General features: G+C 59.9%; 46 protein-coding genes and 1 riboswitch. Of the genes, 17 read left to right on the top strand and 29 right to left on the bottom strand.

From position 1 onward, the window contains the following. Window positions 1-314 (top strand): transposase (locus ATY79_RS17460; protein WP_141105737.1); only part of this gene is annotated, 314 nt, incomplete at its 5' end. A gap of 330 nt (window positions 315-644) precedes the next feature. Here ATY79_RS17460 and ATY79_RS17455 read toward each other — a convergent pair. Next, entirely contained in the window at window positions 645-1,151 is a 507-nt protein-coding gene (locus tag ATY79_RS17455; RefSeq protein WP_189637147.1) for a hypothetical protein, read from the bottom strand. 646 nt (window positions 1,152-1,797) lie between these two features. Here ATY79_RS17455 and ATY79_RS17450 point away from each other — a divergent pair. Next, window positions 1,798-2,094 (top strand): hypothetical protein, encoded by a 297-nt coding sequence (locus ATY79_RS17450; RefSeq protein WP_245312397.1) that lies wholly within the window; start codon window positions 1,798-1,800, stop codon window positions 2,092-2,094. Window positions 2,095-2,198: 104 nt separating this feature from the next. On the opposite strand, the gene ATY79_RS17445 is transcribed toward ATY79_RS17450, so the two are convergent. Both ATY79_RS17445 and ATY79_RS17440 read right to left on the bottom strand, forming a co-directional pair. After that, window positions 2,199-2,477, bottom strand: coding sequence for a hypothetical protein (locus tag ATY79_RS17445; RefSeq protein WP_088692904.1), 279 nt, complete (start codon window positions 2,475-2,477; stop codon window positions 2,199-2,201). A gap of 348 nt (window positions 2,478-2,825) precedes the next feature. Continuing rightward, the gene (locus ATY79_RS17440) at window positions 2,826-3,140 is read right to left on the bottom strand and encodes a DUF982 domain-containing protein (RefSeq protein ID WP_245306840.1); all 315 of its coding nucleotides are present in this window, start codon (window positions 3,138-3,140) and stop codon (window positions 2,826-2,828) included. 684 nt (window positions 3,141-3,824) lie between these two features. Between ATY79_RS17440 and ATY79_RS30925 the strand changes: the two genes are divergently transcribed. From ATY79_RS30925 to ATY79_RS17415, 3 genes are all read left to right on the top strand, one after another. Then, window positions 3,825-4,259, top strand: a complete 435-nt coding sequence (locus ATY79_RS30925; RefSeq protein ID WP_189637146.1) for a hypothetical protein — start codon at window positions 3,825-3,827, stop codon at window positions 4,257-4,259. Between the two features lie 65 nt (window positions 4,260-4,324). After that, window positions 4,325-5,029, top strand: a complete 705-nt coding sequence (locus tag ATY79_RS17425) for a hypothetical protein (protein WP_088692860.1) — start codon at window positions 4,325-4,327, stop codon at window positions 5,027-5,029. Between the two features lie 1,085 nt (window positions 5,030-6,114). Continuing rightward, window positions 6,115-6,852, top strand: a complete 738-nt coding sequence (locus ATY79_RS17415; protein WP_088692858.1) for a membrane-anchored protein — start codon at window positions 6,115-6,117, stop codon at window positions 6,850-6,852. 5 nt (window positions 6,853-6,857) lie between these two features. Here ATY79_RS17415 and ATY79_RS17410 read toward each other — a convergent pair whose 3' ends face one another. After that, a complete protein-coding gene (locus ATY79_RS17410; protein ID WP_088704511.1) occupies window positions 6,858-7,304 on the bottom strand; it encodes an acyltransferase in 447 nt (148 codons plus the stop codon). A 681-nt stretch (window positions 7,305-7,985) separates the two neighbouring features. Between ATY79_RS17410 and ATY79_RS17405 the strand changes: the two genes are divergently transcribed. After that, entirely contained in the window at window positions 7,986-8,246 is a 261-nt protein-coding gene (locus ATY79_RS17405) for a hypothetical protein (protein WP_007802691.1), read from the top strand. A gap of 64 nt (window positions 8,247-8,310) precedes the next feature. Here the strand turns inward: ATY79_RS17405 and ATY79_RS17400 are convergent, their stop codons facing one another. Then, window positions 8,311-8,898, bottom strand: a complete 588-nt coding sequence (locus ATY79_RS17400; protein ID WP_088692902.1) for a transglutaminase-like cysteine peptidase — start codon at window positions 8,896-8,898, stop codon at window positions 8,311-8,313. 201 nt (window positions 8,899-9,099) lie between these two features. Here ATY79_RS17400 and ATY79_RS30920 point away from each other — a divergent pair, with 201 nt between their 5' ends. Further along, window positions 9,100-10,278 carry a hypothetical protein gene (locus ATY79_RS30920; RefSeq protein WP_189638040.1) on the top strand — a complete coding sequence of 393 codons (1,179 nt, stop codon included), beginning with the start codon at window positions 9,100-9,102 and terminating at the stop codon, window positions 10,276-10,278. 96 nt (window positions 10,279-10,374) lie between these two features. Here the strand turns inward: ATY79_RS30920 and ATY79_RS17385 are convergent, their stop codons facing one another. From ATY79_RS17385 to ATY79_RS17375, 3 genes are all read right to left on the bottom strand, one after another. Beyond that, complete coding sequence (locus ATY79_RS17385; protein WP_088704509.1) at window positions 10,375-10,998, bottom strand: outer membrane protein; 624 nt, start codon at window positions 10,996-10,998, stop codon at window positions 10,375-10,377. A gap of 212 nt (window positions 10,999-11,210) precedes the next feature. Then, complete coding sequence (locus tag ATY79_RS17380) at window positions 11,211-12,776, bottom strand: EAL domain-containing protein (protein WP_088704508.1); 1,566 nt, start codon at window positions 12,774-12,776, stop codon at window positions 11,211-11,213. A gap of 364 nt (window positions 12,777-13,140) precedes the next feature. Then, window positions 13,141-13,704: a histidine phosphatase family protein gene (locus ATY79_RS17375; RefSeq protein ID WP_088692855.1), complete on the bottom strand. Its 564-nt coding sequence runs from the start codon at window positions 13,702-13,704 to the stop codon at window positions 13,141-13,143. A 43-nt stretch (window positions 13,705-13,747) separates the two neighbouring features. Continuing rightward, window positions 13,748-13,899: riboswitch (cobalamin riboswitch) on the top strand. A gap of 28 nt (window positions 13,900-13,927) precedes the next feature. Between ATY79_RS17375 and ATY79_RS17370 the strand changes: the two genes are divergently transcribed. From ATY79_RS17370 to ATY79_RS17360, 3 genes are read left to right on the top strand one after another with little or no spacing between them, the layout of a single operon-like run. Further along, window positions 13,928-14,137 (top strand): CbtB domain-containing protein, encoded by a 210-nt coding sequence (locus tag ATY79_RS17370; RefSeq protein WP_088692854.1) that lies wholly within the window; start codon window positions 13,928-13,930, stop codon window positions 14,135-14,137. A gap of 14 nt (window positions 14,138-14,151) precedes the next feature. After that, complete coding sequence (locus ATY79_RS17365; RefSeq protein ID WP_088692853.1) at window positions 14,152-14,895, top strand: CbtA family protein; 744 nt, start codon at window positions 14,152-14,154, stop codon at window positions 14,893-14,895. A 43-nt stretch (window positions 14,896-14,938) separates the two neighbouring features. Continuing rightward, a complete protein-coding gene (locus tag ATY79_RS17360) occupies window positions 14,939-15,550 on the top strand; it encodes a hypothetical protein (protein WP_088692852.1) in 612 nt (203 codons plus the stop codon). Here ATY79_RS17360 and ATY79_RS17355 read toward each other — a convergent pair. The 3 genes from ATY79_RS17355 to ATY79_RS17345 form a co-directional block, all read right to left on the bottom strand. After that, entirely contained in the window at window positions 15,547-16,236 is a 690-nt protein-coding gene (locus ATY79_RS17355; protein ID WP_088692851.1) for a helix-turn-helix transcriptional regulator, read from the bottom strand. The two genes, ATY79_RS17360 and ATY79_RS17355, sit on opposite strands and share 4 nt — an antisense overlap. A gap of 276 nt (window positions 16,237-16,512) precedes the next feature. After that, entirely contained in the window at window positions 16,513-17,175 is a 663-nt protein-coding gene (locus ATY79_RS17350; RefSeq protein WP_088692850.1) for a sulfite oxidase-like oxidoreductase, read from the bottom strand. Window positions 17,176-17,286: 111 nt separating this feature from the next. Next, on the bottom strand, window positions 17,287-17,937 hold the full coding sequence (locus tag ATY79_RS17345) for a glutathione S-transferase family protein (protein ID WP_088692849.1): 651 nt from the start codon (window positions 17,935-17,937) through the stop codon (window positions 17,287-17,289). A gap of 175 nt (window positions 17,938-18,112) precedes the next feature. On the opposite strand from ATY79_RS17345, the gene ATY79_RS17340 reads away from it, so the two are divergent. After that, window positions 18,113-19,084: a DMT family transporter gene (locus ATY79_RS17340; RefSeq protein ID WP_088692848.1), complete on the top strand. Its 972-nt coding sequence runs from the start codon at window positions 18,113-18,115 to the stop codon at window positions 19,082-19,084. Window positions 19,085-19,144: 60 nt separating this feature from the next. Here the strand turns inward: ATY79_RS17340 and ATY79_RS17335 are convergent, their stop codons facing one another. Beyond that, window positions 19,145-19,960: a LuxR C-terminal-related transcriptional regulator gene (locus ATY79_RS17335; protein ID WP_088692847.1), complete on the bottom strand. Its 816-nt coding sequence runs from the start codon at window positions 19,958-19,960 to the stop codon at window positions 19,145-19,147. Window positions 19,961-20,153: 193 nt separating this feature from the next. Here ATY79_RS17335 and ATY79_RS17330 point away from each other — a divergent pair, with 193 nt between their 5' ends. The 6 genes from ATY79_RS17330 to ATY79_RS17305 all read left to right on the top strand — a co-directional run bounded on the left by ATY79_RS17330 (window position 20,154) and on the right by ATY79_RS17305 (window position 26,253). Next, complete coding sequence (locus ATY79_RS17330; protein ID WP_088692846.1) at window positions 20,154-21,254, top strand: ABC transporter ATP-binding protein; 1,101 nt, start codon at window positions 20,154-20,156, stop codon at window positions 21,252-21,254. Window positions 21,255-21,277: 23 nt separating this feature from the next. Then, on the top strand, window positions 21,278-22,441 hold the full coding sequence (locus tag ATY79_RS17325) for a spermidine/putrescine ABC transporter substrate-binding protein (RefSeq protein WP_088692845.1): 1,164 nt from the start codon (window positions 21,278-21,280) through the stop codon (window positions 22,439-22,441). Window positions 22,442-22,524: 83 nt separating this feature from the next. After that, the gene (locus tag ATY79_RS17320) at window positions 22,525-23,391 is read left to right on the top strand and encodes an ABC transporter permease (RefSeq protein ID WP_088692844.1); all 867 of its coding nucleotides are present in this window, start codon (window positions 22,525-22,527) and stop codon (window positions 23,389-23,391) included. Beyond that, window positions 23,391-24,200: an ABC transporter permease gene (locus ATY79_RS17315; RefSeq protein ID WP_088692843.1), complete on the top strand. Its 810-nt coding sequence runs from the start codon at window positions 23,391-23,393 to the stop codon at window positions 24,198-24,200. The genes ATY79_RS17320 and ATY79_RS17315 overlap by 1 nt, the downstream gene beginning before the upstream one ends. Before the next feature lie 12 nt (window positions 24,201-24,212). Beyond that, window positions 24,213-24,974: an SDR family oxidoreductase gene (locus ATY79_RS17310; RefSeq protein WP_088704507.1), complete on the top strand. Its 762-nt coding sequence runs from the start codon at window positions 24,213-24,215 to the stop codon at window positions 24,972-24,974. Between the two features lie 103 nt (window positions 24,975-25,077). Beyond that, window positions 25,078-26,253: a M20 aminoacylase family protein gene (locus ATY79_RS17305; protein WP_088692901.1), complete on the top strand. Its 1,176-nt coding sequence runs from the start codon at window positions 25,078-25,080 to the stop codon at window positions 26,251-26,253. Window positions 26,254-26,331: 78 nt separating this feature from the next. Here the strand turns inward: ATY79_RS17305 and ATY79_RS17300 are convergent, their stop codons facing one another. The 17 genes from ATY79_RS17300 to ATY79_RS17220 form a co-directional block, all read right to left on the bottom strand. Continuing rightward, complete coding sequence (locus ATY79_RS17300; RefSeq protein ID WP_088692841.1) at window positions 26,332-28,119, bottom strand: adenine deaminase C-terminal domain-containing protein; 1,788 nt, start codon at window positions 28,117-28,119, stop codon at window positions 26,332-26,334. After that, entirely contained in the window at window positions 28,116-29,036 is a 921-nt protein-coding gene (locus ATY79_RS17295) for a nucleoside hydrolase (RefSeq protein ID WP_088692840.1), read from the bottom strand. Before ATY79_RS17295 ends, ATY79_RS17300 begins: the two co-directional genes overlap by 4 nt. Before the next feature lie 4 nt (window positions 29,037-29,040). Beyond that, window positions 29,041-30,066 (bottom strand): ABC transporter ATP-binding protein, encoded by a 1,026-nt coding sequence (locus tag ATY79_RS17290; RefSeq protein ID WP_088692839.1) that lies wholly within the window; start codon window positions 30,064-30,066, stop codon window positions 29,041-29,043. Then, on the bottom strand, window positions 30,059-30,838 hold the full coding sequence (locus ATY79_RS17285) for an ABC transporter permease (RefSeq protein WP_088692838.1): 780 nt from the start codon (window positions 30,836-30,838) through the stop codon (window positions 30,059-30,061). Before ATY79_RS17285 ends, ATY79_RS17290 begins: the two co-directional genes overlap by 8 nt. Then, the gene (locus ATY79_RS17280) at window positions 30,835-31,662 is read right to left on the bottom strand and encodes an ABC transporter permease (protein ID WP_088692837.1); all 828 of its coding nucleotides are present in this window, start codon (window positions 31,660-31,662) and stop codon (window positions 30,835-30,837) included. Before ATY79_RS17280 ends, ATY79_RS17285 begins: the two co-directional genes overlap by 4 nt. A 60-nt stretch (window positions 31,663-31,722) precedes the next feature. Further along, window positions 31,723-32,745, bottom strand: coding sequence for an ABC transporter substrate-binding protein (locus ATY79_RS17275; RefSeq protein WP_088692836.1), 1,023 nt, complete (start codon window positions 32,743-32,745; stop codon window positions 31,723-31,725). Window positions 32,746-32,764: 19 nt separating this feature from the next. Then, complete coding sequence (locus ATY79_RS17270) at window positions 32,765-33,790, bottom strand: LacI family DNA-binding transcriptional regulator (RefSeq protein ID WP_088692835.1); 1,026 nt, start codon at window positions 33,788-33,790, stop codon at window positions 32,765-32,767. Window positions 33,791-33,947: 157 nt separating this feature from the next. Next, window positions 33,948-35,372, bottom strand: coding sequence for an efflux transporter outer membrane subunit (locus ATY79_RS17265; RefSeq protein WP_088692834.1), 1,425 nt, complete (start codon window positions 35,370-35,372; stop codon window positions 33,948-33,950). A gap of 164 nt (window positions 35,373-35,536) precedes the next feature. Beyond that, on the bottom strand, window positions 35,537-38,632 hold the full coding sequence (locus ATY79_RS17260; protein ID WP_088692833.1) for an efflux RND transporter permease subunit: 3,096 nt from the start codon (window positions 38,630-38,632) through the stop codon (window positions 35,537-35,539). A 43-nt stretch (window positions 38,633-38,675) separates the two neighbouring features. Then, window positions 38,676-39,893 carry an efflux RND transporter periplasmic adaptor subunit gene (locus ATY79_RS17255; protein WP_088692832.1) on the bottom strand — a complete coding sequence of 406 codons (1,218 nt, stop codon included), beginning with the start codon at window positions 39,891-39,893 and terminating at the stop codon, window positions 38,676-38,678. Between the two features lie 137 nt (window positions 39,894-40,030). Then, a complete protein-coding gene (locus ATY79_RS17250) occupies window positions 40,031-40,633 on the bottom strand; it encodes a TetR family transcriptional regulator (RefSeq protein WP_088692831.1) in 603 nt (200 codons plus the stop codon). Between the two features lie 102 nt (window positions 40,634-40,735). Beyond that, window positions 40,736-41,680: a phosphoribosylaminoimidazolesuccinocarboxamide synthase gene (locus tag ATY79_RS17245; protein ID WP_088692900.1), complete on the bottom strand. Its 945-nt coding sequence runs from the start codon at window positions 41,678-41,680 to the stop codon at window positions 40,736-40,738. An 81-nt stretch (window positions 41,681-41,761) separates the two neighbouring features. After that, window positions 41,762-43,513: an SLC13 family permease gene (locus ATY79_RS17240; RefSeq protein ID WP_088692830.1), complete on the bottom strand. Its 1,752-nt coding sequence runs from the start codon at window positions 43,511-43,513 to the stop codon at window positions 41,762-41,764. Between the two features lie 99 nt (window positions 43,514-43,612). Continuing rightward, window positions 43,613-44,308, bottom strand: a complete 696-nt coding sequence (locus tag ATY79_RS17235) for a phosphoribosyltransferase (protein ID WP_088692829.1) — start codon at window positions 44,306-44,308, stop codon at window positions 43,613-43,615. 4 nt (window positions 44,309-44,312) lie between these two features. Further along, on the bottom strand, window positions 44,313-45,119 hold the full coding sequence (locus ATY79_RS17230; RefSeq protein ID WP_088692828.1) for a pseudouridine synthase: 807 nt from the start codon (window positions 45,117-45,119) through the stop codon (window positions 44,313-44,315). Between the two features lie 180 nt (window positions 45,120-45,299). Further along, window positions 45,300-45,506 carry a hypothetical protein gene (locus ATY79_RS17225; protein ID WP_007787687.1) on the bottom strand — a complete coding sequence of 69 codons (207 nt, stop codon included), beginning with the start codon at window positions 45,504-45,506 and terminating at the stop codon, window positions 45,300-45,302. A gap of 137 nt (window positions 45,507-45,643) precedes the next feature. Continuing rightward, window positions 45,644-45,979, bottom strand: a complete 336-nt coding sequence (locus tag ATY79_RS17220) for a hypothetical protein (protein ID WP_088692827.1) — start codon at window positions 45,977-45,979, stop codon at window positions 45,644-45,646. Window positions 45,980-46,396 lie beyond the last annotated feature (417 nt).

Raw genomic sequence — 46,396 nt, 5'->3', positions numbered from 1 at the left:
AAAGCTCAACCGGCGAACGGGTTAAGCGTGGTAGGATCACCAAGGCGGGCAACCAAAGGGCGCGTCGGGTCCTCATCGAAGGGGCCTGGACATATCGCTTCCCGGCCCGTGTAAGCTCGAGGATCCAGGCGCGGTCGCAGGACCTACCAAAGACCGTTCGCCAGATCGCCTGGAAAGGTCAAGTGAGGCTTTGCACTCGCTATCGTAAGCTGATGGCAGCAGGCAAACCGAAGGTCGTCGCGGTCACCGCCATTGCTCGGGAAATGGCAGCCTTCTTATGGGCGATCGGGCAGGAGGTCGCTCCCACAGTATAGATCTAGAGACAATCGTCGGCGCAATGCCCGACAAGCCAGTCAAGAAGCAAACATTTGCTGTTGAACAAAGATGGGGACAGGACTCCGGTGAGGAACCCTCGTCGTACCTATGTGGCGGATTAATCTATGCCCGATCTTAGACCGAGGCAGCCTCAGACGAACAAACGGAAATGCGGTACCCAACCCGCGCATAAGAGTATGCCAGCCGTCGTCGAAATGCCCTGTCTCCTACCTTGTTCACCAGCTTTACGCATGTGATTCCGTTGTCAAAGCCGGAAAGGCAAATTCATGACTCAGGAGCTTGCAAACGAACATAAGAGGTACGATCTGTTACCTATGTCTCAGGTCGGGCACAGCCGACAATTCCGGTCCGGCGATTCCAGATAGCCATCCCTTGATTTCGTACTGATATTGTTCGCCAGCTTTGCGCGGGTAGACGACCACAGCGGAAACGACCTCCCTGAACGCCTTCGCCATTGCAAGGCTTGGCTCCGCGCCTCGCACCCTCAGGATTTCCGCAAGGCTCTCCAAATCTTCCCTGAACTTCTCGACCGCCTTTGGCTTGATCTCGATGATGTTCGTTGGCGGTTCCTCCGCCTCAAGATCTGCCTTCAACCGGCTGCGTTCGGATTTGAGCCCAGGCAGAATTGCCAGAACGTCGTCTTCGTCGATCGTTCCTTTTGCCACCTGTTCTAGCACGCGCGCAATCTGTCCCTGCACGTCCGCCAGCGCGGTTTCCTTCGCACCCCGGCTGTTGCGGCGTTCCATGGCAATTCGCTTGCTCTCGGCCTTGTATTCCTCGACATAGGCGTCGATGACGGCGGTATCGGCAAACATCCCGCGTAGGCGCTCGATTACGTCTCGCTCGATCTTCTCTACATAATATCGGCCATTATTATCACAGCTGCCGGATTCCTTATGCGTGCTGCAAACGACACGTGGTCCCGATCGATCGGCGCCGACGATTGATAAGCCATCTTACCTTGGCGTCCATCGGGGTTAGACACCCTTTTTGGACAAACTGGGCCAGACGGACATTCGGATTGTACTTAGGACAAGGTGAAACAACCTTGAACCCCATCGATTGAAGGCCCGCTCTATACCAGCCGCATCACTGCCGGCGGGAAACAGTGCCTGCAAGCGCCTTGTAAACTCGGGTGTAAAGGCCTGTTTCTTCCCTTCGGGAGGTCCGCATCCGTCACTGAACATGTCCCCTTCGTAGACAGCCCTCAAATCGCGCAGCAACGGAGGCAGGTGGCGATCGCATCCCCAGCATCCCGATAGCATGACGCAGATGCTGATCAGCGCGGCAAAGCGTGTCGTCATGGACCTTACCGCTCCCTGGGAACATGCTGTGCCTCCACTCTCCATTGGTGCAGCGTGACAGGGGGTGCACGCGAGAGTCAAGCTGTCTTGGGGTCGCCTAAACGGTGTAATAGACACAAACACCGGTCCCCTTCATGCTCCGATGCAGGGGGATGACATGGCGTACATCGATCTTGGAGCTCTGGTTAGTCGGGAATCCGTTCTTAGCCTTGTGGTGGGCGTACTGGTAGGGTTACTGGCGTACCATGTAATTTCGAAACTGATGGCCGCTCGCCAAGGATCCGATGCAGCCAAATCAGACATCGAGCGACGCTTCCGAAGCGTTTTCGCCATCATGGATGAAGGGCGCCGCCAGTCATTGATCCGCTACCATATGGAAAAATACGAGTGCGGTCGTGAGGACGCCATGCGCCGGGCAGTCGAGGAGCGTGAGCGCGATTCCAACAGGTGGTAGCTCAGGCTTCAGCGTCGTGCGTCCACCCTCCCGGCCGGGATACCGTCTTACGCGCCGTTCGCTCGCTATCTGGAAGGCAAGAAGTTTGCAGTTCTCCGAAATAGCTATCGGAGAGGTCGACCTTGAATGGAGGCGCGTGTGCGCTCGAAGCTTGGTGGAGAGATTGACGAAAGCACTGAGCCAAAATGCTTTTCCAGTTCCTTGGCGAGGTCGTCCGCCGAGGTCATCCCGCCTTGCAAACGTTCGACAAGCAGTTTCGCCGCGACATTGTATCGTTCAGGATGCTTAATGCTACTGGCTGAAGAATATCCAGCCGCATCCAACACGCCTTGCAACATGAGGAGGTCTTTAGACTTCAAGACCGCGTGTAATTCGGAAGACATCTCGGTCCTCCTTCGCATTTGGGGCAGGGCCTTCAGCCCTAAGGCAGCAGCGCCCGTATCATAGGCTGCTGGCCGGTGGACCATGCACGACCTGCCCTCCGCGCGCAATCGAATTCATGCAAGTTTTATTTTTATTCGAGATTGTTAACAAAACTAAAGATTGAGGTTGCGGTCAGGGCAAGAAGCGTCTATATCGGCCCCATCGGCATCGCTGATGAGCGCTGGAAAACGTCTGCCGCTCGCAAATGTCGAAATTGCTTTCCGCTTTTGACCACGGATGTACTGGCACTGGTGTGAATGGCGATGTGAGGAAGGTCGGTGCGGTTCGCCCCGGCCTTTTTTTACGCTTCAGCGCCGCTTCTTCGGCCTCTCTCGCCTTGGGGGAGGCTCGAACAGTTCCGGATTCCCGTTAACGGGGATGCCAGCATCTTTGGCCGCCATGATGAAGGCTGCCCGTGCCGCCTCTGCATTGGTCTGCGTTTCCAATGCTCTCAGGCAAGCCTCAAGGGCTCCCCGCCACGCGTCTCCCTGCTGCTCCTCCGGCCATCGCTGCGTCAGAATCTCGGCCATGCCCTCGACGGTGGTCACCACGCGATAGACACCGGGGCGAACGTCGATCGCTATCCCGAGCGCTCTGATCAGCATGTCTGTAGGTGCCGGCACGGCACGCTACTCCTCCACGCTCCCGAACATCATCTCTCCGCCCTTCGCACCGCACGTCTGACACTTTAGCCGAGGTTGGATTTCGTCGATATAGGCGTGCCGCAAGCTTGGTGGCAGACTGCCACGATCGAACCGGCGTTCCGCTCCGCAGGCATGGCACTTGGCCACGATGTCCACGTGGTGCGGGACGTAGTGAATGCAGCCGGGGTTCCAATTTGAATTGATGAATCGCATGAGCGTCTCCTCGTAAGGATCGACCGCCGCATGTCGATGGTTTGGAAATCTGCCCCCGCCCGGGCATCATGACAGATGGCGATGTTCGCAAGCCGCGTCAACCGGCGTGGCTTCCTTGCAGTTCGAAAATCACGACCCGCCTGGTCGCGACCAAGCGCTTCGATGGCCGCAGCGGTGGCCGGCTGAATCATACTGCCAGTCGTACTGGCAATTCCCTCTGTAGTAGGATGGTGGGGCGTAATAATTGCCGCCCCCGCAGTTGCCGTTTGCGCAGACGGCTACAGCCGTTCCGACGAGTGCAACGGCCACCAGCGCCGCAGCTGCTTGCTTCTGCTGCAGAACCATCTGCTGACATTCAGGAATACTGAGGCCTCGCCTATTTAGCTCGGTTACGAGCTGCTGCTGGAACAGTGGGTCTTGTGTTTCGAGCACCGTCTTGCAGAGTGCGCCTTGCTGACCGCGGATGGTTTCTTGTTGAATTCAGCTTGTGTCGTAGTGCAGCTCGCCAGCGCGAGCGAAATCGCTGCGGCGTTGATGCGCCGAGCCCAAACAGTCATTTTCACAGTAGACCCCTTAATTGCCCGGGGCGAGCATCGCAGAAATTTCTGCTACGTCAAATTGCATGTTGGTACATCGTTAACACAGCCTTCGGGTGTGATTGCACTCGAAGCTTATCCACTGCCTGCGCCAAAACAGTGCGGCTACCTGTGGACCTTAGCGATTGCGAAACGCTACCCCGCAAGTCGCATATCTTTCGGCCGTTACCTCTCCGAAGCTCCTCTCATCACGAGGGAGAACCATGCAGGACAATATCAGACCGATTGCGCCAATCAGTGTTGCCGGCTTAACGCCAAAATCACCGGAAACTGGGATGCCTATCTGTGAGGTGGTCGATCCAACGACACTCCATGTCGACCCGGCCTATCAACGAAACGTTGGTGAGAAGGGGGATGCGCCAAATCCGGAGAATAATCGAGGGGTTCGATTGGGCGAAGTTTAAGCCGCCGATCTGCGCGTACGCCGAGTGCGACGGAAAAACGATACTGAAGGTACTAGATGGCCAGCACACGGCGATAGCCGCTGCGTCAAATCCACACGTGCGCATGATCCCGGTGATGATCGTCGAGGCGGATGACACTGTTGCCCAAGCGAAGGCGTTCATAGGTCAGAACATCGACCGCGTTGGTGTAACCACTCTTCAGCTGCACCAGGCGGCGTTGGCCGCAGCCGACGAGGATGCGCAAACCTTGGAATTGGTTTGCTCTCGGGCGAACGTCAAAGTTCTGAAGACGACGAACGCATACACGGGTACCGGCACACGACAGACGATAGCCATCAAGCAGGTAGAAGCGCTCATCAACAGACGCGGCCCGATCGTTGCTCGCGAAATCCCTGAGGTGCTTGCCAACGCGGAACGCGGGCCGCTGACAGCACCTCAGATCAAGGCTGTCGAACTGCTGATGACCGATCCCGAGTATTGCGACAAAATCACTCCGGAAGACGTGACCGATTCCATAGTCGATCTGTTGTTTACAGCGGAGGACGAGGCCAAGCTATTCGCGGCTACCCATAAGGTTCAGTTCTGGAGGGCGTTGGCGATTACGTGGTTCAGGAAGTGCAAGAAGCCTCGGCAGCCCGTAGTGCGAGCCGCTTAGCGATTGCGTGACGGCGAGGCGCCCCGGTCGACGGGGCGTTGACTCCCGTTTCCGACGACGGCGTTCGCTGGCTCAGGAGCACATTTCCGCCTTGTCTTCAGATAATTAGCGATAGTTCGTTTCAACGCAATTTGCCATGTTCCTAAGCTGATCTCGGTCCGTTCACCCTGTCGGCTGTCGTGACCACAACGGACCTCCGCTACCACTCGTCTCTTTGTCCTCACCGAAGACATAAGTAACAGTTTGCCTCTAAGACATGGTGACAAGCTCGTGCCGTACGGGTTGTCGATGGTTTGAAGGTCCTCTGCTCCAAATCGATATAGTGAACTGCCGCCGCCGATCGTTAGTGCAACCGGACGCAAATTCTCGGAATTTTGACACGGACTTTGGCCGGTCCCGTAAACTGGGGCCCGAGACCCACGCCAAGTTGCTCGAAGAAGGTGTACGCTTTACCTTCGAGGCGCAGCCCTAGGGAGATACGCTCACTCCGCTACTCGCCACTGATGTTAAAGGCATCAGGCGCTAAGGCATTGGCAAGCGCGATTGATAGGCTCTCACGTGTCCGGAAACCGGCTTCGATCAGGTCAAGTGCCGTGACGATTACCGCCCGAGCGCACTCGCTTTCCGGGTCTATTTGGTTTGCTTGGCACCAGGCTTGGATGACGGACGTGAGGACTTCAACTTCTCCATTCTCCAATGTGAACGTAGGGAATTGCATGGTGGCGTTCCCTCGTAACGCCAAGAGCGCGTGGACGCTCTTGGTCGGACCGTCCCGTGCATCGGGTCCAACAGCACATTGTACGACTGATTCCCAAGACGGTCATTGAAAAAGCCCGCTCCGACCCGAGCACGTGGTGAAATAGCGATATTCGCCAGCGGCGTCTATGGAAACGCTGTGGCTACGTTTGTGAGGCGCTCCTTGCGCAATAGCCAACCCGCCATTACACTCGCAACGAGTGCAAGACGGCGGCTGCACGCTCAGGCTGGGCCCAGTGCTTGTTCTTGCTACGGCATTGTATTTCGCGATCGTGATCATCGTTGAGTTTTACAGACCGGGAAAAGCGCCAGGGAGGGGACAGCAGGGCATGTCGTACTTCGAAGAGCTGATACGCGCTAAGCGTTATTGGAATCGCTGGTTAAGATATCGCTTGGCTGCTCCGCGCGTTCCGAAGTTGGACGGCCTCTTTCTCGGAAAAACCGTCGTTGTTGCCGGCTCTGCGCCCTTTTCCACGAAGCCACAAGGCTGGAACGATTCGTTTCGCGTATTGACGATAAACGCCTCCCAGGTGGCGGCCCAGGGTTGGTTGCCCCAAGCGCCCGACGTGACATTGATGCAGTTCAATCAGATTGAAGGGCTCAATCCGGCCGCGGTCGAAGTTCGTAAAGTGCTCGAGCATAAGAAAACAGGACTGCTTTGCGTTCTCAATTGGCGGCACGAGCTCGAACGGCTGGTAAGAGGACTTCATGCCTTCGACTATCGCTATGACGAATTGAGGCTGATCAGCCGTCATGAGCGCATCGCCCTGATGCATAAGATGACAGGGAGACTGAACCTGGAATTGGAGGGCGAGGCGAAATGGTCCAATGGCGTCGTTGGCGCGGCCCTGGCACTCGCCAGCGGCGCGGCGAATGTGATTCTCACCGGCATCGATCCGCTCTCGAAGGGGCACCAATACAATTCGCTCAACCTTTTTCGCATGCATCAGGAAACCGATCTGCAAGCGCTTCAGATATTCAGTGAGCAAAGGCTTCCGATCTTCACGGCCGACCCGCATGTCGCTCAGTCGACGAAGCTGGCACTTTGGCCTCCTCGGGGGACCTAAGGACTTCAACGTCCGCGAAGTCTGATCAGCCGAGCCGGCGCGCCGACATAGATGCCGTCTGGAACCGTGGTTCCCCTGACGACGCTATTGGCTCCGATCACACAACCGCGACCAATATGGGCGCCGGCCAATATCTTTGCACCGGCGCCGATCCAGACGTCATCCTCGATCACGACCGGTGCTTTCCGTAGCGGCTGATCCTTTATGGGGGTCACCGGATCATCGAAGCCGTGCTCGAAAGAAACAATAGCGCACTGAGCTGCGATCCGTACGCCGTTTCCAATGCGGATGCCCCCGTGGCCGAGCAGGACCGTAAAGTCGTTGAGCGAAACATTGTTGCCGATCTCGACGCGTCCGCTCTGGGCATCAATCACGACGCCGTAGCGCATCGAGACACGGTCGCCAATCGCTATTGTTCCTCTCCGCCACCTGACGCGCGGCCAATAAAGCATTTTGGGTTTCGCTCCGATCGTGAGGCGCCCGCCGCAGAAAATCGCGTAGAATTTGACGAGTTTGCCAAGGTTCACTGCTTATACCGTCACGAACTGAGGATTGATCGCGAGCGGCTTGTCGAGCCGCCTTGGGGTGTACGCGACATCCGGCCAGTTCTTGAGCCAAGGGGCGTCGTTGATGTGACGCCCTTCACTGGGTAGGCGATGTCTTCGCGGGAATCCCACCCGATACAGACCGAACGTTCCGCCACCAATCTTCTCCCTTGAATTAGCCGCTGCTGAAGGTGGACGACGAGTATTTGCAAAGTCAAGATCGAGCCAAGCCGGAATCGATGGCGCCTGCATCAAGGGAAGCTAAAACCTCGGTTCACAAGCGGTCGACGGGTTGCCTGGATATTGCGGAGTCTTAGCACGACCGCCAGGCCACCCGCATCCTTTGGGAGGAGGATGCTAAGAGGTTGCGCATGGCCTCACGTAGAAGCGACACGGCGCAGCGTGATCCCGGAGATGCGTTGAACGGGCTTCGCTACCAGTCAAATGACACATTTTCTTCTGTGGAACTTCTCATAAACTTCGGCTTCGGGTCTTTCTCTGTTGCTTACGCTATGCACGATAGTGGCCTGCAAGCGTGTCATCGTTGCCGCGTACACTGCTCGTCGAAATCACGGATCGGATTTGAGAATGGCGAAGAAGCCGAAGCTGGAGCATTCCGACCTCGCTGGTGAATTTACCGATGATGGCGTGACGGTACTCGTCGATATCTTCCGCCCGGCCGGCACGAATGGTGACTGGAAAATGGAAGTGGTGACTCAGCACGAGGACCTCATCGAATGGGAGGAGCCTTTTGCTACTGATCGCGAGGCGTTTGACGAGTTTCTGGCGACGGTCGCTCGCGAAGGGATCAGAACTTTTCTGGAAGAAGAGGACCCGTCGGTCCATTAGGCCTTGCTTCGTCGCGTGAAGGCGCGTGTCCGACAGGACAAATGATGAGTTGCGACCGGTGCTCTCACGTTCCGGAAAATTGGCCCGCCCTCGGGCCGGCCAGCGTTACTTGCCAGGCACTCCTATTTTTAAAGTTCTGGCTCGCCAAGAAAGTATATCCTGTGCTTTCCCAAGGTTTTACTTTTCCTGCCAGATTGTCAAGGACATAGTCGCCGGACCTCAGCCGCGCCAGCAGGACGACATGGTTGTTGCCGCCGCGGTCGATGACGACGGAAAGCGCCAATTTGTTCGACGCAAAGCCGGCGCCGAGCAGCGTTTTCAGTTTCAGCAGAGCATAATCTTCGCAGTCGCCTTTGTTGTTAACGGGTAGCGACCAGTACTCGGATTTTCCTGATGTCTGTGCGTCCGTCGCTGGTGCGACGCCGGCGTTGACCTGCCGATTCACCTTTTGAAGCAAAGGCATAGCCTCTTCATCGGTCATCTCGTGACCGCCGCCGCCATGGCAAAGCCAGGCATAGCGCGCGCATGCCGAGGGAAAGCCAATCGGCGCTCCGATCGAGCGTGATGCGCGAAGGGTGGACCCTGCATAGCTCTCACCAGCAAATGCTGTGAAAACAAGTGTGAACGCTGCGAAAGCTGCCAAGGCCCGCATCGAAAACATCCTTTCGGCTGAGTATTGGACGGTTAATTATACACTTTTAAGCTGTTGCGCTTAATTAGAATTTTATATTTTAAAGGTTAACCATATACTAACGTTCTATGCTCGGTTTTCGAAAGTTATTCTTCTTTTTACTTTATTAGCGCTGTATAAATCTCGACGTTAACGCTCTGTTAACTGTGGGAGTGAGTAACTATGCGTAAAGAATTGCTGATAATTTCTGCCGGCATGGTGTTTCTTCTTGCGGGAACAAGCCTTGCCAGCGCACAGAGCCAACGGGTCAATTGTCGGACGGTAAAGCCAGGCACAATCGAAGCAAGATTATGCGGCCCGGTTGCGTCCATCAAAGTCAATAAGTTCGCCGATCCGGATCACCACAGCGACCAATTCGCGAGCGGCACGCGCGCAGCACGCAACTCCTCAGGCGGAGGGGGAAGCGGTTCTGGCAGTGGCAGCAACAACGGCACGACCAGCAGTACAGGCAATAGCAGCAGCCGCGGAGACGGCAGCAACCAGGGTGGCGGCAACCAGGGTGGGAGCAACCAGGGTGGCGGCAACCAGGGTGGCGGTACCGAAGGCGGCGGCAATCAGGGTGGCGGTAACGAAGGCGGCGGCAACCAGGGTGGCGGTAACGAAGGCGGCGGCAACCAGGGTGGCGGTACCGAAGGCGGCGGCAACCAGGGTGGCGGTAACGAAGGTGGCGGCAACCAGGGTGGCGGTACCGAAGGCGGCGGCAACCAGGGTGGCGGTAACGAAGGTGGCGGCAACCACGGCGGCGGCAACCACGGTGGTGGCAACCACGGCGGCGGCGGCAACCACGGTGGTGGCAACCACGGCGGTGGCGGCAACCAGGGCGGCGGCAACCACGGTGGTGGCAACCACGGCGGTGGCAACCACGGTGGTGGCAACCACGGCGGCGGCAACCAGGGCGGCGGCAACCAGGGTGGCGGCAACCAGGGCGGCGGCAACCAGGGTGGCGGCAACCAGGGCGGCGGCAATCAGGGTGGCGGCAACCAGGGTGGCGGCAATCAGGGTGGCGGCAACCAGGGCGGCGGCAATCAGGGTGGCGGCAACCAGGGTGGCGGCAATCAGGGTGGCGGCAGCCAGGGTGGCGGCAATCAGGGTGGCGGCAATCAGGGTGGCGGCAATGAGGGTGGCGGCAATCAGGGTGGCGGCAACCAGGGTGGCGGCAATGAGGGTGGCGGCAACGAGGGCGGCGGCAACCAGGGCGGCGGCAACCAGGGTGGCGGCAACCAGGGTGGCGGCAACGAGGGCGGCGGCAATCAGGGTGGTGGCAACGAGGGCGGCGGCAACCAGGGCGGCGGCAACGAGAGTGGCGGCAACCAGGGCGGCGGCCACGGCGGAAACCACTAAGGCTCTCACACGGCGACCAGCATCAGGTCAGAGAAGCAAAGCCCGGGCGTCTGTCCGGGCTTGGTCATTTCATGCAGGCCACTCGGTCGAGCAGTCTCAGAATTTGAAACCAACGCCAACGGTGACGACGTTCTGATTGAAGTCGGTATCCACGCCGAGCAAGTCCTTGCTGCCGTAGTCGTTGTAGCGATATTCGACCCGCCCGAAAATGTTGTCGGTGAAGGCATAGTCCAGGCCGGCTCCAACGGTCCAGCCCGAGAACGTGGCGTCGTCGTCGCCGATAGGGGTGTTCACATGGCCCCTCGCGCCGGTCCAGCCGGCCGCTCCATAGAATAGCGCGTGATCGAGGGCGTAGCCGACGCGGGCGCGGACCGAGCCTGTCGTGTCGAACTTGTATTCATTGCTACCGACGGTTTCCTCGTTCCAATTGTAGGAAACGTCGCCTTCGACGCCGAGCACGATATTGTTATCGAGCCGCCAGTTGTATCCGGTGAAGCCGCTGATGAGGCCGCCATTGAGGTTTGCGTCGCCGATGCCGGAGAAGTCACCATTTCCCCAGGCGCTGCCACCTTGCAGGCCGATATAAAAGCCGTTCCAAGTGAAAACCGGTGCCGCTTGTGCAACCGGGGCTGCCGGCGGCTCGCCCACAAGATCAGCGGCCAACGCCGCCCCTGCAAGACCAATAAAGGCCGCCGAGGCAGCAAGGATACGAGAATACATGATAAATCCCTCTCCTATGATAGGGGTCCACTCGGTTTGCGCGCCGATCGGGCCAGGCCCGATCGATGATCGCGGCCCATGCGGGGGCAGACAGACTTTCAGTGTAAGTGTCCGCCCACAGGACCAACGAGCTAACGTTGCCTCGTCAGAAAGGGTTCCATCACGAATTTCTGACGCGTGGAGGTGCCGGCAGAGTTGCGTTTTCGCGGCGCTTATGCGCTGGCCAACACTTCGTCGCGATCGAGGATAAAGGAGCGCGTCTCTTCGGCAGGCATCGCCTTGCCGAACAGGTAGCCCTGTCCGACATCGCAGCCGAGCCGAAGCAGGTGGCCGAGTTGGCGGTGCTCTTCGATACCTTCGGCTGTGGTCTGTATGTTGAGGCTGCGGCCAAGACCAAGCATGGCGCGGATGATTTTTTCCTGGCGCTCATCATCGCGGCAAGTCGCGATGAAGCTCTTGTCGATCTTGATCTTGTCAAAACGATAGCGAGCGAGCTGGGCGAGACTGGAATAGCCCGTGCCGAAATCGTCTAGAGCGATCTGGACGCCGGCATCGTGGAGTTCATCCAGAATGATCGCGGCAATTGCCGGATCCTGGATCAGTGCATTTTCGGTGATCTCGATCTCCAGGCGGTGCGGCGGAAGGCCGTTCGCCGAGAGCACCTTGAAGATGCGCGAGGCCAACAGCTTGTCCTCCATCTGCACCGGAGAGACGTTGAAGGAGAGAGTAACGTGGTCGTCCCAGGCCAAGGCGTCCCTGCAGGCCTGCGCCAGAAGATCTTCAAAAAGTTCGGTGATCAGTCCGGTCTCTTCGGCAATCCCGATGAATACCGGCGGTGGAATGGCGATGCCTTCTTCGTCTGTCCAGCGGGCGAGCGCCTCGAAGCCGCAGACCGTACCGCTCTTGAGATCGATCAACGGCTGATAGAAGGGGCGGATGGCCTTCTGCTGAATTGCGACGCGCAGTTTGGACTCCAATGTTGCGCGCTTTGCGACTTTGTCCTGCATCGAGGCTTCGAACACCATGTGGTAGTTGGGGCCGCGTGATTTGGCCTCGTACATGGCGAGGTCGGCTCGGTGAGCCGCATCCTCAAGCGCTTCTCGACCCTGCTCCCAGCGATCGTAACCGACGCTTGCACCGACTTCGACGGCGAACCCGTTGATATGGATGGGCCGTGTTACGGCCTGAATGAGCAAACGCGCAAAGCGTTCCTCGTGCTTGGAGGAGAGGCCAAGGGCAACGACGACGAACTCGTCGCCGCCGAAACGATAGACGCAGTCCGCGTTTCCGATCGCGCAGATCCGCTTTGCCACTTCGACCAGAAGGGCGTCACCGCCATTGTGGCCTACAAGGTCATTGACCTTCTTGAAGCCATCGAGATCTATCGAGAAGATTGTAACGTTCTGCTCCCACTCGTCGCCTTCGAGGTCGGTCTTCGTCCTCCGGGGAAGGACTTTCCGCTCGAAAGCATAGCGGTTCGGAAGTTTGGTGAGGTGGTCGTGGGTTGCTGTCCAGTCGGCCTTGGTCTGGGCACTGGCCCGCAGTTCCATCTCCTTACGCAGGTCGACAATGCGCAGGATCGAATAGACGAAGCTCATCGCGCCACCGATGCCGAGCGCGAGGACTAGCTTGTCCGCGCCATAGTTCTCGTAAGCGCCGACGAAAGCGACGAGCCAGTTATCCAATTCCAGGATCGCGCCGAAGAGCCACAGCGTTACTCCCAACGCCATGACCAAAAGGCATTGCCTTCCGGCTCTGCTCTGGAAGAATACCGGCATGCTTCACCCATCTCCACCTGAGCGCCGGTGTATCATTGAAGTCTGAAGCGTTTGTTGAAACCAAAGGGCGAATTCTTGGTATCTGCGCCCGCCGAGAGCGGAGAGGCGGTTCGACAGGCGAGCGGTGCGGCCGCCCGCCTGTCGTTCTCAAAGCCGGATCATTAGGGATGCGCCGATGACGAGCAGAAGCAGGGTAACGGCGGCGGTCATACGTAGCAGGCGCGTGCGCCGCATCTGCGCGCCGCTCCAATCATAGGGCATGCTTGGTCCTCCCTGGGCAAGGAACACGGCCCGAACGTGTTGGGCCGGAAACCTATGGCATGGTTCGCTTGCGTAAGGCTGGCCTAAATTAACGCCCGGAAAATTAGGCGGCCGCGCCTTCGACGCGCAGCGACCACCTATTGCCATTGCTGGTCATGTGAACGATGGCCAGCGGTTCGATATCGGCGATCCAGAAGGAGGATACCGGCGCCTGCAGAGTGTTGATGATCGCTGCCCTGATGACCGCGGCATGAGTGATGGCGACGATATGGCCACCGGCCTGCAGGCGCTGGTGCATCCAGGCGTTTACACGCATGCAAACGGCGGCGATTGCCTCACCACCGTGCGGTGCTTCCTCCGGCCGCGCCATCCAGGCGGCAAGATTTTCCGGTTCGGCTTGCTGGATCTCGGCAATCGAGCGTCCCGACCAGCGGCCAAAATCGCAATCGGCGAGCGCCTCGGAGAATTCCGGTTGCAGGCCAAGTGCATCGGCCGTCTGCCGCGCGCGCAATGTCGGGCTGGCGAAGACGCTGTCGACGCGCCCGAGGCGGGGGGCGATTGCCTGAGTGGCAAGGATTGCCTTCTCGTTCAGCGGCTCGTCTTGCGGGAACCGCGCTTCGCGGTTGGCGGCAGTCGAACCATGGCAGATCCAAGTGAGGCGCGTCATCACGTTGGTTGTCTCCGGATAACGGGGAAGGTGGCCTGTCGCTGCATGAAGTCTCGTTGACAGGTTCGAAGCCGCAGATATAACGGTTATGTTGTGGGTTTGGAAACCGGTGAAATTCCGGTGCGGTCGCGCCACTGTGATCAGGATGAGGATACCTCGGACTGGAAGTCAGACCCTGCCACGCAATAATTCTCGACTGAACGCGTCATTCCAGGAGGAATTCATGTCTGACACCACTTTCGCGCCCGTCGCCGCACCTGCTCCGATTCCCGTTGCCGAGCTTTTGCCTTGGGCGATCTTTGGCGGTTTGCTGATGCTCATCGCCATCTATTTCGTCGGCACCGAAGAGGGCGCAATGGCGCTTTTCAACAGTATGTACGTGCACGAGTTCGTGCATGACGGCCGGCACCTCCTCGGCTTCCCCTGCCACTAAGGGGAGTTCCGGACATGGTTGGAAGTCTTTTGCTTCGCGGAATGCTCGCGGGGCTGATTGCTGGCGTCCTCGTTTTCGCGTTTGCCCATACCTTCGGCGAGCCGCTCGTCGACCGAGCGATCGCGTTTGAGGAAGCGGCGGCCCAAGCGGCGGGTGAAACCAGCGAGCCTGAAATCGTCAGCCGTGCCACGCAAGCGGGCCTTGGCCTCCTGACTGGTGTGATCGCCTACAGCGTTGCCGTCGGCGGCTTGTTTGCCCTCGTCTTCGCTTTTGTCCAGGGACGCTTCAGCAATCTTGGCGTCCGCGGGACCTCTGCCGTCATCGCCATTGCGGCCTTTGTCGCCGTGGTTGTCGTGCCCAACATCAAATATCCGGCCAATCCGCCGGCAGTCGGCAATCCCGACACGATCGGCGTCAGGACTGAACTGTTCTTTCTGATGATCGTCGTATCGATCGCTGCGCTTGTTGCGGCAATTGCGCTTGCCCGCCGCCTGACCCCGCAGTTCGGCGTCTGGAATGCAGCAATCGCAGCGGGTCTTGCCTACGTCGTCTTCATCGGCCTCGTTCAGTATCTGCTGCCGCCGATCAACGAGGTGCCGGAGAACTATTCCGCTGTGGTTCTCTGGCATTTCCGCACGACTTCGATCGGTATGCACGTGATCCTCTGGGGCGTTCTTGGCCTGGCCTTCGGTATTCTCGCAGAGCGCAAGCTCGGTGCCGCTCCAAAGCCACGTGCTCGCGCGCCGGCTTTTCATTGATTGGAGAGAAGGCTCCGGCGCAATCAGGAGCCTGTCCCCCGCGATGTCCAGCCGGCGTTCCATTTTCCTTGTCGCCATGATCGCGTTGCTGCCGCTTTGGCCCCTGGCAGCCGACGCACACCAGCGGAGTGGTAGCGGTCCCCATACCGGCATTGCGATCGCCGAAATCTCACACGGCGAAATGATCATGATCGCGGAGTATCGCGATCGGATCATCGATCTCGCGGCACGCGCCACGGATACGAACGAGCCGTTCCGACGCGTGCTGAACTATGCACAGATCCAGCACGCCTACTGCTTCTGGGGCAAAATGCCTGGCAGCGTAACGGATGAGGGGAGCCCGTTCAACGAGTGCTCGCATGCCTATCTCGCGGCAACAAAGGCCGTGCTGCTATCGATGCGGGGCATGGGCGGCGAGGCTGCCGAAGCCGAGGCGATCGTCTCGGCGATCGATGCCGGCATGGTTCTACGCGGCTTGGCGCTGATCACCTGCCAATTCAGTGGTGAGGCGTTCAATACTGCGGACATCGTTCACCCGGCTTGGCGGGACGTTCCGCTGCATCCTGCCAGCATGGCGACGTTGACGGCGCTCGCGGCGGCAATTCTGGCGCTCGTCTATTGCGGACGGTGCCTGGTTCGGCGGATCACGCCCTAGCTTTTCTCGACATCGCGGTCGAAGTGCGTTGCAACCAGCATGGCTGCAAGGTGGACGGTGTTCTTCGCACCGTAGCGCTCCTTCATGCGCTCCAGGCGGTGCTCGACCGTTCGGTGCGAAATGCCAAGATCGGCGGCGATCTCCTTGGCCGTCGCGCCTTCGGTCAAGAGCTGGATCACCGCTTCGTCAGTCGCATCCATGCGGGCCTGCTGCTGCGGTGGGTTGAACATGAAGCGGCCGTTCGAAATAGTCAGGAGCCAGGATGGCCGCCGGGCTGTTGTCTTTTGCGGGAGGACCAGTCGCTCGTATTCGAGGTTGACGCCAAGCACCCTCGTCTTGACCAGTTCCATCGATGGTTTCTGTGTGGCGATCACCTCGCGATAACGCGGGATGACGGCTGTTTCCATGTAGGTGCGATCCTTGAATTCGCCGATGCGCTGATCGGCGAAGAGCTTATTGATGTTCAGAAGGCGTGAACTGAAGCCGGACGGTCGCACGACTTTCAGTTGCCATTGTAGTGGATCCTCACCGTCCAGAACGACAAGTGTCATCCTCATCCTGATCGTCAGAAGGTCGATGACGTCACGATAAATGTTTTCCGGCGCGGCGGGCGTCTGCGATGTGGTATGCAACCATGCGTCCAGCAGCTTCTGCGTGACAGTATGAAATGAAGTGTCCTTGTTCATCAACCCATAGGCGATATCTGGAATCGTTGGGTCACAACAACCCAAAATGGGCGTCGGTTCAATAGGCGATCGTGCCAAAATCGGCGTAAGATATTAATTTGAAAAATATATCGCTTTTTGCATCTATTTTGAAGTGAATCCGCCGCAGTGAAATTTGCACGTTAAGCGGGCTTTTAGTCGGCTGTGGATGGTGACGGCAAGCTAGCTGGTGAAACTATAGCGGGCAGGTCGCCGTCGCGACACCGCCATCAGCCGCCGAAATAATCGCGACTGGTATCACTCCTCCGAGTATCGCTGCTCGCGCCAGGGATCGCCGTACATGTGATAACCGTTCTTTTCCCAGAAGCCCGCTGCATCGGCCGCCTGAAGCTCAATGCGCCGCAACCATTTCGCGCTTTTCCAGAAATAGAGATGCGGAACGACGAGCCGCATGGGACCGCCGTGATCGCGCGTCAGCGGCAATCCTTCCCAGGAAGTTGCAAGGATCGCATCCCCTGTAGCGAAATCGGAGAGCGGCAGGTTGGTCGTGTAGCCATCATAGCTTGTCAGCATGACGTAATGGGCTCCCGGTTTCGGCATGGCCTGATCGAGTAAGTCGCGGGTCGAAACACCTTTCCATTTGTTGTCGTAGCGCGACCACGTTGTTACGCAATGAATATCGGTGATTTTGGTACTCTGCTCGAGGGCCAGGAAGGCCGTCCAGGTAAGATCAAGCGGGGTTTCGACAAGCCCACGAACTTCCAGGCGCCAGGTGTCGGTGGAAATGATGGGCTGCTGGCCGAGATCGAGGACCGGCCAATTCTTGACGAGGTGTTGGCCAGGCGGCAAGCGCTCGGTTTCCGGGCCACTGATACGGCCAGTCAGGAATTTTCCTTCGGAGGCCCATCTGCGCTTCGACGTGGTAAGCTTGCTGTCTGTCGGGGTTTGATCGTCGCTCATCGATGGCCCTTTCGCGGTCGCGGCGATTAGGGCATTCGCCTTTGAGGACTGTCAAGCGTGACATTGGCTGGCAGGTGCCGCGAGGGGAGGCCGCCCCGAGCGCGCCTGTTCTCAGCCGGATGATGCCGCAGCGAAAACCGCCAACTGAGCGGCAAATGCACGCTTGTACGCCGGCCGTGCCTCGCCGCGCGCGACATAGGCGGAGAGATTCGGATAATCGTCGAGCATGCCCGATCCTTTCACCCTCAGCAGCACCGATACCATCTCGAGGTCACCAGCGCTGAATTCGCCGTCGAGCCAGTCGGCATCGCCAAGCCGGACGGCGAGTTCCTTTAGCCGCTTACGGATGCGTTCCTCGATCATCGACCGGCGCTGCTCGTACCAAGGTTGGTCGCCTTCCATGAATTTGGCGATTTCTCGATCGATCATCGGCTGCTCCATCGTGGTGAGCGCGGCGAATACCCATGTGATCGCGCGTGCCCGGGCATTCGGGTCCTCCGGCAGCAGGCCAGCATGGCGCTGCGCGATATGAAGCACGATTGCCCCCGATTCGAATATGGCGAGATCGCCTTCTTCATAGGTCGGAATCTGCCCGAAAGGCTGAAGCGCGAGGTGGGCGGGTTCCTTCATCGCTTTGAACGAAAGAAGCCGAACGTCGTAAGGCTGGCCCACTTCTTCCAGCGCCCAGCGAACGCGCATGTCGCGCGCCAGACCTCTGCCGCGATCGGGCGAGCGTTCAAAGGCGGTAATGGTAATCGTCATCGCTGCTCTCCATAGCTTGTCTGCCTTGAAGACGACTGGCTAAACGGGATTCCGACACTTCAGCTTGAGATAATCCTCGTCGTCAGTTTAGCCACCGCTGAAAGGATGCGTCCCCTCGTTCTCGCCGCAGCAGGCTCATCTGTGCAGCGCTTGGGAACTGTGGCATAACTAACCGATGGCGATACATGTCTTGGCAGTCCATCGCGAGACGGTCGGGACGGAACAGGCGGCGGGCGGTTCGCTTGCAAGCGCCTATTCCGTGGGCATTCTCTGCTGGCTGCTATCTGCCGGCGTCTATATCGCCGCGAAATGGGTTTCTTCGGAAATGCCGCCCTGGGCGCTCTGCTTTTGGCGCGTGCTGATCGCCTGGGCGATCCTTATGCCGATCGTGCACAAGCACTTTGGCGATATGGTCGCGCTTGTGCGGGCGCGCGCTCTTGAACTGCTTGTGATTGGCGGCATGGGGCTTGCGATCTGCCAGGGCCTGATTTTTGTCGGTCTCGAACATGCCGACGCCACCACTGCCGGCATCATCATTGCTCTGATCCCGATCATCACCATGATCCTTGCCCGGTTGTTCCTGGCCGAGCCGATGGGAAGCTGGCAGGTGATCGGATCGATCCTGGCCTTTCTCGGGATCGTCGTCATCATCATCAAGGGCAGCCCGGCCGCACTGATGCGTCTCGATCTCAATCCCGGCGAACTATGGATCGTCGCCGGTGCGTTTTGCTTTAGCCTCTATACCGTGCTGCTTCGTCGGGCGAAATTTGATGGGAACCGGCTTGCGCTTTTGGTCCTGCTTCTCGGTGCGGCGGTGCTGACGGCGCTGCCATTCTATCTCTTCGAGCTTGTTTCCGACGAACGGTCGACGCTCAACAGCAGTGGGCTCATCGCACTTGCCTATGTCGCCATCCCCGGCGGGGCGATCATGTATTACCTCTTCAATCGCAGTATCGAGGCTTTGGGCGCGGCCCGGGCAGGCGTCCTCCTCTACGTCCAGACGATCTTCATCGCGGTGCTCGCCTACTTCATCCTCGGCGAGCAATTGCAGCGATACCACCTCGAGGGTGCGGCGCTCATCGTCGCCGGCTTGCTGCTGATAATCCTGTTGAAGCCGAAGGCGAGGGCGGAACCCGTGAGGGCCTGAGGTCGTCGGCTGGAGACGGCACAACGCAGGTGATAGCGGCCCACAATTTCCGAACGCCTTTCACGAAAGATTCTTGAGATAGAGGGACAGCAGTTGCGTCTGCGAGGAGATGCCTAATTTGCGATAGACATTGCGCCGATGAACCTTAACGGTTCCCGTTGAGATACTGAGCTTCAGGCCGATCGACTCGGAGGAGTGGCCTTGGAGGACGAGATCGACAATCGCGGTTTCGCGGCTGGTGAGATTGAGATCGCGCCACACCGCTTCGGCAGGCTGCAGGGAGCTTTCACCAGCATCGCGTCTGCGACTACCGCGATTTCGAGAATGCAGTTGTGCGTCAAAACGGGCTCCTAGCCCAGCCCAGTAGTGGCGGACCATGTTGGCGATCAAGGGCTCGGCTTTCTTCAGCAAGGCAAATTCCGCAGGCGGGAAGGGGCCGGTCTTTTCCTTGCGCATGAGCGAAAGAACGATGGTGATATCGTCATCGGCCGTGACGAAGAAGCCGATTTCCTCAGCAAGGCCTGTCTGGACATAATAGGTCCGGTAGTACTCGCTGGAGAAGAACCGGTCGGGCGCCAGCTCACGCATGCGAAACACGCCGGCGCGCCGCTCGTTAGCGGTGTGGTAGAAGGGATCGAGCAGGTATGGGCCGGCTTGGTAGAGCGTTACGAAAATGATGTGCTCCTTCGGGTCGAAGGTGCTGTAGAGGTCGATCGGCCGATCTTTGCCACGATAGGCGAAGACGACGACGTAGTCGAAGCGCACTAGCGCCGCCATCATCTGCCGAAAGGTCTCGCCGAATTCCGCGTCGCCCATTGCCTGCCGGCCAACGGTGGCGTTGAAGGCTTGAAACAGCGCCTCCAAATCGGTGCTCATTGCCGGAACCTCCTGATCGCCTCGCGAGGAAATCTGCGCTCTCCGTGTATATACCTTCCACGAAGGCTTTATGGCTAAAATACCTCTCTCGGGGTATATACCGCGAGGGAAGGGCGCGCTTAGTCTTTCCGTAACGACGGTGGCAAAAGGCAGCGCTAGACTGCCCAATCCAAACCAACCGCAGGGAACAGACGTGGCATCCGCTTCGACGAACGATATCGAATTCCGTTCGGTCACCAAGAATTATGGCCCGGTGATCGCCGTAACGGACATCAACCTCAATGTGCCGAAGGGCGCATTCCTCGCGTTGCTTGGCCCCTCGGGCTGCGGCAAGACCACTTGCCTGCGCATGATCGGCGGTTTCGAGCAGCCAAGCGAAGGCACGGTGCTGATCGACGGGCGCGAGATGAACGGTGTACCGGCCTATCGGCGTCCGGTGAACATGGTCTTCCAGCATTATGCTTTGTTTCCGCATTTCGATGTCCGGCAGAACGTTGCCTATGGTCTGAAGCAAATGCGGCCCAAGCTTGCGGCAGCCGAAATCGATCGGCGGGTAGCAGAGGCGCTGGAAATGGTGCGGCTCGGCGGCTTCGCCAAGCGCCGCATCCATGAAATGTCCGGTGGGCAGCAGCAGCGCGTGGCGTTGGCGCGCGCAATCGTCAACCGCCCGTCGGTGCTGCTCCTGGACGAGCCGTTGGCTGCCCTCGACAAGAAGCTGCGCTCGGCCATGCAGATCGAATTGCAGACATTACAACGTGAACTCGGCATCACCTTTGTTCTGGTCACCCATGATCAGGAAGAAGCGCTCTCGATGGCGGATATTGTCTGCGTGATGAGCGCAGGGCGGATTCGGCAGCTGGGCTCGCCGCAGGAGGTCTATGACCGCCCCGCCGATCTGTTCGTTGCAGATTTCGTCGGCAAGACCAACCGGGTGAAGGCGACAATGGAAGCGGACGGCGCGACGCTGCGCCTTGCGGACGGTTCCGCAATCGCCGCGGGGGGCCGGACGCGTATTTCGACCGGTGAGGCAATCGTCGCGATCCGCCCGGAATCGATCCGCCTGACACGCACCCAGGCGCCTGATGTGGCGAACTTCAAGGGCACGGTAACCCACCGTATCTTCCTAGGCTCGTCGGCGGAATATGCCGTCACGGTACCTGGGCTCGGCGACTTTCTGGTGACCGCCGACCGCCGCAACATGAATGAAAGCGATCTGGTCGAGCCCGGCGAGGCCGTCTACCTCGGCTTTGATCCCAGTGCGGCCCATGTCTTCTCAGCATCAAGTGCAGCCTAAAATCAAAACAAGGGAACAGCATCGTGAGCAAAGACTATAAGGATAATCTTCCCATTTCTGCCGAAGGCTTCATGGACGAGTTCATGCGGCTCAAGCGTGGCTCTGTCAGCCGCCGCCACTTCCTCGGCATCACCGGCCTCGGTCTTGCGACCGCCGTGATGTCACGCTTCCCGGGTGCCTTGTCGACACCCGCCTATGCCGGCGAAGACCTCGGCACGCAGATGTCGATCGCGACCTGGCCGAACTACCATGATCCGGCGACATTCGAGAACTTCAAGGCGGCAACTGGCGTTGCCGTCGAAGTCAATGTGTTCGGTTCGAACGAGGAAATGCTAGCGAAGCTGCAGGCCGGCGCTTCCGGCTGGTCGCTCTTCGTGCCGACCAACTACACGATCTCGACCTACCACAAGCTCGGTCTGATTGACGAACTGGACCTTTCGAAGATTGCCAATTTCAGCCAGTCGACGGAGAGCCCACGTTTTACCAAGGAAGGCCAGATCGACGGCAAGACCTACGCCTTGCCGAAGAACTGGGGCACGACCGGATTCTCGGTCAACACCTCCAAGATCAAGTCGAAGCCTACGACCTGGAAGGATTTCTTCGAGATCGCTCAGACGGAGGCCGATGGTCGGGCGATGGTGCACGACTACCAGCTGACGACGATCGGCAGCGCGCTGGTGTCGCTGGGCTACGGCTTCAACTCGATCAAGCCGGAGGAACTGGCGAAGGCCGAGGAACTGCTGATCAAGGTGAAGCCGCATCTCTTCGCCATCAATTCCGACTATCAGCCGGCCATGCGTGCGACGGATGCCTGGATGACGATGTGCTGGACGAACGACGGTGCGCAGCTTAACCGCGATATGCCGGAGCTTGCCTACATCCTCGGGACGGACGGCGGCGAAATCTGGACCGACTACTATGCGATCCCGAAGGACGCTCCGAACAAGGCGGCCGGCTATGCTCTTCTTAACTACCTGATGGATCCCGCGAACGCGGTGAAGGAGCATATCGCCAACGGCGCGCCGACCACCGACAGCCGCGTCATTTCGTTGCTGCCGAAGGAGATCACCTCGAACAAGATCGTCTATCCGGATGAAGCATCGTTGACGCCGCTGGAGTTCGGCGCCGCTGTAACCCTGACCGATCCGGGTCGTGCCGAGCTGATGGCGCGGTTCAAGTCGGCGTGACCAGCCTGTCGTCATGCAATGCCTCTTCCCGGTTCCGGGAGGAGGCAAGCCTCCTCGTGGCCACCAACCAGCGAACCTCCAGAATGGCTCTGTCCCCGGACACCAGAAGACGCCTGATCACCACAGCGCTCGTCGCGCCGGCAAGCGCATGGCTGTTCGTGTTCCTGGTCTTGCCGTTCATTGCAATCGTTGTCTTTTCCTTCGGCGAGCGGGCGCCGGAGGGTGGTTACCAGGCGGCATTTACCTTGGCCCAGTTTGCCAATCTCGGATCCCGTGCGGCCGCCTTCAAGAATACGCTGGTGCTTGCGCCGATTGGATCTTTCGTCTGCCTGTTGGTCGCGTATCCGGTCGCCTATTACCTGGCGGTGAAGGCAAGCCCGCAGCATCGACTGTTACTGGTGTCACTCGTCGTGGTGCCTTTCTGGACCAGTCTTCTCGTTCGCACCTATGCGTGGATGTATATCCTCGGCGCGCGCGGCATCCCGCATCTGCTGGAATTTGTCGGCATTGAGAATGTGCGGCTTCTGAACACGCCGGGCGCTGTCCTTCTCGGCATCGTCTATGGCTACCTGCCGCTGATGATCATGCCGATCTATGTCAGCCTGGAAAAGCTGGATCGCCGGTTGCTGGAAGCTTCTGCGGACCTTGGAGCAAGACCGCTATCGACTTTCTTCGGCATAACGCTGCCGCTGTCGTTGCCGGGCGTGATGACCGGCGTGGCGCTGGTCACCATCCTGTTGCTCGGCGAGTACTTGATCCCGCAGCTGCTGGGCGGCGGCAAGGTGTTCTTCATCGGCAACGCACTGGTCGACCTCTTCCTGCAATCGCGCAACTGGCCGTTCGGCTCCGCGATCGCCGTCACCCTCGTTGTCGTCGTCGTCATCGTGCTTCTCGTCGCCATGCGCATTGCCTGGCGCGTTGCGGGCACCCGCCAGGTGGATCTTGTCTGATGCGTGGGCTTGTTACGGCAGTCTATCTGTTTCTCTATACCCCGATCGCGCTGGTGGTCTTGTTCTCGTTCAATGCTGGCCGCAACGCGTCGGATTTCACGGGCTTTTCCACGCAATGGTACGGTAAGGCGCTCTCCAACACCTTCCTCATGGAGGCTCTGCAAAACAGCCTTATCATCGCGCTCACCAGCGCGGCGCTCGCGGCGCTCTTCGGCACCATGGCCGCGCTCGGCATGGAGCGGCTTGGAGCCCGGACGCGAGCCGTATTCGATGGCCTGTTTGCCACTGCAATCGTCGTTCCGGGCGTCGTGATAGGCATCGCGACGCTGGTCGCCCTCGTTGAAGTCTTCGGTTTCATCAACCCGGCCCTGGCGGCGATCTGGCCCGGCGACCAACCGCCGAAGCTGACGCTCGGCTACGGTTCGATCATCGCCGCACACGGGCTTTTCACCATGGCTTTGGTGACAATGATCGTAAAGGCGCGCATCGCCAGCCTCGGGCGCGACATCGTCGAAGCGTCGAGCGATCTCTACGCGACGCCGCTGACGACCTTCCGCCAGATCGTGCTGCCGCAGATCCTGCCGTCGATCCTGGCGGGTTTCCTGCTCGCTTTCACCTTCTCCTTCGATGACTTCATCATCGCGTTCTTCGTCGCCGGATCGAATACGACGCTGCCGATCTACGTCTTTGCCTCGATCCGCCGCGGCGTGACGCCGGAGATCAACGCGATTGCCACCATGGTGCTCATCGCATCGCTTGCCCTCATTCTCATCGCGCGTTTCCTGATGCGCGAAAGGACAACAGCCTAAGTGGGAAATACCATGATCCTCAAGAACCGTGTTGCAATCGTCACCGGCGCAGGGTCCGGCATCGGTCAGGCCGGCGCGCTCGTGATGGCGAAAGAGGGCGCCCATGTCATCGTCGCTGACATCGACTTCATGAATGCCGAGGAGACCGTCAGCCGGATACGTGGGCTTGGCGGCAGCGCTGAGGGCATTGTGCTTGATGTGACCGACGATAATGCCCTCGAGGCAGGTATTGCCGGGGTGGTCGAGCGTCACGGTCGCATCGACATCCTGCACAACCATGCCGGTGCGCAGGTCGCCGGCGATCTGGAGCAAGTGGCGATCGACGGTTTCGACAAGTCCTGGAGCCTGAATGTCCGTGCACACTTCATGGCGGCGCGCTTCGTCATGCCCGTCATGAGGAAGGCAGGCAAAGGGGTCATCCTCAACACCTCATCCTCGTCAGGCGTTCTCTACGATCGCGAGATGATCGCCTATACGACAACAAAGCATGCCGTTATCGCCATGACACGGCAGATAGCCGGCGATTACGCCAAATTCGGCATCCGTGTGAATGCGCTTTGCCCCGGCTGGGTGGACACGCCTTTCAACGAACCCTTTATTGCCCAGATGGGCGGGCGTGACGCGATCGAGACCTATATTGCCGAGAAGGTTCCGCTTGGGCGCTGGGCAGACGTGTCGGAAATCGCCGAGCCGATCCTCTTCCTCGTATCGGACCGCTCCTCTTATATGACGGGTCAGATCCTGGTCGTCGACGGCGGCGAGACTGTGGTCTAACCCGGTTGAGAAGGTTGAATTCTTGGGCCAACTGTTAAATAACAGATGGACTATGACGGGCGCCGTTCTGGCGCCCGCTTGCATTTACAGGACATCCTGGCTCATGCCCATTCCCGCCCGGATCGAGCACGATCTACGCTTCCTGACCGAGCTGCGTCGCGATCTGCACGCCCATCCCGAGCTTGGCTTTGAGGAGGAGCGTACGAGTGGCATCGTCGCGCAGCTATTGGAAGAGGCAGGTATCAAGGTGCATCGCGGCCTCGGTGGCACCGGCGTTGTCGGTACGCTGCAGGTCGGCAACGGGACACGGACGATCGGATTGCGGGCGGATATGGATGCGCTTGCGATGCCGGAGACACCGGATCGTCCGTATAAGTCCAAATTTGCCGGCAAGATGCATGCCTGCGGACATGACGGGCATACAACGATGCTGCTTGGCGCAGCACGGCATCTCGCGGCAACACGCGACTTCTCCGGAACCGTGCATTTCATCTTCCAGCCAGCCGAAGAGGGCAGGGGCGGCGCGCGGAAGATGGTCGAGGAGGGGCTGTTCGAGTTGTTCGCGTGCGATGCCGTCTACGGCCTTCACAACATGCCGGGCCTAGCCGTCGATGAGATCGCCGTCGTCGAGGGTCCCCAATTGGCATCCTCGGACAGTTGGCGCGTGACCTTTCGCGGTGTCGGAACGCATGGCGCCAAGCCGCATCTCGGCAAGGATCCGATTACGGCTGCCGGCACGTTCCTGGCGTCGTTGCAGACGATCGTCGGGCGTGTCGTCGATCCTCTGCAGCCGGCGGTCGTCAGCGCCTGTTCGCTGCAGGCCGGTGACCCCAAGGCGCTGAACGTCATACCCGATATCGTCGAAATCGGGGGGACCGCCCGGGCCTATTCGCCTGAGGTCCGCGACCAGCTCGAGGAAGAAATCGGCCGGCTTGCGAAGGGCACAGCGGCGATGTTCGGCATTGCGGTCGACTACCAGTTCGAACGGCGCATCCCGCCCGTCGTCAACAGTAGCGACGCGACCGCGCGTGCGCTCGGGGCGGCGAGTGCTGTCTTCGGGAAGAAGGTGCGCACGAATTTCCCGCCCTCGACGGCAGGCGATGATTTCGCCTTCTTCGGCCAAAATGCGCCTGGCTGTTATGTCTGGCTCGGGAACGGGCCAGCTGTCGATGGCGCCCTGCATCACAACACCGCGTATGATTTCAACGACAATGCGATCGGCTACGGAGCGGCCTTTTGGACAACGCTGGTCGAGCGCGAGCTGAAGGCTGCGCCGTAAATCACTGGCTTTCTGGCCTGATAATCTATCGGTGTAGTCGAGCGTAGCCGCGGCGAGGGCGCCCGGCGGCGGCGGCCACTATTCGCGCTCGAGGATCTCGATCACCGGGTTTTCCAGCACCTTTCCGGTCGTCACGTCCGCAATACCGCGATCCGTCTGATGCGGGCCGACATTGCAGGCAAGCGTTGCGCCAAAGCAGGCCTTGAAAACGAGGTAGGGCGGCTTCCAATCGACGATCATCTCCATTGCCTTTCGGATCGCCTTGAAGGAGGCGGCTGTTTCTTCCAAGGAGGCCTCGGTGATGAGGCCGGATACCGGCAGCGGCAGATGCGCTTCAACCTGGCCGCTTCTCACCACGGCCATGCCGCCGCCCGCGGCGATCACCGCATTGGCAGCGACTGCCATGTCGCCCGCGTTGCCGCCGAAAACGGTGAGGTTGTGGCTGTCGTGGGATACTGTCGTACAGAAGGCCCCCCGCCATGTTCCCCAACCTGTGAGGAAGCCGACACGCGGCCGGCAGTCGGCCTTTCCGTGCCGATGCGCGACCGCGATCATGGTGCTTTCGGCCGGAGGTACGACGAAACCGTCTTTGACGTCGGTCTCCGCCTCGCCCCATTGCGTGAAACGGGGACAGTCAATCGTGGCGACGCGAACGCGCCTGCCGGTGGTGGGAACCCTGAAGTCATCTTCCGTCAGGGCCGTCAGCTTGACCGAATTCTGCAGCGCCACAGTCTCGAACGAGGGCAACTGGGCGTTCATTTCGCCTGATGTCGAGACGATCACGCCGTTGGCGATGACGGCCTTCGTGGCGAAGCCAACGAGATCTTCGAAAAGCACGATATCGGCGCGTCGGCCGGCGGCAATCAAGCCAAGATCCGAGCGCTTCAATCGCTGCGCTGCATTGAAGGTGGCGGCTCTCAACGCCCATTCCGGCTTCATTCCATAGCGGACGAGCCGGCGGATGACGTCGTCGAGACCACCGCCGTCCTTCAGTTCATCCGGGAAGACGTCGTCGGTGCAGAGTGTGACCGTCGATGGCAGATGGCCGATGCCGCTGAGAGCGGTTACGAATTCCTGCAGCAAATGGTCATGCGAGCCGCGCAGCTCAATCGTCAGCCCGGCGGCCAGCTTTTGCAACAGATCTGCGCTGGAGGTCAGTTCGTGATCGGAGCTGACACCGGCCGTCATGAAGGCGTTCAGGTCAGCGCCTTCGAGTCCGCGCGCGTGGCCGCAGACCAGCTTTCCTGAAGCGAGGCCGGCATTCACAATGTCGGTCATGCGTGGATCGCCGTCGATGACGCCGCGCATGTTCATCACTTCCGCAACGCCCCCAATGCCCCGCCACAGCAGCATTTCGGCGATGACCGATGCGTCGAAATCGGCGCCGGCGACTTCAAGCCCCGGAGCGGAAGGAACGCAGGAAGGCGCAAGCACGATCGTGCGGAGCGGCAGGCAGCGAGACGCTTCGATCGCCCAGCGCACGCCGTCGAGACCATGCACGTTGCCGAACTCGTGCGGATCCCAGACAACAGTCGTGACGCCGCGTGGAACGACGGCTGCCGCATAGGCGGCGGGCGTCACCATCGAGCTTTCGATGTGCATGTGCGTATCGATGAGGCCGGGTGAAATGATGCTGCCTGCTGCATCGACGATCTTGGCTGCGTCGGTGCGGCTACCCGGCGCGTGGACGCTTGCAATCAGCGCTCCGACGATGCCGATGTCGGCCTCGCGGATCAGTCCGGTGACGACATCTAGCAGGCGGCCGCCCGAGATCAGCAGGTCGAAAGGCGCATCACCGCGCGCGGCGGCAACGGCGCGGGTGCGAAGCGCTGGGTCGTTGAGGTCCATCGGCTCCAGTGCGCTCATCGGCTGGCTTCCTTGATCAGTGCGTCGAAGATGATGGCGTGAGCCTTCTCGACGTCGATGTCGACCGCGCATTCCGCATTGAATGCGGCATGCGTGGCCCGCGTCTCTACAACGGTGCGACCGCGGGTGTGCTGCCCCTGCAGTTCCGCGTCGATCCGTGCAGGTCGAAAGCTAACGATCTCGGGTGCGACGAAGGCGACGGCGGCGGAAGGGTCGTAGATCGCCATTCCGGGCCTGCCGCGGCTCGTGCCGATGCCGATGTAGCCGTCGAGCACATCGGCGAGCAGCGTCGCATTGGCACCACCGGCGTTTCGCACCGGGCAAACGTCGTCAGGCGTTGTGATGACCTTGCGGCAGAGATCGAGGTCGACCATGCGCAGCGGCAGATTATGGGCGAGAACGATGGCGAGCGCTTCCGGGTCGGCCAGCGCGTTGAACTCGGCGGATGCCGTGTGATTGCCTGCAGTGACGCCGCCACCCATCCAAGTCAGTTCTGTAATGCGGGCTGCGAGGTCCGGGCGTGCCAGGGCGAGAGCGGCGAGGTTTGTCAACGGGCCAAGCGCCAGGATCCGGTGCGGACCTTCGGTTTCCAGCCAGCGGCAGAGCGCGGTGAACGCGTCGCTCTCCGGCAAGGCAGGCGCGATGGGCAGACCCTGGCCTGCGGTCGGAATGCCTGTTTCGCCGAGGATCGCCTGCGCGGTCTCGAGCGAGCCGAGGACGGGCATGGCGCGGCCGCTGTGGATCGGGAAGGTCCAGCCGAAGGCCTTGGCGGCGCCTGCTGCGTTGACGCGCACCTGCGGCAACGGCGTATTGCCGAAGACGAGCGAGACGCCTGATATGTCGAGCTTTGCGTGGGTCACCACGAGGATCGCGGCGATATCGTCAAAGCCCATGTCGGTGTCGATCCAGACGCCCATGATGTTACCTGTAACGTGAGAGGGGCGCTGCAGCGGCAAGCGGCAGGTCGAAGGGAAGCGCCGTGCCGATCGCATGTGTCGGCAGCTCGGCATCGACCTCTGCCTTGATGGGGCCAAGCGGCGTGTCGAGCAGATATTCGCGGGTGTTCCCGGCAAACGAGGTGCCGCGCACGGTGCCTTGGTAAGGACCTGAACCAAGGCTCACCATGCGCGGACGCCAGGCCAGGCCCTTTGCGGCCTGCGGCGCTGGACCGGCAAGCTCGACGAGATTGTTGGATGTCGCGAGCTTCCCGTTCTCCAGCGCAAAGACGTTTTCAAAGCCGACGAAATCGGCGACGAAGGCCGAGACGGGCTTGTTATAGATTTCCTCCGGCGTGCCGATCTGCTCGATGCCGCCGTTCAGCATCACGACGATCCGGTCGGCGAGTGCGAGCGCTTCGATCTGATCGTGTGTCACGAAGATCATCGTGACGCCGGTTTCCTTCTGGACACGCTGCAGCTCGGCACGCATTTCGAGGCGCAGGCGGGCGTCGAGGTTGGAGAGTGGTTCATCCAGCAGGAGAACCTTCGGCTCCATGACCATGGAGCGGGCAAGGGCCACACGCTGCTGCTGGCCGCCAGAGAGTTCGGCGGGCTTACGATCAGTAAACTTGGCAAGGCCGACGGATTTGATGCCGGCGCTGACCTTTGCATCGAGATCCTTGCCGCCGATACCCTTCAGGCGCAGGCCGAAGGCGACGTTTTCATAGACCGTCAGATGCGGGAAGAGGGCGTAGGACTGGAAGACTAGGCCGACATTGCGCTTGTTGGGAGAAACGCGGGTGATCTCGTCTCCATCGAGCGTGATGCGGCCGGATGCGGGGGCAAGCAGGCCGGCGACTGAGCGCATCGTCGTCGTCTTGCCGCATCCGGAGGGGCCGAGCAAAGCGACGAGCTCGCCCTTGGCGATCGACAGGTCGAGATCCTTCACCGCGACCGTATCGCCGTAGGCAAGCGTCAGCTTGTCGAGTTTGAGATAGGCGTCAGACATAGCGAGAGAATCCCAGGAAGCGTTCGGCAAGGAAGACGATGCCGATGGAAAGGAAGGCGAGCAGCGAGGAGAGTGCCGCGATCGACGGATCGTAGGTGGTCTCCATGTAGCCCAGCATGTCGATCGGCAGCGTGCGCACGCCGGGACCGGAGAGGAAGAGCGAGACCGGCACCTGATTGAAGCTCGTCACGAAGCCGAGGATGAAGGCCGCCAGGATGCCGCCGCGAATATTCGGCATGACGACGCGGAAGAAGGCGCCTGTTCGCGACGAGCCGAGCAGGACGGCTGCTTCCTCCATATCCGAGCGCAGGTTGTTGAGGCTGGCGGATACCACGCGCACGGCGTAGGGGAGCACAAGCGCCGTGTGCGCCATGAACAGGGCCAGCGTGATGTTGAAGCCGAAGGGCACGACGAGATAGCGCAGCAGCGCCAGACCGACGATGATGCCGGGCACGATGATCGGCAGGGATACGATGGTGCGGACGGTTTCGCCTAAGGGCAGCTTGTAGCGCGACAGCGCATAGGCGGCGGGAATGCCGAGGAAGAGCGCCGTCAGCGTACCGACGACGGCGAGGAACATCGACATGGCGAAGCTCTCGCGGAAGCTGTCGATGGTGAAGACCTTGGCGACCCATGTCAGGGAAAGACCCTGCGGCGGGAAGGCGAGCGTGTCGCCTGCCGAGAGCGATGCGGCGATGATGATCAGGAACGGGCCGATCAAGAAGATCAGCAGCAGGGCAAGAACAAGCGGAGATAGAATACGCGCGGTCATCTCTTGTTCCTCGCGGTGGCAACGCGCTTGAGCAGGATATTGGCGGCAAAGCTCATGACGATCAGAATGAAGGCGATGACGCTTGCCGAGACGAAATTGTTGGCGACAGATACCTGCTGATAGAGCAGCGTTTCCAGCATCAGCACCTTCGAGCCACCAAGCACGGCAGGCGTGATGTAGGCTGTCAGTGATCCGGTGAAGACGAGCGTGCCGCCGACGACGAGGCCCTCACGGGTGAGTGGCAGAATCACCTTCCAGAACACCTGGAGCCAGTTGGCGCCGAGCACGCGGGCGGCGGGAATGGCATCCTTCGGCATGTTTTCGAGGGCGCTGATCAGCGACAGGATCATCAGAGGCAGGAAAAGTTGCAGCAGGCCGATGAAGATTGCGGTTTCTGTAAACAGCAGGCGCAGCGGTGTATCGCTCAGGCCAAGGCCTGTGATGGCCTGGTTGACGATGCCGGTGCGGCCGAGGATGACGATCCATGCATAGGTGCGGGCGACCGGCGAGATCATCAGTGGCAGAGTGATGAGGCCGATCATCCTGCCCTTGCCCTTCGGCGGCAGGTTGACGATTGCGAAGGCTGCGGCATAGCCGATGACAGCCGAAACCGCCGTCACCTCAAGCCCCAGGCGGAAGGTCCGCAAAAAGACGGTGCGGTTCAGCGACTCGGAAAAGAAGCCGGTGTAGGCACCAAGCGTCCAGCTGCCATCGATGTGGAATCCTTCGGAGAGAAGGATGACGACGGGCAGCAGGAAGACCAGCACGGCAAAAACTGCTGCAGGCAGGGCAAGCGCCAGGGCTTCTGCGCGGTTCTGAAACATGAAGCGACTTTCGACGGATGGAAGGGCTGGCTCCGACAAATTGCCGAGCCGGCCTGGAGATTACTGGCCGACCTTCTCGTTCCATTCCTTCAGCCAGGCGGCGCGGTTGTCGAGCGCGGCTGCGGAGGGGATGAGCTTCAAGCTCTTGGCGGTTTCTTCGCCATAGGTCAGGTTGTTGGCGGCTTCCTCGGAGAGCTTGACCTCTTTATTTGCCGGGCTGTCGACCAGCTTTTCAGCAAGCTTCGTCTGGATTTCAGTGGAGAGCCAGAAATCCATGAACTGCAGGGCTAGATCGCGGTTCTTCGAGCCCTTGGTCACGACCATGACGTTCATGCCGCCGGTCTGGCCTTCCTTGGGCGTTGCCCATGCGACGGGAACGTCGAGCTTGGTGAAGCCCGCCCAGGAGAAGCGACCGATCGGAGCCGCCCAGATTTCCTCCTGCTGCATCAGCTGCACGAGCTGCGAGGACTTCTCGTAGAAGGTGACAACCTCGTCCTTCTTCTCGCCCAGCGCCTCGATCGGCGCCTTCAGATCCGGGCTGTCGTTGCCGAGTGCCTGGCCGAGCATGTAGAGCGCTGGCGGACCCTGGTTGGTGGTGACGTTCGGGAAGGCGACGTGGCCGACATATTCCGGCTTCAACAGGTCGGCCCAGGACTCGATCTTCATCTTGTCGGAGCGATAGGCGATCGAGGTGGCGTAGAAGGTGTAGCCGACGCTCATGCCGTCGCCGTTCGGGTCCTTGGCGAGGTCGTAAAGCTTGCCGAAGTTGGAGAGCTTCGAGGTGTCGACCTTATCGATCAGATCCTTGCGGGTGGCCGCCAGGGCATCGGCCATGGAGACAACTGCCATGTCGATGACGGGGTTCGCCCTGTTGGCCTCCATCTTGGCAAGACGCTCGACGCTGTTGCCGGTCTCGACGACCAGCTTGCAGCCGCACTTCGCCTCGAAGGGGGCGTAGACGATGGTCTTGAAGTCATCCTGAGCGAAGGCATAGACGGAAATCGTCAGCGTCTTCTCCTCTGCCTTTGCGGCGAGGGGCGACAGCACCAATAGCGCGGCCGCAGCGATAAGGGCATTCTTCATGTCAGCTGTTCTCCGTCTGTCAGGATATTCTTGTCGGGTCCGCCGGTCCGGAGGACTGGCGAACGATCAATTGCATCGGAACGCGGTCGGTCTCGGATGCAACAAGCACGCCCTCGCGGCTACCGCGCGTCTGTATGGTCCGCAGCAATGACGAGATGGCAATTTCCGCGATCGTGTGCATGTCCATCGCCACCGTGGTCAATGGCGGGGTGATGACCGGTGACCAGATGAGGTCATCGAAGCCGGTAACGCTTGCCATGTCGGGCACGTCGATGCCGTCTCGCTGCAATTCGGTGAGGGCTCGCAGCGCTTGCAGGTCGGAGAGCGCCGCAAACGCCGTAAAGCCCTCACGCACCTTCTCAGCGAGGCCGAGGCTGCATCCGCTGCCGTTTTGTCGCTCTAACGTCTCGATCCAGAGGGTTGCAGAACTCATCCCGGCACGGAGACCCGAACGGATTCCGCTTGCTCGGTCATTCTGCACGTTCGAACCGGGATTATTGCCGATGATGAGGATACGTCGGTGTCCAAGCTCGGCCAAATGTTTGGCGATCACCCAGCCGCCTTGCATGTGATCGGCAGCAACCGTGTTGCCTGGTGTGGAGGCCGTATCGATGACAGCAACCGGACAGGCGGCGGCGGAAATTCGAGTCGCGCGGCGCGGTACGATCACCATGCCTTCGACGCCGCGCTCGATCAGCCGATTGATCGCCTCGGTCTGGGTGGTAACGTCGCCTCGGGAGTCGGCGATCAGGACGCCATAGCCGGCAGCGCTTGCGGCGAATTCGATGGCCTGCGCGAGCTTGGGGAAGAGCGGGTTGGCGATATCTGGCAGAACAAGCCCAAGGACGCCGCTGCGACCAGTCCGCAGCGCGCGACCGGCTTGGCTTGGAACATAGCCGAGTTCGGCCGCATGTTCCTTGATCCTCTCCGCCAGCTGCTCGGAAACACGGCCCTTGCCTGACAGCGCATTGGACACCGTCGCGACGGAGACGCCAAGCGACGTTGCAATCCTGCTCAGATTCGGTCCAGGTCGTGCTGGAGGCATGGTTTCCGACGTGCGTAGATTAATCGTTTAATCATTGCGTATATCAGGCCATTGACCTTGTCGAATCCAAAGTTGCCACCGTGGTCACTTATCCGCATTGAAGCGGTGACAGTAATAAAAAAGCCCCGCAAAAGCGGGGCTTCTTGTCTCATGTCGCTCAGCTTGCCTTGGGGGGCGCGGTGGTCTTGGGAGCGCCCGGATTGTAGCCGCCGCCGATGGCGACGTTGAGCGAGACGTAGTCCTTGGCCATCTGCTGGATGGAGGCGGCGAGACTTGCCTGAGCGAGCGACACTTGGCGCTGCGCGTCAAGCACGTCGAGGAGCGAAGAGGCGCCGTCCTTGTAGCTGGCGGTCGACAGCTCCAAGGTTTCCTGCGTCGTCTTCACCTGGGCGCGCAGCGCTTCCACAGTCTGGGCATCGCGGCGCACCGCAGTGAGCGCGTTCTCGACCTCTTCGACGGCGTCCAGCACCGTTGACTTCCAGGCGAGATACTGCGTCTTGGCATCCGACTTGGCGATATCGACATTGGCGCGCAGGCGGCCGCCATCGAAAATCGGCAGCGTCAGCGTCGGGCCGAAGGACCAACTGGTCAGGCTGCCGCCGGAGACGCCGGCCACCTTGGTGTAGGTCGGCGAGATCGAACCCGACAGGGTGATCGTCGGGTAAAGCTGCGAAATCGCAACGCCGATGTTAGCGGTGGCGGCGGCGAGATTGCGCTCGGCGACGCGAATGTCGGGCCGGTTGCGGATCAGGTCAGCCGGGACGCCCGAGGCGATGCCACCGCGGAAGATCGGCTGCGGCGCACCCTTCAAGAGTTCGCCGAGCAGCGATCCGGCTGGCTGGCCAAGCAGCGTGGCGATGTGGTGCGCGGCAACGCGGATATTGGTTTCCAGGCCGGGGATTTCAGCCTGCGTCGACTGTACCAGACCTTCGGCCTGGACGACGTCGAGGCGTGAGGCAGCACCGGCCTCGAGCTGGAACTTGGTCAGCTCGTAGGTTTCCTGGCGCGACTTCAGGTTGGCGCGCGACAGTGCCAGACGCTCCTGGTAGAAGCGCAGGTCGATGTAGGAGTTCACCAGATCCTGCAGATAGGTGAGCTTGGCGACGTCGGCGCTGGAATAGGCGGCATCGAGGCTTGCCTGGGCGCTTTCCTTGGCGCGGCGGTACTGGCCGAACAGATCGAGCAGCCAGGAGACGTTGGCTTCGCCGGCACTGACGTTAGTGGCGCCGCCAGAGGCGCTTAGCTCGCCCATCTTGCCGCTCGTGGTCTGGCTGGCGCCGACCAGCAGGCTCGGCAGCGAACCGGCGCCGGCTACGGTGACGTCGCCAGCGGCCGCATTGATGCGTTCCAGCGCTTGCAGCACCGAGAGGTTCTCGTTCAGCCCCTGGCCCACCAGACCGTTCAGTTTGGTATCACGATAAGCCGTCCACCAGGCCGCCGTCGACACGTCGCCAATGTCCTTGGCGCCGCCCTCGCTGAACTTCGCCGGAAGCGGCATCTCCGGAGGTACATGATCCGGGCCGCTGACACAGCCCGCGAGCAAAAGCAGAAGCGCCGGAGAGGCAAAGCGAAAAGATGCCATTAAAATCTTCCTGTAACTCGACCAAATCTATTCTTGTCAGAAGCCTTCATGGCTTCGCTATCGGCCGCGCTTCGCTCGTACGAGAAACACCATCCCGAAGCAGTTGGCGGCAATGTAACAACGAGTCTCATTTTCTCACAGTGCATTTATACAACACTCACGCTTCATTTTTGGGCCCGCGAGAAGACGCGGCGGATCACAACGAAGAACGAGGGCACGAAGAAAATGCCGAGAGCGGTCGCTGCAAGCATGCCGCCGAGCACACCAATACCGATTGCGTTCTGCGCCGCAGAACCTGCTCCGGTTGCGATTGCCAGCGGCACGACACCCAGAATGAAGGCAAGCGATGTCATGATAATCGGGCGCAGACGCAGGCGCGCCGCCTCAAGAGTCGCCTCGAATAGTCCCATGCCTGTTTCCATTCGGTCCTTCGCAAATTCCACGATCAGGATCGCGTTTTTCGCCGCGAGACCTATGGTTGTGAGCAGGCCGACCTTGAAGTAGACGTCATTCGCCTGGCCGAAGAGCGTTGCAGCGGCAAGGGCGCCGAGAACACCGACCGGCACGGCCATGATGACCGAGAACGGGATCGACCAGCTCTCGTAAAGCGCCGCAAGGCAAAGGAAGACGACGAGGACGGAGATCGCATAAAGCATCGGTGCCTGCGAACCCGACAGGCGCTCCTGGTAGGAGATACCCTGCCAGGCGACGGTATAGCCGCCGCCCAGCTGTTCCGTCAAAGCTTCCATTTCGTTCATGGCGTCACCCGAACTCACGCCCGGCGCCGATGCGCCGTCGAGCGGGATGGCGCTCACTGCGTTGAAGCGGGCCAGCGTCGGGGCGCCCTTGACCCATTCGGTGCGGGTGAAAGCAGAGAAGGGGACCATTTCGCCGCTCGAGTTACGGGCATACCAGTGATCGAGATCATCCGGCTGCATGCGGAACGGCGCGTCACCTTGTACGTAGACCGGTTTGATCTCGCCATTCAGCGTGAAGTCATTGACGTCGCGGCCGGTAAAGATGACCGAAAGCATCGAGTTGACCGCGGAGATATCGACGCCCATCGCGCCGATCTTCTCCTGGTCGATGACGATCTTCATCTGCGGCTCGACTTCCTTGTTGTTGCTGCGCAGTGCAACGACCTTGCCGCTGGAGTTTGCGGCCTGGATCAAGCGCTTCGAAGCAGCGTCCAGAGCGTCGGTGCCATGACCGCCGGTGTCGACGAGATACATGGAAAAGCCGCTCGAGACGCCGAGACCCTGGATCGCGGGCGGCAGCAGCGCGAAGACCTGGGCTTCACGGAAGGTGAAGAAGGTCTTCAGCGCCCGCGTCACGACAGCCTGCGCATGCAGGTTCGGATCCGTACGCTCAGAGAAATCCTTGAGCTTCGTGAAAACGATGGCGCTGTTCTGGCCAGAACCGTTGAAGCCAAAGCCAAGGGCGCCAAAGACGGACTGCACGGCGTCCTTCTCGTTCTCGCGGTAGTAGTTCTCGACCTTTTCGACGACGGCCTGGGTCTGCTGCGTCGTCGAGCCGGGAGGCGTTGTGACGATCGTCAGCAACACACCCTGGTCTTCCTGCGGAAGGAAGGAGCTTGGCAGGCGATTGAACAAGTAGGCGCAGCCGACGCCGATCAGGAGGAAGACCAGCATGACACGGATCGGCCGCTTCAGCAGATAGCCGATGCTCCGGACATAGCCGTTGGTAGAGCGCGTGAAGTTACGGTTGAACCAGTCACCGATCCGGTGCTTCTTGTGTTCGGTCACCGGCTTCAGCATGGTCGCGCAAAGTGCCGGCGTCAGGACGATCGCGACCAGGGCCGAAAGCAGCATCGCGGAGACGATCGTTACGGAGAACTGGCGATAGATAATGCCGGTCGAACCGCCAAAGAACGCCATCGGGATGAACACGGCGGTAAGGACGAGCGCGATACCAACGATAGCGCCGGTAATTTCGCCCATCGACTTCTCTGTCGCCTCCAGCGGTGACAGCTTCTCTTCCGTCATGATGCGCTCGACATTTTCGACGACGACGATCGCGTCGTCGACGAGAAGGCCGATCGCGAGGACCATGGCGAACATCGTCAGCGTGTTGATCGAATAACCAGCCATGGCGAGAATGCCGAACGTCCCCAGCAGTACCACCGGCACGGCGATTGTTGGAATAAGCGTCGCCCGAAGGTTCTGCAGAAAGACCAGCAATACGATGAAGACGAGAACGATGGCTTCGATCAGCGTGTGAACGACCTTCTCGATCGACAGTTCGACGAACGGTGTCGTGTCGTACGGATAGGTGATTTCCACGCCTTCCGGCAGGCCGCGACCGATCGTGTCGAGGGCTGAACGCACACGGGCGGCCGTATCGATGGCGTTGGCGCCGATGGCGAGGTTGACGGCAAAGCCGCTCGACGGCTGGCCGTTGTAGCGGGAGGAGCCGCCGTAACTTTCCTGGCCAATCTCGATGCGAGCTACGTCGCTGAGGCGGACGGTGGAACCGTCCTTTTCAACCTTTAGAATGATGTGCTCGAAGTCGGAAACGGTGGTGAGCTGGCTCTGTGCGGTGATGGTCACGTTGAGCTGCTGACCGTCGACTGACGGCTGCGCCCCGAGCGATCCGACTGAAACCTGGGTGTTCTGCGCTTCGATTGCGGAGGTAACGTCGCCGGTTGTAAGCTGGTATTTGAGCAGCTTGTACGGATCGAGCCAGACGCGCATGGCGTAACCGGAGCCGAAGATGTTGATGCTGCCAACGCCTTCCAGCCGCTGGATCTGATCTTCGATGGACGTCGACATTATGTTGCCGAGGTCCACGGAATTGCGCTTGCCGTCTGTCGAAACGAGTGAGCCGACGAGCAGGATGCTCGAGGTCGAGCGGGTGACGCTGATACCGGCATCAATGACGTCGCTCGGCAGCTGGGACTGGACTAGCTGGAGCTTGTTCTGGACCTGAACCTGCGCGATGTCGGGGTCGGCGCTGGTGCCGAACGTCAGAGAGATGCTGGCAGACCCGGTCGACGAGGTCGACGTCATATAGGTCAGGTCGTCGAGGCCGGTCATGCCGTCTTCGATGATGGTCGTCACCGATTTTTCGACGGTTTCGGCGCTCGCCCCGCGATAGGTCGCGTTGATGCGCACGGTGGTCGGCGCGATATCAGGGTATTGCGAAATCGACAGCGTGAAGATTGCGAGCAAGCCCGCGAGCATGATCGTGATCGCGATGACCCAAGCAAAGATCGGGCGTCGGATGAAAAACTTGGCCATTGGCTTACTGTTCCTGTGCGGCTCTGATCACGGTTCGTCGCGATTACTTCGCGGCGGGCTTCTGTGCTTCACCGGATGCGGCCTGATCAGCAGGCACAACGATGCCCTTATCATTGATTTTCATAGGCATTGGCTTAACGGGCATGCCTGCCGTAATCGACTGCAGGCCGCTGACGATCAGCTGGTCGCCGTCGTTGATGCCGTCGGTCACGAGCCATGCGTTGTTGGAAGGCGATGCATTTTCGAAGATGCGGGTTTCGACCTTGCCATCGGCGGAGACGAACTGCGCGGTCAGCTCGCCATTTGCATTTCGGCTGGTGGCAAGCTGCGGCAGCGCGTAGCCGACCTCTGCGCCGAGCTCGAGCGTCGCGCGCACGTACATGCCGGGCAGGATAACATGGTCGGGATTTGGGAAACGCACGCGGATAATAAAGGTGCCGGTCGTCTCGCTGACCACGGACTTCGACATGTCGAGCGTGCCCTTCTGGTCATATTCCTTGCCGTTCTCCAGGATCAGACGGAAGGCGGCGTTGCCGGCATTGCCCTTGACTTCTCCGCTTCTGATCGCGTCGCGAAGCCGTAGCAGGTTGGTACTCGACTCCGTCAGCAGGATATAGACGGGATCGAGCTGACGTACGGTCGTGAGCGCCGTCGTCTGGTTGGCCGCGACGACGTTGCCAACGTTATATGCCGTCTGGTCGATTACGCCATCGAATGGTGCAATGATCTTCGTGTGGTCGACATCGATTTCGGCGGCGGTCAGGGCCGCCTTTGCGGATTCGACCTCGGCCTGCGCTTGCAGAAGGTTGGTGCGCGCCGTCTCAAGCTCGATCTGCGTCGCGCCTGAGCCGACAAGGCGCTGATAGCGATCGAAATTGCTCTGCGCGCTCGGAACGCTGGCTTCTGCCTTGGCGATGGCGGCGCGCGCCTGCGCAGCGGTTGCCAGATAGGGGGCATCTTCGATCTGATAAAGAACGTCACCCTTCTTGACTTCGCCACCTTCCTTGAAGGGGATCTCCTCGATGATGCCGCTCACCTGCGGGCGAATGTCGGCAATCTGCGAAGCTTCGGCGCGGCCCGGCAGGATCGTGGTGACGGGGAAGCTCGCCTTTGCCAGCGATATGACGCCAACCGGGGCGGCCTGCTGAGCGGCTGCACCTGTTGCACCGGCCGCGCCCTGCTTGTTACCGCTGTCGCTGCACGCGGCAAGCACGCCGCCGATGGCAAGAGCGGTAGAAACGAGGAAGATGCGCCGTATCATTATGGAATTCCTTGTGCGGTGGCGTCCGAACCGATGACCTTCATCAACAACGAGGCCGTTCATCGATCCAGAATCAAATGCCACTGATCCGAATTTAAGAAAGACTTCACGAAGTGACGTAAGTTATGAATCGTCACTTAGCAAGCGCTATTTTGCAGTGCGGCATCGACGAAAATGACGATCTGCTGTGCGCGGTGGACAAGTGTGTCCTTGTCATCACGGGCGATCAGAACCGGATGTAGGACGCTCGCCAGGACATCGGCAACGGTACCGGCGGCATCTTCGGGGCTGCTGCAGTGGTAGCGCCCCTCGGCAATGCCCACCCGTATGATCTCGTCCAGCTTCCGAATGATGCGCTCCCTGTATCGATTGCCGGCCTCAAACTTGGCCTGCACCGTCATCAGGACCATTTCAAAGATGTAGGGGTTCTGCTGGATGTCCTGCAGGTGGCTGTCGAGCAGGCGCAACACGAAGCGCAGCAGCTGCTCGTTTGGCGGCAACTCATCGTCAAAGGCGGCGAAGCGATCTGCTACGTCACCCAGATGGCGTTCCGCGATCGCATCGACGAGGGCGGTTTTCGAACGGAAATGTTTGAAGACGTTGGCAGGCGACATGCCGAGCGAGGCGGCAATGTCGGCAATCGAAACGGCGACGAAACCGCGTTGGCGGAACAACAATTCTGCCATGGACAGAATGTCTTCGCGAGTCTCTTCGGCCTTGCGTCTTGGCCTACGTGCCATCCATTCCCCCGCCGGCCCGAGGCCGGCACCTAGTTTTGCGAATGCTAGCGCCAACGACTGAAAGCCTGCAAGCCAATGTTGCAGGCTTCCTGTCCGGCGACCTTAAGTGAAGTAGGCGGAGAGATTTTTGCGGATGCGCTCGACCGGCGTTGCTCCGCTGTCATCCGGAACGAACTTTTTCGCCGTGATGCTCTCGTAGGCCTTGATGTAGACCTCAGAGGTCTGTTGGATCAACTCGACGGGAATTTCTGGGATTTCGTCCTTATAAGGATCGCAGCGCTCCGCGACCCAAGCGCGAACAAAGTCCTTATCGAAGCTTGTCGGGCGCGTTCCTGCCTCGAAACTTGGCTGGTAGCTGTCGGCGAGCCAGTAGCGGCTGCTGTCAGGTGTGTGAATTTCGTCCGCGAGAATGATGTTGCCATTCTCGTCCGTGCCAAACTCGTATTTGGTGTCCACGAGGATGAGCCCCCGCTGGGCCGCGAGTTCCTGGCCGCGCGCGAAAAGTGCCAGCGCGTAACGCGAAAGCGTATCCCATTGCGCCTTGGTCAAGAGTCCGCGTTCGATGATTTCGGCAGGCGTCAGCGGCTCATCGTGGCCGCCGTCGAATTCCTTGCTGGTGGGCGTAATGACCGCCGTTGGAAGTTTCTGGTTGTCGCGCATCCCGTCCGGCAGTTGCATGCCGTACATCTCGCGCTCACCCTTCTTATAAAGAGTGAGGATCGAGGTTCCCGTCGTGCCGGCGAGGTAACCGCGAACGACGATCTCGACGGGCAGGATATCGAGACGCTTGCCGATGACAACGTTCGGATCGGGATAGTCGAGAACGTGATTGGGGCAGATGTCCTTGGTCGCCTCGAACCAATAGCGTGCCGTCTGCGTGAGGACCTGGCCCTTGTAGGGAATGCAGGTGAGGATCCGGTCGAAGGCGCTCAGTCTGTCTGTGCTGATGATGATGCGGCGGCCGTCCGGCAGGTCATAGTTCTCGCGAACCTTGCCACGGTAATAATTTGGGAGCTCTGGGAAATGGGCTTCGGAGAGGATTCGCACGGGCTCGACCATCCTTCTGCATTGATCGTGAAGTTTCCCCTGCTCTAGTTCCATCATCGGGGATGTCAAGCAAACCCGCTCCTAAAGCCAGAAGAGATAGACAAGAATCAGGGTAAGGCCATAGCTCAACACTGTCAGCGGTGCGCCGGCTTTCAGAAAGTCACTGAAGCGGTAGCTTCCGATCCCCATGGCCAAAGTATTGTTGTGGTGGCCGAAGGGTGTCAGAAAATCCAGCGAGGCGCCTGCTGCGACGGCGATCAGATAGGTAGATGGAGAGTGATGCCCGGTTGCTGCGAAGGCGACGGCGATGGGGCTCATCACGATCGCGACTGTCGCGTTGTTGACAAAAGGCGTCAGTAGCATCGACAGAAATAGAACAAGCGCGACCCCCACGGTCGGTTCGGTCAACGACACCATGGAACCGAGCGCTGCCGCGATGACCTGGGCGGTGCCTGTTGTCGCGACTGCGGAACCGATCGGGATCATCGCGCTAAGCATGATAATAATTGGCCAGTTGAGGTCGGCCATTGCCTGGCGGATGTTCAGGTAACCAAGGAGTGCCAGGACAAGCACGACGCCCGCAAACGCAATGTCAGGCGTGACGAGGTCGAAGGCCGTCGTGGCGACGCCTGCAGCGAAAATGGCAAAGGGCTGCCAAGATGATGCCGACATTCGGGATGGCGGCTGCGACGCCAGCGGCAGACACTCGCACTCCTCAAGCGCTTCAGCGATCGCCCGTTGTTCGCCTTCCAACACCAGAATGTCACCAATCGACAGCTGCAAATCGCCAAAGCGCCCTTCTATCCGCGGTGAGCGCATGGAGAGGGCTGAGATCGTGACATCACGGCTGCTGAACACCTCAAGCGAACGCAGTCGCGAGCCGACCAACGTGCTTTCCGGCATGACGACGGCCTCGACATAATCCGGGCCGGCAGTGGCTGCGCTCGGATCTCGCTGCGGAAGCAAAGTTCCGGATGCTTGAAGCCCGTCAAATACGGTCTCGTCCGCCTCGACCAACAGCAGGTCACCCGCCTCGACAACCAGTTTGTCGGGCGTGCCAAAGATGAATTTGTCGTCGCGAACGAGCGTGTGCGGCTGCAGCGAGAATCGGCCCGGCAAGTCTGAGAGCCGGGCACCGATTAGCAAGGAGCCCGCAGGGATATGTCGTTCCGTGATCCGTCGTCTCGGTGGGGAGACAGGTGCGGCGGAAAGCGCCTCTCCGTCTGTCTTCGGAAATAGCCACGGCGCGAGCCATGCGGTCATGACGATGCCGACGATGGCGACCGGCAGACCGACATAGGCAAAGTCGAAAAGTCGAAAGCCGGTGCCGTTTGCCTCTGCCCAGGCGTTGCTGACGAGCATGTTCGCTGGCGTGCCGATCAGCGATACGATCCCGCCCAAGAGCGCAGCAAAGGAGATTGGCATAATCAACTGTCGTTTGGGGATCGCGAGCGCGTCACTCACGCGCAGCGTTGCCGGCAAGGCGATTGAAAACGCGCCGATGTCGTTCATGAATATTGAGATAAAGCCGGTCGCGCCCGACAATGTGGCGATGACCGCGATATCGGAAAACCTGGCCCGTACAAAAAAGTCTGCGAGCTGATCGAAAAGTTGCGCCCGTGCAAGGACTTGAACGATGAGCAGAATCTCGACGACGGTGACAACGACAGGACTGGCAAAGCCGGAGAAGACCTGTTCGGCGGAATAAAGGTGAAGGGCATAGCCGGCGAGCAGTCCAGCGATTGCAACCACCTCGATACGGAAGCGCTCCAATGAAAACAGGATCAGCATCGCGAGCAGGAGGATCAGCAAGGATGCTTGCTCGAACGTCATGGTTTGCCCCAAACCTCAGTCCATCGCGAGACTGTAGCGGTTCGGCTCGCGCTGTATAGAGCGAAATGTCGCAATCCGCGCTCCATGCCGACCTTGCGCTCAGACCGCAGACCGGCGCCAGGTGCCGGTCTCGGTCATCTCCAGCATCGGGGTGGAAAACACGCCCACTGTTCTTTCCCGCCATTGCAATCCGGCAGCATCAAGGGTCTCGCACCAGCGGCGTGACTGCAGCATCGCGGCACCGATCGCAACAGGCTCGATGCCGCAGCCGGCAAGAAGCCGCAGCCCGGAAACGATCGAGGTACCGCTGGAAATGACATCGTCAATCAGGGCCACGCGTCGCCCCTCCAGGAGCGGCAGCATGCGGGGATCTATATAGAGACGCTTCTGCTTGGTGGGGGTGGTAATCGACGAGAGCGCCACGGACAGGTCGTCGCGGTACCAGAATTTTCGGGACGTCCCGAGCGGCACATATCGTGTGTGCCCCAGTTTCTGCGCTACTGCAGCGGCAAGCGTCAGCCCAAGTGTCGGCAGACCGGCGACAACCTCAACCTGGAAAAGCTTGAGCCTCTCGGCCAGAGATCGAGCCAGTACATCGAGAACCTCGAAGCTTGCCTGATTGATGATCAGAGAGGCCAGTGCGTCTTGTCCGTCTGCCAGTATGCGTACGGGCAGGCGAAGCTGCCGCCCGTCGTCCAGCTCGGCGACATAGGATGTCGAGAAATCGCCATCGCGCTCAAAGGTGCCCGCGGTGTGGATCTCCTGCCAAAACTCGTGCGCAGCCAGTTCCGTCATGCACTCAATTCCGTCTTGCCGTTTCCACACCTGCGCTCCGGCGCAGTTCCTTCAATTCCGCATCCGTCAACGCGCGCACTGCGCCCTTCGGCAGCTCACCGAGCGCCAGGCCACCGATCGCAACCCGCACGAGGCGAAGGCATTCGACACCAAGCGCTTCCAGCATGCGGCGGATCTGGCGATTGCGGCCTTCATCGAGTTCGACCTCGATCCAGGCGTTCTTGTCGCCGCTCCTCAATAGCGTCGCGGATGTTGCCTTCAGGACTTCGCCATCGTGGCGGACGCCATAAGTCATCGCAGCCAGCATCTCGCTGTCCATGATCCGGTTGACCTGGACATGGTAGGTCTTGGTGACATGGGTGAGGGGATCAAGCAGTGCTTGGGCGAAGAGGGTATCGTTGGTAAAGAGCAGCAAGCCCTCGCTCGCCTTGTCCAATCGCCCGACCGGCGAGAGATGTGGCGCTTGAAAGTCGTTGAGACAGTCGTAGACGGTTGGCCGGCCTTCCGGATCATCACGCGTCGTTACCAGCCCTCGCGGCTTGTTCAGCATCAGGTAGATCTTCGCCTCGGCGATCACATCCGTGCCGTCGACGCGGATCTTGGCCGATGCCAGGTCTATCCATGCGGAGATGTCGGTGACTTTGCGGCCATCGACCGAGACGCGACCTTCCAGGATCAGCCGTTCAGCCTGCGTCCGCGAGCAATGGCCGAGCTTTGACAGCGCACGCGGCAGGGTTACCCGCTTGCTGGGCGTTTCGCCGTTCGGTCTCGCGCGCTCGCGCGATCTCTGAGGTGAGCGCCGTTGCCTCACTCTGTTCCATCCCGTCAGTTCCGTTGAGCAGGTTCTGACACGAACACTTTCCCGATGCCAGCAAGTCGCGGACAAAACGCGGGGAAAAATGAGACGCTCAAGGTGGGGAGAGCAAAGAAGCTCAAGAAGCCAGACGGCGCTTTGTGCGCCGTCACATATTCGGGGAGAGATCGGCAAGCCCTAGTGGCAAGCCATGAAGCCGGCGAGTTCCTGCCGGCTGATAACGACACCCGCGGCTGCTTTGGCGGGGTCCGGATGGGTATAGGCCAGGCAAGGCAATTCAGGCAATTCAAGGGCTTGGCGCATGTTCATGATACCGACTGCCTTGCGGCCGTTGACCCCATCAACACTGACTTCGACTATAAAATGCGCTTTCTGGTTCTCCATGAATAGTACTCCCGCCCATTTTGGCCGCAGCCATAACGACTAAACTTGGTTTTTCTAAGACCAAAGTATTACGAGCCGCATTGACGTTCGGATCAGGCGGCTCGCGATAAAAGCGGAGGGTTTCCGCCGGAGCTGTATCAGCGCCACCAGTGGTGTGGCGGCTGCTGGCTGCCGCTCAAGAGATAGCCGGCTAGAAAACCGATCGCACCGGCGAGCGCCAGCGCGGTCGTCGTCGCAGCCGCGTGCTCGCGGGCGGCACCTGCCGCGGCCATGCCCTCTGCCCGGATATGGGCGACGGCGCCCTTCGCGCGGGGGAGGGCATCTTCATATGCCTTGCCGGCACGGTCGCGCACTTCATAGTAGGCTTCAGCACCCTGCGCCGAGATCATTTTCTGCAGGCGCGACACCTCCTGCTGGAGGGAAGCGATGTCCTTGCTGACGGACGCTCTGATGTCGTCGGTATTGGCAGCCATGTCCTTTCTCCTTTCTTTTACACGAACGAGAACACGAGAGAGCTGCGTTAGGTTCCGGGCGATTTGATGCCGTAGGGGGCAAATGATCCTCTTTCGCCGGGTTTCAACCCTCAAACACCGCTTTTGCGCAGTCTGGGTCGGACTAAAAACGGCGGGAACACCGAATTTTGACCGTTTGATAAAGGAATCTCGAGGGCTGCCTGGGCGCGGTTCCGCGGCCAAAGCACCCACTCTTGAAAATCCCTCTTTCATTTCAATCTGTTACAAAAATGTCAAAAAACTTTGTTTGGCGGTGTTGACTTAGAAAAGGGGCAGGGTCTATAAGCCCGATCACTGACGAGGGCGGCGGCGCTGCTGGCGACGAAGTCCTTCGCTCTAAGGTTTCTTTTAAGATTGGCTGAGATGCTGATTGGTTGC

This window comes from Rhizobium sp. R693, from assembly GCF_002211315.1.
GTDB lineage: Bacteria > Pseudomonadota > Alphaproteobacteria > Rhizobiales > Rhizobiaceae > Rhizobium.
Note: the sequence above shows the minus strand (reverse complement) of the source record. Positions and strands in the feature narration are given on the sequence as shown.

What these genes read in the sequence shown, in the direction of transcription:
- ATY79_RS17410 (WP_088704511.1), bottom strand. Translation starts at nt 7,304, where the DNA reads ATGCTTTATTGGCCGCGCGTCAGGTGGCGGAGAGGAACAATAGCGATT.
- ATY79_RS17445 (WP_088692904.1), bottom strand. Translation starts at nt 2,477, where the DNA reads ATGTCTTCCGAATTACACGCGGTCTTGAAGTCTAAAGACCTCCTCATG.
- ATY79_RS17370 (WP_088692854.1), top strand. Translation starts at nt 13,928, where the DNA reads ATGTCTGACACCACTTTCGCGCCCGTCGCCGCACCTGCTCCGATTCCC.
- ATY79_RS17355 (WP_088692851.1), bottom strand. Translation starts at nt 16,236, where the DNA reads ATGAACAAGGACACTTCATTTCATACTGTCACGCAGAAGCTGCTGGAC.
- ATY79_RS17455 (WP_189637147.1), bottom strand. Translation starts at nt 1,151, where the DNA reads ATGTTTGCCGATACCGCCGTCATCGACGCCTATGTCGAGGAATACAAG.
- ATY79_RS17270 (WP_088692835.1), bottom strand. Translation starts at nt 33,790, where the DNA reads ATGCCTCCAGCACGACCTGGACCGAATCTGAGCAGGATTGCAACGTCG.
- ATY79_RS17450 (WP_245312397.1), top strand. Translation starts at nt 1,798, where the DNA reads ATGGCGTACATCGATCTTGGAGCTCTGGTTAGTCGGGAATCCGTTCTT.
- ATY79_RS17320 (WP_088692844.1), top strand. Translation starts at nt 22,525, where the DNA reads ATGGCTCTGTCCCCGGACACCAGAAGACGCCTGATCACCACAGCGCTC.
- ATY79_RS17225 (WP_007787687.1), bottom strand. Translation starts at nt 45,506, where the DNA reads ATGGAGAACCAGAAAGCGCATTTTATAGTCGAAGTCAGTGTTGATGGG.
- ATY79_RS17300 (WP_088692841.1), bottom strand. Translation starts at nt 28,119, where the DNA reads ATGAGCGCACTGGAGCCGATGGACCTCAACGACCCAGCGCTTCGCACC.
- ATY79_RS17260 (WP_088692833.1), bottom strand. Translation starts at nt 38,632, where the DNA reads ATGGCCAAGTTTTTCATCCGACGCCCGATCTTTGCTTGGGTCATCGCG.
- ATY79_RS17385 (WP_088704509.1), bottom strand. Translation starts at nt 10,998, where the DNA reads ATGTATTCTCGTATCCTTGCTGCCTCGGCGGCCTTTATTGGTCTTGCA.
- ATY79_RS17415 (WP_088692858.1), top strand. Translation starts at nt 6,115, where the DNA reads ATGTCGTACTTCGAAGAGCTGATACGCGCTAAGCGTTATTGGAATCGC.
- ATY79_RS17235 (WP_088692829.1), bottom strand. Translation starts at nt 44,308, where the DNA reads ATGACGGAACTGGCTGCGCACGAGTTTTGGCAGGAGATCCACACCGCG.
- ATY79_RS17375 (WP_088692855.1), bottom strand. Translation starts at nt 13,704, where the DNA reads ATGACGCGCCTCACTTGGATCTGCCATGGTTCGACTGCCGCCAACCGC.
- ATY79_RS30920 (WP_189638040.1), top strand. Translation starts at nt 9,100, where the DNA reads ATGCGTAAAGAATTGCTGATAATTTCTGCCGGCATGGTGTTTCTTCTT.
- ATY79_RS17305 (WP_088692901.1), top strand. Translation starts at nt 25,078, where the DNA reads ATGCCCATTCCCGCCCGGATCGAGCACGATCTACGCTTCCTGACCGAG.
- ATY79_RS17255 (WP_088692832.1), bottom strand. Translation starts at nt 39,893, where the DNA reads ATGATACGGCGCATCTTCCTCGTTTCTACCGCTCTTGCCATCGGCGGC.
- ATY79_RS17425 (WP_088692860.1), top strand. Translation starts at nt 4,325, where the DNA reads ATGCGCCAAATCCGGAGAATAATCGAGGGGTTCGATTGGGCGAAGTTT.
- ATY79_RS17340 (WP_088692848.1), top strand. Translation starts at nt 18,113, where the DNA reads ATGGCGATACATGTCTTGGCAGTCCATCGCGAGACGGTCGGGACGGAA.
- ATY79_RS17265 (WP_088692834.1), bottom strand. Translation starts at nt 35,372, where the DNA reads ATGGCATCTTTTCGCTTTGCCTCTCCGGCGCTTCTGCTTTTGCTCGCG.
- ATY79_RS17345 (WP_088692849.1), bottom strand. Translation starts at nt 17,937, where the DNA reads ATGACGATTACCATTACCGCCTTTGAACGCTCGCCCGATCGCGGCAGA.
- ATY79_RS17250 (WP_088692831.1), bottom strand. Translation starts at nt 40,633, where the DNA reads ATGGCACGTAGGCCAAGACGCAAGGCCGAAGAGACTCGCGAAGACATT.
- ATY79_RS17295 (WP_088692840.1), bottom strand. Translation starts at nt 29,036, where the DNA reads ATGGGCGTCTGGATCGACACCGACATGGGCTTTGACGATATCGCCGCG.
- ATY79_RS17365 (WP_088692853.1), top strand. Translation starts at nt 14,152, where the DNA reads ATGGTTGGAAGTCTTTTGCTTCGCGGAATGCTCGCGGGGCTGATTGCT.
- ATY79_RS17280 (WP_088692837.1), bottom strand. Translation starts at nt 31,662, where the DNA reads ATGTTTCAGAACCGCGCAGAAGCCCTGGCGCTTGCCCTGCCTGCAGCA.
- ATY79_RS17315 (WP_088692843.1), top strand. Translation starts at nt 23,391, where the DNA reads ATGCGTGGGCTTGTTACGGCAGTCTATCTGTTTCTCTATACCCCGATC.
- ATY79_RS17220 (WP_088692827.1), bottom strand. Translation starts at nt 45,979, where the DNA reads ATGGCTGCCAATACCGACGACATCAGAGCGTCCGTCAGCAAGGACATC.
- ATY79_RS17360 (WP_088692852.1), top strand. Translation starts at nt 14,939, where the DNA reads ATGTCCAGCCGGCGTTCCATTTTCCTTGTCGCCATGATCGCGTTGCTG.
- ATY79_RS17335 (WP_088692847.1), bottom strand. Translation starts at nt 19,960, where the DNA reads ATGAGCACCGATTTGGAGGCGCTGTTTCAAGCCTTCAACGCCACCGTT.
- ATY79_RS17350 (WP_088692850.1), bottom strand. Translation starts at nt 17,175, where the DNA reads ATGAGCGACGATCAAACCCCGACAGACAGCAAGCTTACCACGTCGAAG.
- ATY79_RS17380 (WP_088704508.1), bottom strand. Translation starts at nt 12,776, where the DNA reads ATGCCGGTATTCTTCCAGAGCAGAGCCGGAAGGCAATGCCTTTTGGTC.
- ATY79_RS17275 (WP_088692836.1), bottom strand. Translation starts at nt 32,745, where the DNA reads ATGAAGAATGCCCTTATCGCTGCGGCCGCGCTATTGGTGCTGTCGCCC.
- ATY79_RS17310 (WP_088704507.1), top strand. Translation starts at nt 24,213, where the DNA reads ATGATCCTCAAGAACCGTGTTGCAATCGTCACCGGCGCAGGGTCCGGC.
- ATY79_RS17285 (WP_088692838.1), bottom strand. Translation starts at nt 30,838, where the DNA reads ATGACCGCGCGTATTCTATCTCCGCTTGTTCTTGCCCTGCTGCTGATC.
- ATY79_RS17400 (WP_088692902.1), bottom strand. Translation starts at nt 8,898, where the DNA reads ATGCGGGCCTTGGCAGCTTTCGCAGCGTTCACACTTGTTTTCACAGCA.
- ATY79_RS17405 (WP_007802691.1), top strand. Translation starts at nt 7,986, where the DNA reads ATGGCGAAGAAGCCGAAGCTGGAGCATTCCGACCTCGCTGGTGAATTT.
- ATY79_RS17240 (WP_088692830.1), bottom strand. Translation starts at nt 43,513, where the DNA reads ATGACGTTCGAGCAAGCATCCTTGCTGATCCTCCTGCTCGCGATGCTG.
- ATY79_RS17290 (WP_088692839.1), bottom strand. Translation starts at nt 30,066, where the DNA reads ATGTCTGACGCCTATCTCAAACTCGACAAGCTGACGCTTGCCTACGGC.